Origin of the sequence: Halomonas sp. LC1 (assembly GCF_030247125.1) — a bacterium.
In the GTDB taxonomy this organism is placed as follows: Bacteria; Pseudomonadota; Gammaproteobacteria; order Pseudomonadales; family Halomonadaceae; genus Vreelandella.
Window position 1 is genome coordinate 115,343 of record NZ_JASSPG010000005.1, and the last position, 57,671, is coordinate 173,013.

Below are 57,671 nucleotides of genomic sequence, written 5' to 3' on the forward strand. Positions count from 1 at the left end.
AGGTCCTGCTGCTGGTCGTGCATCAGCGCCAGCAGAAACTGGCGCTCATCGTCGACTCACTGGTCGACGAGCGTGACATGGTGATCAAACCGCTGCCCGACCACCTGCGCTACCTGCCTTTGGTATCGGGCATGGTGTCCCAGGGGCGTAATGCGCTGGTCAGTCTACTGCACGTTCCGGCGCTGCTAGAGCGCGCCAAGCGCCACACGCCTGCCGTGACGCGTAGCGAAGCGCCGAACGATACCCCTCACCGCGTGCTGATCGTGGACGACTCTCTGAATACCCGAGAAATCGAGAAAGACGTGCTGGAAGCGTGGGGCTATCACGTCACCTTGGCGGAAAACGGCCGCGATGGGTTGAACAAAGCCCTGGCCGAGCCCTTCGACGCCGTGCTCACCGACGTCGAGATGCCCGTGATGGATGGCTTTGCGCTGACCGCCAGACTGCGCGAAAATGATCTTTATCGTCACAAGCCGATTATCATCATCACTTCCCGCGAAAAAGAGAGCGACCGTCAGCGGGGAATGGAAGTCGGCGCCGATGCCTACATCGTGAAAGGCAGCTTCGATCAAAACAACTTAGTGGAGACGCTCAAAGCCCTGCTGGGCTAAGTCTCCCGCCAAGAGGATTACCATGCGAATATTGGTCGTAGACGACGACCCCCTAGCGGGGGAGATGACCGGGGCACTGCTAGAGTTTCAGGGCCACGATGTCCTACTCGCCAACGACGCTATGGAGGCTACCAGCCAGTTGGATGCCCATGACGATATCGCGATGATCGTCAGCGATATGCACATGCCGCTGATCAACGGTATCGAGCTGTTACACATGCTGCGTGAGCAGGGGGTCATGCTGCCGTTCATCCTGCTCACGGGCGATACGCCAGATGAGTCGCTGCGCCAAACACCGGGTCTTAGCGCTTGCCTGCAGAAAGATGCAGCGCTGGACACTTCGCTCGAGCACGCTGTCGCCCACGCGCTGGGTGAGTAGCCATGCCGTTACCTACGCCATGCACCGCTCGCCCACCCGCACAGGTAGCCTGATGTCCCCCTCTGCTCCTTCGTTGCACGACAAACTCAATCAACTGCGCCAACGTTTCATCGACCAGTTACCCGCGCGCTTACAGCACACGGTCGACCAGTGGCAACAGAGCCAAGCGTCTTCCGAAGCGCACGCGCGCCTGGGGCCAGAACTGCATCGGTTTTTCCACAGCTTGAAGGGAACGGGACGTTCATTGGGCTTCGAGCGGATTGCGCTACTGGCCGACCAGGGCGAGACCGCCCTCCATGAGCAGCCTCCCGCAGGCGACGTGGTCGAACGCGTATTTGCCCAGCTCGCCGAAGAGCAGCAGCGGCTGCAGTCGCTGCCGGGGCAGCAGCGGGCGCTGGCGGCGATGAATAGCGTCGAGTTCTCGCCCAAGCCAGTACAAACCCGCAGCAAGCGCCAACGGCTGATCTACCTGTGCGACGACGAGCCGGATCAGGTGGGCCAACTGCTGCACCACCTGCGCTGCTTCGGCCACGAGGTGGTGCATTTCGAAGATACGGACGCCTTTTTTAATGCGGTGATCACCCGGCGTCCCGATGCCATCATCATGGACGTGCAGTTCCCCCAGGGGCATACCGCAGGCACCGAAACGCTCGCCAGTCTCAACAAGCTCACCGGCGAGCGCCTGCCCTCGATCGTGCTTTCTGCCCATGGCGATTTTCACTCTCGGCTGAGCGCCGTGCGGGCGGGCTGCAACGGCTACTTTACAAAGCCGGTGAAACCGCTGGATCTCATGCTGGCAGTGGATGAGCTGACCACTCCCATCGACGACGAGCCGCTGCGTATCTTGATCGTGGACGATGAGCCCGAGGTAGCGGCGTATCATGCCCTGTTGCTGGAACAGGCGGGCATGGCCGTGCAGCAGGTCAACCACCCCGCCGATGCGCTGAATGCCCTGGAGCGCTTTAGCCCCGACCTGCTGCTGGTGGATGTCTATATGCCCGTCTGTTCGGGCGAGGAGCTGGCGAACATCATTCGCCAACAGCCCGAGCACGTGGGTCTGCCGATCATCTATCTCTCGAGCGAAACCGACAGCCAGAAGCAGCTCTCTGCCATGACGGCGGGTGTCGAAGCGTTCATCACCAAACCCGTGGTGCCTGACGAGCTGGTCTCTGCCGTAAAGCTGCGCGCCGAGCGGCTGCGCCTGCTGCGCTCGCTGATGACCCGTGACAGCATGACCGGGCTGTATAACCACAGCACCACCACCGACCTCATCAGCAAAGCGCTGGCCCAGGCCCACCGGGACAACACCCAGCATGCCATGGCCATGATCGATATCGACCACTTCAAAGCAGTGAACGATACTCACGGCCACCTCGCTGGCGACCAGGTCATCATCACCCTGGCGAGACTGTTGAAAACCCGCCTACGCATGTCGGATATCATTGGCCGTTACGGCGGCGAAGAGTTCGTGGTGCTGCTCAAAGGGGTCAGCGACGCGCGCGCCAGCGAGCTGATCGATGCTCTGCGCCACGACTTCGCCCAGGTGGATTTTCATGCAGGCGGCGCGCGCTTTCGCTGCACGTTCAGCGCTGGCGTTAGCAGCTTCCCGACTCACCCCTCCACCGAGTCGCTGCGCTTAAGCGCCGACCAAGCGCTCTACCGCGCCAAGCACCAGGGGCGCAACCAGGTGATCACCAGTACGGAGCAGGACGATGACGGATTCCCGACAGCCTGATCCTGAGGCCGGCGACACGTTTGCCCAGGCGTTCAGCGAGCACAGCGACGATACGGCCATCGTCGACGTGGACGAACCCAGCCAGCAGGTGGTGCTGTTCCAGCTCTCCGGCCAGCCGTTTGCGCTGCCCGGCCATGCGGTGAGTGAAATTCTCAAAGGGGATACGCCGGTCTATTTCGTCCCTGGCCTACCGGACTCCACGGAGGGCGTGATTCACCTGCGAGGCCAGATCGAGTCGCTGATTACGCTACAGCCGCTGCTGGGGCTTCCCACGACCCCAGCCGACGGCATGCTGCTCATCGTGAAGGGCGCGGGCATCCGCAGCGCCGTGCGCATCGACCAGTTGGAGGATGTGTGCGAGCTGCCCGTGAGCGCCTTGAAGACACCTCCCGACACTCTGGCGAGCACGCTGCGCCCCTACGTGAGCGCGCTATGGCAGCCCAGCGATGGGCAGCCCGCCACGGCGTTACTGGACCCCGATGCGCTCTTCCAAGCGTATCAGCAAGGGCTTGGCTAACCGTGGGTAGCGTGACCTGCGTGTGCTTCGACGCCTGTGGCTACCGATGGGCGCTGGAAGCCCGCCATGTCAGACGTATCGACAGCACCCTCTCCTTAGCGCGCCATGCGGCGTTCGAGACGCTGCTATGCGACTCGCCCGGCCAGCCGACCCGCTGGCTTACGCTGGTGGATCGGCAGGGCCCCTGGCAGTTGGGTCTTCCAAGCGATAGCGTACTTTTGCCCTTGCCCAGTGCGGCCCTCCACCCATTGCCGCCTCTCTTGGCCGCACGTGTTCGGCATCCGGCACTGTGCGGCATCGCTGTCGTCGCGCAGTCGCTCACGCTCCTTCTGAACGGTGCGCAACTCAGGCTACCCACCACCTCAGGTTCAGTGGGCGAGCCATAGGCAACGCACCGGGCTGCCTTTTTCCAGCTGGCGATTGGGATCAATCACCGCCAGCGCATCGGCCGCAATGCAGGAAGAGAGCACCGCTGAGTTTTGATCATCAAAGGCATCGGCCTCGATGCCCTCGGGCGTAAAGCGCAGCGCTACCCGCATGTAGTGCTGGCGCGGTCCGGTCTCGGTGGCAAAGGTCGCGGTGGCCGTTAGGCACGGAAGCTCCGCCAGCGCAGGGCAGCCCAGTAGCGCCCCCATCAGCGGGCGTAGAAACAGCCACGCGCCCACGAAGCCTGACACCGGATTACCCGGTAGCCCCACAAACCGCGCTTGGCTGCCATCGTCGCGGGGCAAGCGGCCTAGCGCTAATGGCTTGCCAGGACGAATCGCCAGCTTCCACATATCAAGCTGGCCAAGCGACGCCAGCGCCGCTTTGACGTGGTCCTCCTCCCCGACGCTGACACCGCCAGTGCTCACCACCACATCGGCCTCGGCAGCGGCGTGGTTCAACAGCGCCACGGTCTGGGCGTAGTCATCGGGCACGCTCACCAACTGCACTACCTCGGCGCCGAACGTCTCCAGCAGCCGCTTGAGCATGGGCCGGTTGGAGTTGTACAGCTGGCCCGGTTGTAACGGCGTGCCGGGGTCGACGATCTCATCGCCGGTAGAGAGTAGCGCCACCCGGGGGCGACAGCGTACGTTGACCTCGGTGATGCCCTGCCCCGCTAAATGTCCCAGCGCGGCGGCCTCCAGGCGCTCGCCCGAGTTAAGTAGTAGATCGCCCTGGCGCACATCGCGGCCCTGCAAGCGAACGTTGTCTCCTTCCGGTACGTCCGCGGGAATGAGCGCCTCGCCGTTCTCTTCAGTCACCCGCTCCTGCATCACCACGCAGTCAGCACCAGGGGGGATCTGCCCGCCGGTAAAGATCCGCGCGCAGGTGCCCGCCGCCAATGGCCGTGCCGTACTGCCCGCGGCAATGCGCTGGCTCACCGGCAGCCGCTTACCCGCGTCTACCGCGCACAGCGCATAGCCATCCATCGCACTGTTATCGAACGGCGGCACGTCCAGCGTGGCCGTGACCGGTTCGGCCAGCACGCGGCCAGCGGCGTCGCTCAACGCGACCCGTTCGGCATCGAGCGGCGTCACGTCGGCCAGCAGCGCTTCCAGCGCCGCTTCAATCGGCTGCAGATCAGCCATGCTGCCCCCGCCCGGGAATCACCAGGTTGGCAAAGTTGCAGGGCTTATGGCGGCTATCGAGCTGTTCGGCCAGAATGCCATCCCAACCGGTACGGCACGCACCGGTAGAGCCTGGCAGGCAGAACACCACCGTGGCATTCGCGAAGCCGCCCAACGCGCGGCTCTGAATCGTGGAGCTACCGATCTCATCGCCGCTGAGCTGGCGAAAGCGCTCACCAAAGCCTTCGATACGCTTGTCCAGCAGCACGGCGACCGCTTCGGGGGTGGAGTCGCGCCCGGTAAACCCTGTGCCGCCCGTGGTCAGCACCACCTGCACGCTGGGGTCGGCAATCCACTGAGCGACCACCGCACGGATTTGGTACACGTCATCCGGTACGATGCGCTTATCCGCCAAACGGTGGCCCGCCTCGGTTAGCCGCTGCACCAGCGACTGGCCCGAGCGGTCGGTCTCTTCCGTGCGCGTATCGGAGACGGTCAGCACCGCAATGTTCAGCGCTTCCATAGCATCCATGGCGCTACTCCTTGTGATCGTTGGAGGAGGCGTTGGCCTTTTTCTTGGCTTGGCGCGCGTCGAGGGCGGCCAGCTGTTCCGGTGTCGCCTCGCCCTGGTGATGGGCTTTCCACTCGCTGTAGGGCATGCCGTAGACGTACTCGCGGGCGGCATCCAGATCGAGCGCGGTGCCGCGCTCATCGGCGGCGGTCACCAGCCACTTCGAGAGGCAGTTCCGACAGAAGTCCGCCAGAATCATCAGGTCGATGTTCTGCACGTCTTTATTGTCGTCCAGATGCTTGAGCAAGCGCCGAAAGGCAGCGGCTTCCAGCTCGGTACGAGTGGTGGCATCCAGTTCGTCAAATGTCGCCATGGTGATTCCTCTTTCCCAATTCGTTGAAGTGCAGCATAACAAAAGACACCGCCCGAAGGCGGTGTCGAAGGGCGTTCACGTTCACCTATCTCGATGGCGTGACTCAGCTTGGCTTGGCGGGCGAAGGGGTGCCGCTGTCGCCCGCTTTACGCGCCGCCAGCTCCTCTTCGCTGATGGTTTGATCCTTGACCTCTTCGTACCACAGATTGTGATGCTCTTTGGCCCAGGTTTCATCCACGTAGCCGGTGGTCATGCCTTCCAGCGCGCCTTCCGTGCCCAGCGTGCCGATGTAGATGTGACCCAGCGAAACGGCGGTCAGGCCGAGCGCGCCCACGGCGTGGATGATGTTGGCCCACTGCATGGTGTCGCGGCCCTGGTCGAAGTTGGGGAAGTCGAGCACGAAGCCACTCGCCACCACCAAAATGCCTACCGATGCCAGCAGCCAGTACCAGGCTTTTTCACCACCGTTGCAGAAGCCCGCATCGACGTGGCCTTTGCCGATCATACCGCCGCCTTTCTTGAACCATACCCAGTCGTGCTTTTTGGGAATGTTCTCTTTGATCAGGCTAATCAGCATGATGACCAGCAGCACGCCAAAAATCGGCCCCAAGTAGTTGTGTAACACCTTGGACGCCGCGACCATCCAGCCCCAGACGGCATCGCCGAACAGCGTACGGAACACGAACTTGCCCAGCAGCAGGTTCAGCCCGGTCAGCGCCAGCGTGATGAACAGCGTCGCCACGGTCCAGTGCAGCGCGCGCATTAGCAGCGACCAGCGCAAGAGCTTGCGGCCCGTGCGCGGCTCTTCCAGGTATTTACGGCCAACGATGAAGTAAAACAGCGCAATCATCGCGGCCATGCCGCCGATGGCGATCAAGCCAAACGGCGATACCCAGCGATTGCGCAGTATCCGCCAGGTTTCGCCGCTGGCGTTGATCAGGTTGTAGTTACTCTCGTGCCGGGAGTCACGGTAGTTCGGTCCCGTCTCGCCACTGCGTACTTGGCGCCACTGATCCGCCGTGATGCCGGGGGCGGCGGTGGTCATTTCGCGATCCGGGTCGGCTTGCGCCACGGCCATGTGGGTGACCCCCAAACTCGCAACCAACAGCACCAGCATTAGGCATAGACGCCAGCCACGCTGTAGCCAGCTAGCGGTGCCGCTAGGTGCCCGTGAGGGCACCTTTGTCATGGTCAACGTTGTCATGACACGCCTCCTTACCCTTTGCGGGCAGCATCATAGGCAAGGTTGTCAGTGCTAGCCTGAGGATTGTTTGACCACGCACCATCTTTATGGCCACGGTGTACCACGCGCTGGCGGAAGATATCGGCCACATCCTGCGCATCACCGGCCAGTAGCGCTTTGGTAGAGCACATTTCAGCACACAGCGGCAGTTTGCCTTCCGCGATGCGGTTGGAGCCGTACTTCTGGTACTCCTCTTCCTTGGTTTCGGCGGGGCCACCGGCACAGAAGGTGCACTTGTCCATCTTGCCGCGCTCGCCGAAGGCATCCTGTTGCGGGAACTGCGGCGCGCCGAAGGGGCAGGCGTACAGGCAGTAGCCACAACCGATACACAGGTCTTTATCGTGCAGCACGATGCCGTCGTCGGTTTTGTAGAAGCAGTCGGTGGGACACACCGCCATACACGGGGCGTCGTCACAGTGCATGCAGGCGACGGAAATGGACATTTCGTCCGCTTCGCCGTCGTTCAGGGTCACTACGCGGCGGCGCTGAATGCCCCACTCGACGTCGTTGGCGTTCTTACAAGCGGTGACGCAGCCGTTGCACTCGATGCAGCGCTCGGCGTCACACATAAATTTCATTTGAGCCATGGTGTTCTCCTCTTGCCGGTGCGGGCGTGGCCGCACCGGCATGCTGTCAGGTCAGGTCGTGTTAGCTGGCGCGTTCGATACGGCAGATGGTGCACTTGGTCTCTTGCATCAGTGTCACCGGGTCGTAGCCGTAGGTGGTGGCGGTGTTGGCCGCTTCACCAATCACGTAAGGAACGGTGCCTTCCGGGTAGCGGTCGTGCAGGCTTTCGCCCTGGAACACACCGCCGAAGTGGAACGGCATGAACGCCACTTTACGATCCACGCGGGGCGTGACCAGCGCTTTCACCTTGACCCGACCGCCTTCGGCGCCTTCGACCCATACTTGGTCGCCGTCGCGGATACCAATGTCGTTGGCATCGGCCGGGTTGATCTCGACGAACATCTCCTGCTGCAGCTCAGCCAGCCACGACATGGAGCGCGTCTCTTCACCGCCGCCTTCGTACTCGACCAAGCGACCCGAGGTCAGAATGATCGGGTAGTCCGCGCTGTTGTCACGGTCCTGGATGGTTTTGTACATCGTGGGAAGACGCATGATGGAGTCAAAGTCGTCCCACGTGGGGTAGCGCTCGACCAGATCACGACGGGTGGTGTAGAGCGGCTCACGGTGCTTCGGCACCGCATCCGGGAAGGTCCACACCACGGCGCGGGCTTTGGCGTTACCGTACGGCGCGCAGCCGTGCTCGATGGCCACGCGCTGGATACCGCCGGAGAAGTCGGTCTTCCAGTTCTGGCCTTCGGCCGCCGCTTTCTCTTCAGCGGTGAGATCGTCCCACCAGCCCAAGTCTTTGAGCAGCTGGTCGGTGAACTCGGGGTAACCGTCATCGATATCGCCACCCACAGGAGCGGAGCCTTCCGCCAGCAGGTTCACACCATCGCGCTCGATACCGAAGCGGGCGCGGAAGCCCATGCCGCCTTCCATGACCGGAATACTGGTGTCGTAAAGGTTGGGCGAGCCAGGGTGTTTGAACTCCGGCGTTCCCCAGCAGGGCCACGGCAGACCGTAGTAGTCGCCATCGGCGGGGCCGCCTTGGGCACGCAGGTTTTCGAAGCTGAAGGTGTGCCAGTTTTGTTGGTGCTCTTTCAGGCGCTCCGGGCTTTGACCGGTGTAGCCAACGGTCCACATACCGCTGTTGATTTCACGCAGTACGTCTTCGATCACCGGACGGTTGCCGTCCATTGCGAAGTTCTTCACGAACTCGTTGCCAAAGCCGAGCTTGTTGGCGAACAGGGTCATGATTTCGTGGTCGGGCTTCGATTCGAACAGCGGTTCGATGACCTGATCGCGCCACTGGATCGAGCGGTTGGTGGCGGTGACGCTACCCGAGGTCTCGAACTGCGTGGCAGCAGGCAGCAGGTACACGCCATCGGTGCGGTCGTGCATGACGGCGGCCACGGTGGGATACGGGTCGACGATGACCATCATCTCCAGCTTCTGCATCGCCTTTTGCATTTCGACGCCGCGGGTTTGCGAGTTGACCGCGTGGCCCCAGTAGAACATCGCTTTCAACGCGGTGCGCTGGGAGATGTTTTCGTCCTCTTCCAGCACGCCATCTACCCAACGGGAGACGGTAATACCGCTGGAGTACATGGGTTTGCCGTCAGCGTACTCGGTGTCGTCGAAGCGGCCTTTTAGCCACTCGTAATCCACGTCCCACACTTTGGCCCAGTGCTGCCAAGCGCCTTCTGCTAAGCCGTAGTAACCCGGGAGGGAGTCACAGCCTAGCCCCAAGTCGGTGGCACCCTGTACGTTGTCGTGGCCACGCAGAATGTTGGCACCGCCACCGGATTTACCGATGTTACCCAGCGCCAGTTCCAGAATGCAGTAGGCGCGGGTGTTGTTGTTACCGGTGGTGTGCTGGGTACCGCCCATACACCACACCACGCAGCCAGGACGGTTGTCGGCCAAGCGCTTGGCCACGTCGAACATCTCTGCTTCGGGCACGCCGGTAATGTCTTCGACGACGCTGGGCGGGAACTGGGCGACTTCGGCCCGCACGTCGTCCATGCCGTACACGCGCTGGTTGATGTACTCGCTATCTTCCCAGCCGTTTTCGAAGATGTGCCACAGCAAGCCCCAGATGTAGGCCACGTCAGAGCCAGGGCGAATGCGCACGTACTTGTTGGCTTTCGCCGCCGTACGCGTAAAGCGCGGGTCCGCGACGATGATGTCGCAGTTGTTGCGCTCTTTGGCGATCAAAATGTGCTGCATGGCCACCGGGTGCGCTTCACTGGGGTTGGAGCCAATGAAGAGCATCGATTTGCTGTTATGCATATCGTTGAGCGAGTTGGTCATCGCTCCGTAACCCCAGGTATTCGCAACGCCCGCCACGGTGGTGGAGTGGCAAATACGCGCCTGGTGATCGGTATTGTTGGTGCCCCACATGGAGGCGAGCTTGCGCATCAGGTACGCCTGCTCGTTGTTGAACTTCGCCGAGCCCAGCCAGTAAACGCTGTCGGGGCCGTGGGCGTCGCGCAGCTCGAGCAGCTTGTCGCCGATCTCGTTGACTGCATCGTCCCAGCTCATGCGCTGCCATTCACCCGCGACCAGTTTCATCGGGTATTTCAGGCGGCGAGTGGAGTGGCCGTGCTGACGAAGCGACGCGCCCTTGGCGCAGTGAGCACCACGGTTGATCGGGTGGTCGAAAGCGGGCTCTTGCTTGGTCCAGATACCCTCTTGCACCTCGGCATACACACCGCAGCCCACCGAGCAGTGGGAACAAATGGTGCGCTTGGTTTCCACCGGGGAGTCGAGCACCGGGGTTTTGTCGGCCGCTTCGGTGCGCTGCATCATCGGCGCGCTCATGAAGCCTGCCGCAGCCACACCACCGGTAGCCACGCCCGTGCGCTTCAAGAACTGACGGCGGGAAATACCCAACCCAGTGGTAGCGGGGGTGTTGGTTTTGCGAGTTAGACGCATGGCAAATCTCCTGGCAGTTCGCCGTCAGTCACGCAGCGACGCGTAATAAGCACGAATATGGTCGGTCTCGCGGTAGTTCACCGCCTGCTTGTCGCGCTCAACCGGGCTTTTATCATCCGCCTGTGCCAGCGTGACGTGGCCTACCGCAACGGCTGCGCCCGCAGCGGCGGTGCCTAAACCAACGGTTTTCATAAACCGGCGGCGCTCAGGGTTATGTGACTGGTGCATGGGGTTCTCCTCTTTCATGCCCTTTTTTATGCGTGGCCCGTAGGCCCTGTTGTTCGCTTACCGCTGCGCACGGTCACGTCACGGTGTGGCTTTGCGCGCTGCACCGGCGTCATAGGAAGCAGGCTCCACTATGCGCACCGGTTGATAGGCCGCTTGATCGCTCAAACGTGCCTGTTCGCTCTCCATGAAAGCGCTACCCAACTGCCCCAGCGCTGCATAGAAAGCGGTGTCTACCTTGGCAAGGTCCTCCCAACAGCGGCTGGCCCAAGGGGCAAGATGCCGTTGGAAAAAAGTAAACTGCTCGCCATTTTGTGCCGCGATGAGCATGGCCATCACTTCGCACATCGCCGCCAGGTGGTCTTCTGGATCCCGGGTATGCTCGCTACGCTCGAAACCCAATGCCCGGAGGTCTTGGCGCAGCGCGACCAGCGCGGCTTCCATCAATTCGCCATTGCGGTACCAGGAGGCGTAGGGCACCACGTCGCCCTGAATCACGCCCACGAGGTGGCGAAAATGCGCTCGCTTGAGACTATCGACACTGCTCTCGCCCGCGGCCAGCGACAGCGCCGCCCAGCACTCGGCAATCCGGCTGCCATCTTGCTCGCTGTCCAGGCTTGCCAACCACGTCAGCAGCTCGCTGTCCGGCGCTTGGCGCAGCAGACTGGCGAGCAGCTGGTAGATATCCATACGCAGCGCATCGGTTTCGCTCAATGTCGGCATTGCATCGCTCATCATTACACCTTTAGTTGCGCGTTAGGATCGCGAGCCATGGTTTTCCAGACGTCTTTTACCCGGCAGTCTTCACACATTTCCAAACGCGCCATGGCATCCCCGGCAAAGTAAGGGTGGTTGGCCAGCTTGGCTTTGATGGTAGCCACGGTGCTGGCCGTAGCGAACGGCTTGCCGCAGCCAATGCATTCGAACGCTGCCTCTTCATGGCAAATATGCCGCGTTTCACGGGCCGGTGCGGCGAGGAAGCCCGGGACCAGCGTGATGGCATCCTCGGGGCAGGCCTGTTCGCAAAGGCCGCACTGTACGCAATCGGCTTCCAGGAAACTTAACGCAGGCGCGTTACCACCCGATTTCAGCGCTGGCGTGGGGCAGTTGCTGACACAGGCGTGGCAGAGCGTACAGGCAGCGCTATCAACGTTGATGCCGCCGTACGCCGCGCCTGGTGGCATGGCGTGACGGTCACCGCTGGGCGCCCCCAGCTCGGCCAATCGCGCCAGTACCACGTTCAGGCGGGCGCGCTTGTTAGGCTCGTTGAAGCTCAACGGCGACTCGGTGAGCGGGGTGAGGCTTGGCAGCGCATCGCGCTCGCTCTCGGCCCCAACGGGCAGCAGCTTGATACGCGCCGTGTCGTGGCCCAGTGCGCTGAGTAGCGCATGCGCCTGGGCGATCTGCTGTTCTAAAAACGCGCTGAGCCGATTCGGCATGTCGTCGTGAAGCTGAATGCGCACTTCGGAGGCACCGCTGGCAAGCGCTGTTAGCCACTGATCGTGGCCCGCCGCACCCAGATCTTCCAGGGGCGCATCGATGATGTGGCCGGGCGTGGTAATGCCTGCAGTGCGCTCGGCGTCTAGGGAGTCATGGGTGATGAAGCGCAGCACCGGCACCTCGCCACCGGCGTCCCGGTAAGCGGCGAGCCAAGTGGCTAACGTATCCTGCTGACGGCGGGTTTCCGGTAGGCGAAACTCGATGGCACCGGTCGGGCAGGCGCTGGTACAGCTCCCCACGCCTTGGCACAGAAACGGGTCGATCTCGATGCGCGACTCGATGCGGCCTTGGATGCTAGAAATCGCATCCGCCGGGCAGACGTCGAGGCAGCGGGTGCAGCCGACGTTACCACTGGAAGAGTGGGCACAAAGATCGGTATTGACCTGGAAATAGCGGGGCTTGTCGAACTCGCCGATCAGCTCGGTCACGTTCTCCAGCACGTCGGCACGCTCGGCTTCCTGGCGCTCCCACGCGAGGCGCAGGTAGCCCGGCGGCGGCAGTTCCCAAGAAGCGACGTTAAGTGTTCCCTCCGAAAGGTCTAGCACGACGTCGAACACGTCGCGTTCGATCAATGCTTGCGCCAAATTGAGCGCATCGCCATCGTCTTGGGCCAGAGTGGCACGAAAACCGCCCAAATGCCCTGCAACACGGAGCTGTGCCTGCTGGCGCGTGCTCAGCACTTGTGTGGTGATCGGCTCGCTGGTGGCAGGAAGGTCAACGTCCACATCCGTCGTGAGCAGCGTAAGAGACGCTAAACCGCGCCCCTGCAGCGCACGCGCCGCCTGGCTGACGGACGACGCACGGCCGAACAGCAGCACGTGCCCGCGGCTGTGGTAGGTGACGTTGGCAGGCGTTAAATTCACCGGCCATGAGATACGCCGACGCACCGCTTCACGAGCGGCGGCGTTACGCTGGTCGTCGATCGACGCCAGTTGGATTCGTTGGTTCATGCATTCTCACGGTCAAGAGGTCGTTTTTGTTATTATGGGCGTTTAGATTTTGTCATCTGGCAGATGACTTTCGGCGTTATATCGACATAGCTTCTGGTATCAGCGTATGGCGCAAACAGCATTTATGCCACTTCCATTGGTCGTATCGCTGTCAACGCAAGCCCGCCAAGCTTACCATAACCTGCTGATTCAAAAGGCTAACCGTCTTTTTGACGCTCTCCCTGAGCGTGATCAGAATAATCAGACTGGTCGTCTAGTGAGGCACTTTGTACAAAACTGTCATCACTTGTGCAAGCGCTCCCCTGTCCAGCCCCCTTCTCATTCTCGTCATAGCCTGCGCGTTCTGCGTCGTTTTGCGCGGCCTCGTCCAGCTTATCGAGGGTCTCCTCTGCTTTATTGGCCCAGCGCCGCAGCTTGCCCGCCAGCTCGCTTGCCATGGGCTTCAATTGCTGTGTGTAGTCGGCGTCGTAATCATCCAGACCGTCGCGCACGTTGTAGTTACCGGTAGCCCAGAGCCTGCGCAGGGCGCGACGTCGAAGAGCGGCGCTCACTCCGGGCACCATAAAGGCGCTGAAATCACTGCCTGCAGGCAGGGTGTCCGGGTCGGGCAGCGTGTGGTCCAGGCTGCCGGGGGGCGGTGGCGCGTCGGCCGCTTGCTCCACCGCGGGCGTGGCGTCGTCTGCCTCTGCAGCGAGCGCCTGTGCTTCCAACGGCGGCGCGGCACCTTCCGTGGGTTCGGTGCTCGCCGGCTCGGGATCGTTCTGCTCGATGCCGCGCTTTTTACGCGACCAGCGCTCTAAACGGCTCACTGTGGCTGCTCCTTGGTCGGGGTCTCTTTGCCGCGCCCGGCCCCTTTGCGTTTTTTCTTGCGGGTTTCCACCGGCGCTTCGCCATGACGCGCGAGATAATGCTCTATCCACACTTGAATCGCCATCGGCATCGGTGCCTCCAGCACTTGCTGCTCGCCATCCAGCCAGCCCGCCGCCACATCCTGGCTGGCGGTGATGGCATCGGGCTTCGGGGGCTGCCCGGTAAACCCGGCGCGGACGAACAGGCGTGGCGTTGGCGAGGTGAGATTGAAACGGTAAGCCGCTCGCTCGGTCATGTAGAGCTGCAAGTGGAGTACGCACTCCCCTTGATCCCCGGGCACGAGCTCGGCAATGCGCCACTGGGTCAGCGTGAAACTTCGCACCTGCTTGGGCTCCGCCACTAAGGTAACGCTCAGCGCGCGCAGATTATCACTCATGGGTTTCACCACCTTAGACCTTGAACGGGTAGACAAGTAAGCCTTTTGAGCGCCATCATCGTCAACTCAGACTATTTTACTCAACTATTATGATCTTGTGCGCCGTGTGTGCGTCAGCCACGCCGCGTTTTGGTATCAGTGAGGATTGCGGATGCCCGCCCTTCAGTTAAGCCGAGCCCGCTTACCGGCCACGACCACCATTGATGTCATGGATGCATACGGCGACACCCGCCCTCAGGCCATTGCCGCCGAGCGTGCGCTTACGGTGTACCTCAATAAGCGCGAAATCGTCACTCTGATGACGCTGGGCGACGATCCCGAAGCGCTGGTAGTGGGGTACCTGCGCAATCAGGGGCTATTGAAGAGTGCCGAGGATTTGACCGCCGTCCAGGTGGATTGGGAAGTAGAAGCAGCGGTGATCGTCACTCGCCACCTGCCGGATGACTTGGAAACGCGCCTTAGCACTCGCACCGTCACGACGGGCTGCGGCCAAGGCACGGTGTTTGGTAAACTGTTGGAACAAACGTCCCTCACGGCGCTGCCTGAGACGCCGCTGACCCAATCGACGCTCTATCAACTGTTGACCAATTTGAACACCTACAACGAGACCTACCGCAGCGCGGGCGCGGTACACGGCTGCGCGCTGTGCCACCAAGCTCAGGTGCTGGATTTCGTCGAAGACGTGGGCCGCCACAACGCCGTGGACACACTGGCGGGTCGCCAGTGGCTTAACCAAGCCGATAGCCGTAGCGCCGATATTTTTTACACCACCGGCCGTTTAACGTCTGAAATGGTGCTGAAAGTCGCTCAAATGGGCATTAGCGTACTGGTATCGCGTTCAGGCGTGACACAAAAAGGCGTAGAGCTGGCCGAGCGTTTCGGCGTGATGCTGATCGCCCGTGCGAAGGGGAAAGGCTTCCAAGCCATTAACGCCGCTGGCCGCTTGACGCTGGACGCGATTCCCCCCAAGCCGCCGAGCGCGCGCTCGTCCAAGGAGGCAGGCGTATGATCGCCAAGCACGATCTGACTGGCATGATTCTCGCGGGCGGTGAAGGCCGCCGTATGGGCGGGCGAGATAAGGGCCTGGAGCCCTTTGCAGGCTTGCCGCTGGTAGCGCACACCGTTAAGCGCTTCGATGGCCACGTGCAGGAGTTGATGATTAACGCCAACCGTAATAGCGATGCGTATGCGCTGTTTGCCGACCGTGTGATTGAAGATGCCGAAGGTGGCTTCAAAGGCCCGCTGATGGGTATTTACAGCGGTCTGCGTGCGACTCAAACGCCGTGGCTGCTCGTCGCACCCTGCGACTCCCCTGCGCTGCCCCACGATTTGGTGGCGCGCATGGTCGCAGGTATTACTCACGAGGGTGTCGAGCACGATATCGCCGTGGCGTTTGATGGCGAGCGCCTGCACCCCGTCGTCGCGCTGCTGCGTACGTCGCTGGCCGACGATTTAGCGGCCACCCTGGCCGAAGGCGAGCGTAAAATCGATCGCTGGTACGCTCGCCACGCCTGGTGCCGGGTGAATATGTCGGACTGCCCTGAAGCGTTCGCCAACCTCAATACCGAAGAGGAGAAAGCCCGCTTGGAGCTGGCACTGACAACGCCTTCCCAGGAGACGCCATGAGCCTGTCGTGTTTTGAACTGGGCGAGCAAATGCTCAGCGTCGATGCCGCTCGCGAAGCGCTAATGACGCTGGTTGAGGAACCGGTAGCGGTAGAACAGGTGGCACTAGGCAGCGCCTACGGACGCAGGCTGGCGACTGATATCACTGCGCCTATTAACGTGCCACAGAATACCAATGCGGCGATGGATGGCGTTGCCTTGTCCTGGCCCAAAGAGCCACCCTACACCACACATATTCAGATCGTAGGTGATGCCTTCGCCGGGCAAGCGTTTGAGGGTGAGGTGCCCTCTGGCCAGTGCGTGCGTATCACCACCGGCGCGCCGCTACCCAGCGGCACCGATACGGTGATTATGCGTGAGCAGCTCATTGAGGGTGATGACAGCGTCACCATCGATGCGCCAGAGCGGGTCAGTGTTGGGCAGCACGTTCGCCAAGCCGGAGAAGATATTGCCCAAGGGGCCGTTGCATTGACGGCGGGCACACGCTTGGATGCTGCCAGCATGGGGCTGGTGGCCTCGTTAGGCTATGCCGAGGTCGACGTATACCAGCGCCCTAAGGTCGCGATTTTTTCTACCGGCAACGAAGTCACGCCACCGGGAGAGCCGCTCCCTAGCGCCGGGATCTACGACACCAACCGCTTCACCCTGATGGGCATGCTTAGCGAGCAAGGGGCCGAGGTGGTGGATCTAGGCATTCTGCCCGACGACCCGCGCGCTATTGAGCAAGCGCTTGCGGAAGCAGCGGCGCAGTGTGACTTAGTCATTACCAGCGGCGGCGTGTCCGTGGGCCACGCGGATTACACTCGCGACGCGCTGGAAGCTCTCGGGCGGCTGGCCTTTTGGCGGGTGGCGCTGCGCCCTGGCCGCCCGATGGCCTGCGGCCAGTTGGGCGAGTCGCGCACGCCGTTCGTGGGTCTGCCCGGCAACCCGGTGGCCGTCATGGTGACCTTTAGCCAGTTTGTGGTGCCACTGTTGCAACGGCTGCAAGGCCAGCTCCCGGCTGCGCCAACACGGCTGACAGCGATTGCCCAAACGCCGCTAAAAAGCCGCCTGAATCGCACTGATTTTCTGCGCGGCATTTACACATGCGATGACCAGGGAGTGCTGCATGTACGCAGCACCGGTGCCCAGGGCTCGGGTATTTTGACTTCCATGGTGATGGCCAACTGTTTGATCGAACTTGGCGATGACCAGGCAGACGCACAGCCAGGCGAGGCGGTCTGCATTCAACCGATAACGAGCTGGCAATGACCGAACAACTGATTGACGATTTTGGCCGCCGGGTGCGCTACGTGCGCATCTCCGTAACGGACCGCTGCGACTTCCGCTGCGTGTACTGCATGAGTGAGGAGATGACGTTTCTCCCCCGTGCGCAGGTACTCACGCTGGAAGAGCTCGCCATGGTGGCGCGCGCCTTCACCGAGCTTGGCGTCGAGAAGATCCGCCTGACCGGCGGTGAGCCGCTGGTGCGTAAAGGCATCGAGCAGCTCGTGGACGAGATCGGCGCACTGCCGGGGCTGGACGACTTCACCATGACCACCAACGGCGCCAGCCTGCGCAAGCACGCCAAGCGGCTGTACGAAGGCGGCCTACGTAGGCTCAACATTAGCCTGGACTCCCTCGACCCCGAGCGCTTTAAGCAGCTGACGCGCACCGGCGACTTAGCCAAAGTGATCGACGGTATCCACGCCGCCAAAGAGGCGGGCTTCAAGCGCATCAAGCTGAACGCGGTAATCTTGAAAGGGCGTAACGAAGACGAAGTGCTCGATTTGGTGACCTTTGCCCGCCAGGAGGGCCTCGATATCAGCTTTATCGAGGAGATGCCCCTGGGCGATGTGTCCGACCACTCCCGAGCAGAGACCTTCTACTCCAGCGACGACGTTCAGGCATTGATCGAAACACGCTACCCGCTGACGCCCACGACGGAGAGCACACCAGGGCCGTCGCGCTACTTCAAAATGGCCGACAGCGACAGTCGGGTGGGCTTTATCTCGCCCCACAGCCACAACTTCTGCGATAGCTGCAACCGCGTGCGGGTCACCGTGGAAGGTCGCCTGCTGCTCTGCCTAGGGAATGAGCACTCGGTGGACCTCCGCGCCGTATTGCGCCGCCATCCTGGCGATATGCAGGCGCTCAAAACCGCCATTATCAATGCGCTGCCGCTTAAGCCCGAACGCCACCACTTCACCACCGATGGCGACGTGCAGGTGGTGCGCTTTATGAACATGACCGGAGGTTAACCGTTGGCAGCCGCTTCGCGCGTTCCCGTTCACATCGTCACCGGCTTTTTAGGTAGCGGCAAAACCACGCTTATCCACAGCCTGATCGAGCAAAAGCCTGTGGATGAGAAATGGGCCATTCTGGTCAACGAATTTGGCCAGATCGGCATTGATCAGGCCATGTTCGATACCCGCGATGATGTGGTGGTGAAAGGCTTGCCCGGCGGCTGCCTATGCTGCCAGCTCGCGTTCGTGCTTCAGGCGGCGCTGGTTAATTTATTGGCGCGCAGTAAACCCGACCGGGTGATTATCGAGCCATCGGGCCTTGGCCATCCGGCGGGGTTATTAGATTTATTGCGCGGTGAGGCGTTTCAAGACGTGGTGGCGGTGCAGGATATCATCGCCACGCTCGACCCTCGCCGATTGGATGACGCCCGCGTGCGCGAGCACGACACGTTTCAGGACCAGCTCCACATGGCCGATGCCATCGCCATCACCATGGGCGACCAGGCAAGTACGGCGCAGCATCAACGAGCGCAGCAATTTGTCGGCGCGCTATGGCCAACCCCAAAGTGGGTGCATACGGTCGATCAGGGCGGGCTCCCCTTGGCACTGCTATTGGGCAGCGACCAAACGCGTCAACACGACCAACCCGAGATGCCCGCAGCGCACCGAGCCCTGGCCGCAGCGCCTAGTCTGGAAGGCGCTTTTTTTGATTTTCCGCCGCCCCCCGGCGAGCCGGAGCAACACACTGCCAGTGCCTTGGGTTACACCAGTACGGGCCTGCGTTGGCATCCTACCGAGCGATTCGACCTCGACCATCTCGCCCATTGTGTTGGCGAGCTACCCGCTACGGCGCGAGTGAAAGGGGTGTTCCACACCACCGACGGCTGGAAGCGGCTCAACCGCGCAGACGGCGCGCTCAGCGTGACGAGCAGCGCCTGGCGGCAGGACTCACGGCTCGAGATCATTACCCCCGACGCCATTGAGCATGAGCCACTCATCGCGTCACTGCACGCGCAGCTAGCCCCCTCAGGAGCGGGAGTGCGCTGACACCATCGCCTCGATCTCGCCGACCGAGGCCGGACGGCCAAACAGATATCCCTGAAAGGCGTGGCAGCCGTGGGCCATCAGCCACGCCTGCTGGGCCGGCGCTTCGACGCCTTCGGCAATGATATCCAGGTTCAAGCTCTTCGCGAGGGCAATGGTACTCTCTACGATAGCAGCGTTGGCCTTGCTCTCGAGCACCTGCTGCACGAAGGACTGGTCGATTTTCAGCTGATCCAGCGGCAGCTGCGCCAAGTACGCCAGCGACGAGTAGCCGGTGCCGAAGTCATCCAATGAGAAGCGCACGCCCAGCGCTTTCAAGCTGAGCATCTTATCCCGAGCATCGTCGCGGGCTTCCACGAACAGCGACTCGGTGACTTCGAGCTTGAGCTGGGCCAGCGGCGCTTGGGTGCGCTGAAACACCTGCTCGAGACGGGCCAGAAAGTCCGCTTCACGAAACTGCAGCGGGCTGATATTGACCGAGATCGTCAGCTGGCTGAGCAGCGGGGAAGGTGCCCAGCGGGCAAGCTGCTGGCAGGCCTCTTCCAATACCCATTCGCCCACGTCGTTGATGAGCCCGGTGCTCTCCAGGAGCGGAATAAACTCACCCGGAGAGACCATGCCGCGCTCGGGGTGCTGCCACCGCAGCAGCGCTTCCACACCCGTCAACGTGCCGTGACGATCTACCTGAGGCTGATAGTGGAGCCGCCACTGGTCGTTCTCCAGCGCCTGGCGCAGCTCCGCTTCCAGCTTCACTTTGGCCAGCAGCGATGCCTGCATGGAGGGATCGAAGAAGCGCAGCGCGTGACGACCGCTCATCTTGGCCTGAGAAAGTGCCATATCCACCTGCTGCAGGTAGTCATCGGCACTACGCTGGCTATCCGAGACAATGGTAATGCCCACACTGGCGGTCACCACGGCGCTCTCTTCGCCAATGGCCACGGGTTCATCCAGTGCTGCCAATAGCTTCCGGGCAATGTGTTCCGCCAGCGTTTGGGTCTGGCGGGGGCTGCCATCCACACCTTCGATCAACACGGCAAACTCGTCGCTGCCCAGCCGGGCCAGGGTATCGGTGTCGCGCAGCATCTGACCGAATCGGCGCGCCACACACTGCAGCAGCTGGTCGCCCGCATGGTGTCCCAGAGTATCGTTCACATGGTTGAAGTTATCGATATCGATCAGCAGGAGCGCGCCGCAGCGTTGGTGGCGATTCAGCTCTTTTAGCGCCGTGCCCACACGGTCCATGAACAGCCGCCGGTTGGCAAACCCGGTGAGCGGGTCGTAGAACGCGAGCTGGTGAATCTCCTGCTCGGCGGCCTTACGCTCGCTAATATCGCTCATGGTGGCCACATAGTGGGTCAGTTCGCCCGTCGCACCGTACACCGCGCTGATGGTCAGCCACTCGGGAAACAGCTCGCCGTTCTTGCGCTGATTCCAGATCTCCCCTTCCCAGTTCCCCGTGGCCAATACGCTACGCCATAACCGACGATAAAACGCGGCGTTGTGATGGCCCGAACTAAACATGCGCGGGTTTTTGCCCACCACTTCTTCATCGCTGTAACCGGTAATGCGCTTGAAGGTATCGTTCACTTTCAAAATATTACCCCGCGCGTCGGTCACCATAATGCCCAAGTGCGCCTGAAAGGCAGCGGCAGCAATTTGCAGCTCGACTTCGGCTTGCTTCGCCTCGGTAATATCGCGGGTCACGGATAGGACTCCTTCAACGTGATGAGTATTGCTAGCTAACGGGCTCACCGTCGCGTGAAAATAGCGCTGCTGCTGGCCGAGCATCAGCGGGTACTCGAACGTCGCCACTTGGCCCGAGCGCTGGACTTGATGAAACACGGTGTCGAACGTCGCGGCCAATGCGGCAGGCAGCACTTCTTGGTAGTGACGACCCAGCGCTTGCTGGCTTCCCAACAGCAGTTTGTCTTTCTCGATGGCATGGATAAAGCGAAACCGCCCCTTGCCATCAAAGACGAAAATCAAATCCTGCAGCGAGTTGATCAACGCGTCCAGACGCGCTTCTCGGGATTGCAGCCGATACGACAGCCCCAGCCGGTTCAAGTAGTGGCGCCCACCCCAAGCGCCCAGTAGCACCATGACGGCCATTACCACCGTCAGCACCAAGCCACGCTGACGCCATCCGGCCAGCTGGCGCTGCACATCGACCCCGACCACCACTAGCACGGGATAACGGCCCACCCGCTGCATATGGAACAGGCGCTCGCGCCCGTCCAGCGGCGAGCGGGCGGTAAAGGTTTGGGAGGCTTGCTGGGTGGTCAGCCACTGCTGAGTGGCCGGATCGTCGATCTGCGTTCCCACCACGGCGGGCTGCGCAGGCGCCGGATGACGGGCAATCAGTTTCAAGGTGCCATCTACCAAGCTCATGCTTTCGCCATCGTAAACGCGCATTTGCTGGAGGGCGTCCATAAGGGTTTGCGGTACCAAGCGCGCGACCACAATGCCTTCGAAGCGGTCGTTCTCACCGCTGATCCGGCGGGCGTGATAAAGATAAAACTGCGCGTCCTCCTCCGACCAGTAGAGCGGGGTCACGAGTTCGCGCTGCTCCCCCTGCTGAAACGAGCGAAAAAAGGCAGTATGGCTGATATCGATACCGGCATGGCGATTATCACTGCTGCTGATCCAAACACGCCCCTGAGCGTTGAGAATGCCCAGCTCGTTAATCAGCGGCATGTAGCGGGTCAAGGCTTCGACGGAGCGCTGGATATCGGCCATCCCTTCAGCACTCTCGAACCCTCGGGTCTCGACATGCTGAGCCAAGGTAAAGAGCGCTTGACCGCTCTGGCCAAAGATCCCTTTCGCCCATTCGGTCATCACATTGGAGCGAGCCGTTGCCCGCGCTTCTGCTGCACGGATCTCCTGCTGGTACTGGCCGGTCAGCAGCCAGCCGAACAGCGACACCATCACGCACAGCGCTACCAGGAAGAGGGCTATGGCGCGACGCTGCAAACGTCGATACCTGGGTAACACGGGCACATCGCGGGCCGTTGAGTCACTGCGAGAAGGAAACATTACACATAGACCTTATTCAGGCATCCCGCAGGCGCACCTGATACAGTGTAAAAAAGAACAGTGGAAGATACACCACCCCGACATCAAGATGGCATTACTCGATAGTGGCGCGTCGCTTTTTTGATGTATATCAATTTTTAGCAAATCCGTTACCGCAATAAACGCCCTTTTTATCAAGAAGAGGTAGTTATGGCAGCACTGGGCCAAATGAGCGACTACGACATACGCTTGGTACGTATTTTTAAGACGGTGGTGGAGTGTGGGGGGTTTACCGCAGCGGAGACCACGCTAGGCATTAGCCGTTCGGCCATCAGTCAGCACATGAGCGACCTGGAAAGCCGTTTGGGGTTTTCGCTTTGCCAACGGGGGCGCGGTGGCTTCAGCCTGACAGAAGAGGGCAAAGAGATTTACCAAGCCGGGCTGACGCTGCTCACGGCGCTGGAGACGTTCAAAAGCGATGTGAACGCGCTGCATCACACCATCAAAGGCGAGCTAAATATCGGCATTACCGATAACTTGGTCACGCTGCCCGCCATGAACGTGACCCATGCCCTGGCCGCATTGACGGCGCCGAACCACGAGGTCACGGTGCATATTCACATGGAGCCCTCCGACGCGGTGATTCGCGGCGTGATGGATGGCCACCTGCACGTGGGTGTGGTGCCTGCCGTGAACCTGCCCACCAGCCTAGCAACGCGTTTACTCTACGACGAGCCCTCATACTTGTACTGCTCCGCTGATCACCCGCTGTTCAGCCTGCCCGACGACGCATCGACCTCAGACCACCTTACCCGCTACCCCGCCATCCGACCGCGCTACCCGCTTCCCGATACCGCACGTCAGGCTCATGAAGCCCTCAACCTACAGGCCTCGGCATCCGATCGAGAAGGCGCGGCATTTCTCATCCTCACCGGGCGCTTCATCGGCTTCCTACCCGAGCATGTGGCCGCGCAGTGGGTAGCGGCAGGCAAAATGCGCGCCCTGCACCCGACCACCCAGCACTACCGTATTCCCTTTGTGTTAGTCACCCGCCACGACCGTCGACCGAATCGCGTGGTGGATGCATTTTTGGGGTTTATTAAACAGCGCGAGCCATAAAGCGTAACGCCCGGCGGAGCGCCGGGCGTTACGGTGTGGGTCAGCCGTTAATAGGATGACGGCCTACTTAACGATCTCACTTGCCGCCAGAGGCACAGGCCCTGCCTGGGGCGACGTCGCGAGCGCTTGGCTGGCGAGGTAATAGACGACTGCTCCCAACGCGGAGCCCGTAAACCAGCCGTAGTCATAAAACCAGTTCATGGTGCCGGTTAGCAGCGAAAGCAGCGTTAACGCAACCGGAACCCCAAAGGCGATAAAACCGGCCATATTGACGGCGGGATAAGCATGGTGGTCCATATACAGGCTCGGCACATCCAAACGCTGCTTTTTAATCAGGAAGTAATCCACCGCCATAATGCCAGCGATAGGACCCAACAGGCTGGAGTAGCCTAATAGCCAGTTGGAGTACATTTGTTCAAGGGAAACGCCGGGGGCGATGACGCCGGCTTTTTGCAACAAGTCATAACCCATCAGCAGCACACCGACCGCACCGGTCATGAGCACGCCACGCGTTTGGTTAATCAACTTCGGCGCAATATTTTGGAAGTCATTCGTTGGCGACACGATATTGGAAGCAGTGTTGGTGGAAATAGTCGCGATGATAATCAGCAGCATGGCCATGATGACCCAGAAGGGGCTATCGATGTAGCCAATCAAACGTACGGGGTCGGCAACCGTTTGCCCTACGAGATTTTCCGACGCAGCGGTAAGCACCACCCCCAACGCAGCAAAGAAAAACATCGTGAGCGGCAGGCCAATAATTTGCCCTACAATTTGATCTTTTTGGCTTTTGGCAAAGCGGCTAAAATCGGGAATGTTCAGAGATAGCGTGGCCCAAAATCCCACCATGGCCGTTAAACCTGCAAAAAAATAGCCGTACACCGAGGCCCCTTCAGGGCGCGACGGCGGCTGTGCCAATAGCTCGGTCATCGACATATTCGGCCATGCCCACATCATAAGCCCAATACCCACGGCTAAGAGCAAAGGAGCCGCCAGCGTCTCCAGCCACTTAATCGACTCCGCGCCCCGGATCACTACATAGAGGTTCATAGCGCCGAAAACAAAAAAGCCAATCACTTCCCCCACGCCCCCTAGGGCTGCCCAGGCGGGAATCAGCTCCGACAACAGCAGGTGAATGGCCAAGCCGCCAAACATGGTTTGAATACCGAACCAGCCGCAGCCCACCAGCGCACGTACTAGGCACGGCACATTCGAGCCCAAAATACCGAAGGATGAGCGCAATACCACCGGAAAAGGAATACCGAACTTAGTACCGGGAAAAGCATTCAGCGTCAGTGGAATCAGTACGATCACGTTGGCTAGCAAGATGGCAAAGAGCGCCTCCCCCACGCTTAAGCCAAAATAAGCGGTTAACACCCCGCCCAGCGTATAGGTGGGTACACAAATCGACATTCCTACCCACAGCGCTGCAATGTTCCACTTGCTCCACGTGCGCTCACTTGCCTGAGTAGGCGCAATATCTTCATTGAAACGAGGACTCGAACGAACATCGTCCTCAACGTGGAGTTCAATCAGCCCCTCTCTGTCTACCATCTGGGTTCTTGAGCCTGTCATTTTATTCTCCTCAGCAGCGACATTGCCGACCGCATTCACGGCTTCAGCTTTTGTTGCAGCAATAAACATGCCTAAACACACCGCATGACAGTTAACTTATTGAGCAAAAAGCTGACTTAATCGACAGATAGGCAGTCACCGCACTCTCACTTGTTGTTGTGTTTTTTTGAATGCGACGTAAGACCACTAAAAACCTTAGTTGGTTAAAAAAATAACGCACCAAAAAGATACAAAAAAATCGTTTAAAACCCTATAAAAAAATATCAAACCATTGATTTTTAAAAGTATAAAAAAATCACCAAACATGTGCATGCATTCACCAAATCAGGAAAAACAGCCTTAACAAAAAACAAAAACATATAAAATCAATAACTTGAAAGCACACTCATCATTAGATAAAAAAATCTTGAAAAGTGACCACACAAAGGTCTATGTTCAAAAAGCTGTCAAATATGACAACTTTTAAAAAAACAATAAACACTCGGCTTTATGCCGGTGTCACCACACGCCAAGTGACCGTCATCACACTCATAAATATTAGCGATTAGTGTTTTTAACTTGCCGTGATGCGCTAGCCAATGCGGTGAGCGCGTATGACACGAGAGGGCTTTGTATGCAAAAGATGAAAATCGGCCTGATTCAAATGGGCCTAAAAACCAGTACCGACCTGGAACCCGCCGCTATTCGAGACGCGATGAACGAAGCGCATCTGCCGCTGATAAAACAAGCCGCTGAACAAGGCGTGCAGGTGCTGTGCTTCCAGGAAGTGTTTAATCAACCCTACTTTTGCCCCAGCCAGGACAGCAAATGGTACGCCGCTGCCGAGCGGGTGCCGGAAGGCCCCACCTGCCAGATGATGCAGAAGCTCGCCGCCGAACACCGCATGGTGATCATCGTCCCTATCTATGAAGAAACCGAGACCGGCGTTTACTACAACACGGCAGCGGTATTCGACGCTGACGGTAGCTATCTGGGCAAATACCACAAAACACACATTCCCCAAGTGGCTGGCTTTTGGGAAAAATTCTTCTTTAAGCCGGGCCAATCCAACTGGCCGGTGTTCGATACCGCCTACGGCAAGATCGGCGTGTACATCTGCTACGACCGCCACTTCCCTGAAGGCTGGCGAGCACTGGCCCTTAACGGTGCCGAAGTCATCTTTAACCCCTCCGCGACTGTGGCCGGGCTATCTCAATATTTATGGGAGCTTGAACAACCCGCCTCGGCTGCCGCTAACGGCTGCTTCATCGCTGCCATCAACCGCGTAGGCAGCGAAGCGCCTTGGAATATCGGCGACTTTTACGGCTCCAGCTACATCGTCAACCCACGCGGCAAGATCGAAGCCCAGGCCAGCGAAACCGAAGACGAGCTGCTGGTACACGAGATCGACTTAGACATGGTGCGCGAGGTGCGCAACAACTGGCAGTTCTTCCGTGACCGCCGCCCGGAAACCTACACCCGCTTAACCGACGGCGAATAAGCCCCTCAGTCAATTATCCCAGGAGTGAACCATGAGTTTATTGATCAAGGGCGGCACCGTCGTCACCCACGCCGACACCTACCACGCTGACGTGCTCTGCGTCGATGGAAAAATCCACGCCATTGGCACCGATTTAGACGTGCCGGAAGGCTGCGAGATTGTCGATGCCAGCCACCAATTGGTGATGCCCGGCGGTATCGACCCCCACACCCATATGCAGATGCCGTTTATGGGCGCGGTGGCCAGCGAAGATTTCTACACCGGCACCGCCGCGGCCATGGCAGGGGGTACCACGACCATTATCGACTTTGTGATACCGAGCCCCGGCCAGTCGTTGCTGGAAGCGTTTAACACCTGGCAAGGCTGGGCAGAAAAAGCCGCCACCGATTTCGCCTTCCACGTGGCGATTACTTGGTGGGACGAGAGCGTCAAAGAAGAGATGGGGACGCTGGTGCGGGAGCACGGCGTTAACAGCTTCAAGCACTTTATGGCCTACAAGGGCGCGATCATGGCCACCGACGATATCCTGGTGGAGAGTTTCTCGCGGTGTTTAGAGCTTGGGGCGATCCCCACGGTACACGCGGAAAACGGCGAGCTGGTCTACCACATGCAGCAAAAGCTGCTCGCCCAGGGGATGACCGGGCCAGAAGCGCATCCGCTTTCCCGACCGCCTCAGGTGGAAGGCGAAGCCGCCAGCCGGGCGATTCGTATTGCCAGCACCCTCGGTGCACCGGTTTATTTGGTGCACGTTTCCACCAAGGACGCGGTGGACGAAATCGCCTACGCCCGCCAGCAGGGCCACCCGGTATTTGGCGAGTGCTTAGCGGGCCATCTGGTAATCGACGACAGCGTTTATCAAAACCCGGACTGGGCAACTGCCGCCGCCCACGTCATGAGCCCGCCCTTCCGCCCTAAAGGCCATCAGGAAGCGCTGTGGCACGGCCTTCAATCCGGCAACCTGCAAACCACCGCCACCGACCACTGCTGCTTCTGCGAAGAGCAAAAGGCTGCTGGTAAAGATGACTTCACCAAGATCCCCAACGGCACCGCAGGCGTGGAAGACCGCTTGGCCGTGCTGTGGGACGAAGGCGTGAATACCGGCAAGCTATCGCCCCAAGAGTTTGTCGCGGTCACCTCCACCAACACCGCCAAAATCTTCAACCTCTATCCGCGCAAGGGGGCGATCCAAGTGGGCTCCGATGCTGACATCGTGGTGTGGGACCCGAACGGTACGCGCACGATCTCCGCGAAAACTCACCATCAGAACGTCGACTTCAACATCTTCGAGGGCAAAACGGTGCTCGGCATTGCTCGTCACACCATTAGCCAGGGCAAGTGGACATGGCGTGATGGCGAGCTACATGCCGAACGCGGCGCAGGGCGCTACTTAGAACGCCCCGCCTACCCCGGCGTGTTCGAGCTGCTCGCAAAACGCGCCGAGCTGAATGCACCCGTGGCGGTAACTCGCTAATCCCGGCCCCTACGAAGAACAGAGCAATGGAGAAACGACCGTGACCCATTCACTTGATCATCTGCCCAGCGCAAAAGAGGTCGACACCTATGACCCAGCGACGTTGGCGCATAATTTCAGCGACCTTCACCCGCCGCTGACGCCACGCCAAGCCATCATTGAAAGCCAGCGCTGCCTCTACTGCTTCGACGCGCCCTGCGTCGAGGCTTGCCCGTCGGATATTGATATACCGAGCTTCATCCGCCAAATCAGTGAAAACAACATTAATGGCGCAGCGGAAACCATTCTGGAAGCCAATATCCTTGGCGGCAGCTGTGCCCGCGTATGCCCCACCGAAATTCTCTGCGAGCGTAGCTGCGTGCGTAACCACGACGCGGAATGCCAGCCGGTGCTGATTGGCCTGCTCCAGCGCCACGCCACCGATCATATGCAGTTTGAGAGCCACCCCTTTAAGCGCGCCGCCAGCACTGGCCGACACATCGCCGTGGTGGGTGCCGGGCCTGCGGGACTCTCCTGCGCGCATCGCTTGGCAATGCTGGGCCATCAGGTGACGATTTTTGAGGCCGAACAAAAGCCCGGCGGGCTTAACGAGTACGGTATCGCCCGCTACAAAATGACCGATGACTTTGCCCGTAAAGAAGTCGAGTTCTTACTGGAAGTCGGCGGCATCGACCTTCAGTACGGCCAGCGCCTGGGCGACAACCTTACTCTCGACATCCTGCGCCAGCAGTACGACAGCGTATTCCTGGGTTTGGGGCTGGGGGCCAGCCGTACGCTGGGGCTAACCGGCGAGGATGCACCGGGCCTGATGCCTGCGGTGGACTACATCAAAACCCTGCGCCAGACCGATGATCTGGGCAGCCTGGCCCTGGCCAAGCGCTGCATCGTGATTGGCGCAGGCAATACCGCGATCGATATGGCCACGCAAATGGCGCGACTGGGCGCTGCCGAGGTCACGCTGGTGTATCGCCGTGGCGTTGAGGCGATGTCCGCCACCGACCACGAACAGGAGATCGCCAAGGCCAACGGCGTGCGCATGATCACCTGGGCGCAGCCGGACGAGATTCTGCTGAATGAGCAAGGGCAGGTGGCAGGCATGCGCTTTGCTAACACCCGCGATCAAGAGGGGCGATTAACACCCACCGGCGAATCCTTTGAGATTCCGGCGGATGCCGTTTTCACCGCCATCGGCCAAGGCTTCGCTGGCGAAAGCCTACACGACGCCACTGCCGCGGAGCTTGCCCGCGACGGCGAGCGCATTCACGTCAATGAGATGCTCCAAACCTCTCTGCCCAACGTTTACGCCGGGGGCGACTGTTTGAAATCCGGCCAGGATCTCACCGTACAAGCCGTGCAGCACGGCAAACTGGCGGCCCACGCCATTCATCAAGCGCTCGCCGCCCAGCAGGAGGCCGCATGAACACGACGCCTTTCAACACGCTCTCTTTTCCAGGCAAAAAAAACAGTGGCGACAGCGTCGTCAATGGCGTTGATCTGTCGGTGAATTTTGCCGGTATCAAAGCTCCGAACCCGTTCTGGCTGGCCTCTGCCCCGCCCACCGACAAAGCCTACAACGTCGTGCGCGCCTATGAAGCGGGCTGGGGCGGCGTAGTGTGGAAAACCCTCGGCGAAGAGCCTGCGGCGGTCAACGTCTCCTCCCGCTACTCCGCCCACTACGGCAAGAACCGCGAAGTCATCGGCTTTAACAATATCGAGCTGATTACCGACCGCTCGCTGGAGATCAACCTTAAAGAGATCACCCAGGTGAAGAAGGATTGGCCCGACCGTGCACTAATCGTCTCCATCATGGTGCCTTGCAACGAGGAAGCCTGGGCATATATTTTGCCACTGGTAGAAGCCACCGGTGCAGATGGCATTGAGCTCAACCTGGGCTGCCCTCACGGCATGCCGGAACGCGGCATGGGCGCGGCGGTGGGCCAAAACCCCGACCTGATCGAGAAAGTCACCTACTGGTGTAAGAAGCACTACTCCAAGCCGGTGATCGTCAAACTCACCCCCAACATTACCGATATTCGCGTGGGTGCCCAGGCGGCGCTACGTGGCGGCGCGGATGCGGTCTCGCTAATCAACACCATCAACTCAATCACCAGTATCGACCTGGACAACATGGTCGCCAAACCCACCGTAGGCCATCAGAGCACCCACGGCGGCTACTGCGGCAGCGCCGTCAAACCCATCGCCCTGAACATGGTGGCAGAAATTGCCCGTGACCCAGCCACACCTACGCTACCTATTTCAGGCATCGGCGGGATTTCCACCTGGCGGGATGCGGCGGAATTTATCGCCCTGGGCGCAGGCAGCGTGCAGGTGTGCACCGCTGCCATGCTCAACGGTTTTAGGATTGTAGAGGAGATGAAAGACGGCCTCTCCCGCTGGATGGCGGAAAAAGGCTACGACTCCATCGAGGCGTTTTCCCGCAAGGCGGTGCCACACACCACCGACTGGAAGCATCTGGACATCAACTTCAAGACCATCGCCCACATCGATCAGGATTTGTGTATTGAGTGTGGCCGCTGCTATATCGCCTGCGAAGATACCTCCCACCAGTCGATTGCCAAGCTTACCGAGCAGGACGGCGCCCGCCGCTATGAGGTCATTGAAGAGGAGTGCGTTGGCTGTAACCTCTGCCAGATCACCTGCCCGGTAGAGAACTGCATCACCATGGTGCCGCAAGAGACCGGCAAACCGTTCCTCGCTTGGGACAACGACCCACGCAATCCCTTCCGCGTTGCCTCGTAAACCGTTCTCCCCCATCCAATGCTCGATATGGCACCGCCCTCTTTAGTGAGGGCGGCTGTCATTATGCCTTCAAATAGTGTCACTCATGATCGGCAAAGACTGCCTTAATCCTCATGAATCTTGATCTGATAAAGCACGCAGTAAATCACCGGCAGCACGATAAGGGTGAGCAGTGTGGCCACCCCAAGCCCACCTATCAGCGCGACCGCCATGCTGGCAAAGAAGGCATCACTGATCAGTGGAATCAGCCCTAGCATGGTCGTCAGGGCGGCCATGGATACGGGCCGAACACGGCTAATGGCGGCGCGCACCACGGCGTGATAACGATCTTTGTGCAACGGCAGCTGCACATTGATCTCTTCTACCAAAACAATAGCATTTTTAATCACCATCCCGATCAAACTCAGCGTGCCCAGCAGCGCCATAAACGAGAAAGGCAGCCCGGTTAGCAGTAACGCGGCCACTACGCCGACAATGGTCAACGGCACCAAAAACCAGATCGCCAGCGGCTGTCGGAAGTTATTAAACAGCACAACTGTGATAATAAACATTATCACTAAGCCAAGCGGTAGCGACAGAAACAAAGCACTCCGAGCTTCGCCAGCAGCCTCGAGCTCGCCCCCCCACTCAAGCCTGTAACCGGGTGGCAATTCAAGCGCTTCAACTTGAGGCCGAACCTGAGCCAGCACACTCGCAGCTGTAACCCCACTAAGCGGGTCGGGTTCGCCATATACCGCCAGCATGCGTTCACGGTCACGACGCATAATCAGTGGATCCGCTACTTGGGTTGTCACATCGCGCATCACTTGATCTGCCGTGATGTAACGCCCCTGTTCGGCGCTCCATACGTTTAGCGACCCCAAGTTGTCGATATCATTACGCTGCTCCGGTATCGCTCTGGCAACAATCGGAATTAGGTCGCTGCCGTCACGATAGATCCCCACTTGGCTTCCACTGGTGCTCAGCGCCAGTGTTGCTGCCAAATTCTCACGCGTGACCCCCAACCGTCGCGCGGTGTCTTCGGCGAAAATAGGCACTACGGCCTGAACACGGTTACGCCAGTTGGTGCGCACGCTGACCATATTGGACGTATCGCTAAACAGGGCTTCGACTTGCTCACCGAGCTGGCGTAATACGGCGGGGTCGCTGCCGTAAACCCTGGCTTCAATCTTGGCTTTCGGGGCAGGCCCCACTTCCAGCGGGGCAATTTTATAGTCGATATCGCTGTGATCGCGCTCAAGTACCGCTTCGATATCCGCCATGCGCGCTTGCTGCGTCGCTTTGCCATCGGTCTCGACAATGAGCTGTGAATAGCTAGCATGAAAGTCTTCTGGCGCATAGGTCAAGGTAAAGCGCTGGGCACCACCGCCGACCACCGTGGTGAGATGGCGAACCCCCTCCATGTCCATGACCACCTCTTCCAACTCTGCCACCCGTCGCTGGGTTTCCAGAATATCGGTGCCTTCCGGCGTGCGGTAATCAACAAAGAAAATGGGCGTATTCGAGGGTGGAAAAAAGGCGTCCTTAACGAATCCAAAGCCAAATATAGCGCCTGCCAGTATGGCCATCACCAAGCCAAGCGTTAGCCAACGCAGCCGGATACACGCCACAATCACGCGGCTAAACAAACGGTATACCGCCCCTTGGTAAGGGTCTTCGTCTGAGCTGCTAGGCGCCACATTGCGAAATAGCAGTTTGAAATAGAAAGGCGTGAGCGTCAGCGCCGTCAGCCAGCTCAGCAGCAGTGAATAGAGCAACACATAGAACAGCGAGCCGATAAATTCACCTGTATCATCTGGAGACAACCCAATCGGCGCAAAAGCGGCTACCGCAATCAACGTTGCTGCCAGCAGAGGCCATGCGTTTTGTCGAACCACCTGATGCGCCGACTCACGAATACTTTGGCCACGTTTTAAACCCACCAGCATGCCTTCAGTGACCACAATGGCGTTATCGACCAGCATGCCCAGGGCGATAATCAGCGCCCCTAGTGAGATCGTTTCAAGCTGCAAACCGTGGATGCGCATCAGCATAAAAGTGCCAATGATTGTTATCAGTAGCATGAAGCCCATCAACAGGCCGCTACGCCAGCCCATAAACAGCATGAGCACCACAATGACAATCGCAACCGCCTGAATCAGGCTGACAAGAAAACCGGATACCGCCTCATCCACCACGCTCGGCTGGTCATAGACTACGTTAAGCTCCATACCTAAGGGTGTGCGCGCGTCTAGTTCCTCTAGCCGTTGATCAAGGCGGGCACCTACTTCGACCACGTTAACGCCGCTTTCAAACGAGATGCCCAGGGAAATAGCCGGCCGCCCCATATCGCGGTAAAGCTGCTGCGGTTGCTCGGTCAAGCCGCGAGAAACCTCCGCAATATCGCTCAACCTCACCAGCTCGCCATTACCTTCACTGACAATGAGCGCACGTAAATCATCAATATTGGCAGAACTACCCGAAGGCGTTACCCGGAAGCGCTGGCCTCGCTGCTCCAAGTGTCCCGAGTCCACGACAGCATTTTGCGTATCAAGCAGCTGTTGAAGTGAACTTAACGGAATGTTCAGCGCACGCAGCCGCTCACGGTCGACTTCAATGAAAATGCGCTCCTCTCTTACCCCCGCCAATGACACCTTTTCAACGCCGTCAACCAAAGCAAGTTCACGCTTCAGAAACTCAGCATGGCTTTTTAAATCCGGCATGGCGTAGCCGTCACCGGTCAGGTTAATCATCAGACCGAAGACATCGCCAAAATCGTCGTTAACCCGTGACTGGCTTGCCCCTGGCGGCAGGGCCGCCTGAGCATCGCCTACTTTGCGGCGTAATGAATCCCACAGCTGTTGTAGCTCTTCGTTTTGCACCGTGCTTTGCAGCTCGACGGTGATCTGCGAAAAACCATCAGAACTTACCGAGCTGATGCGCTTAATCGCGGGCATTTCTTGAATAGCTTCTTCCAGTGTCGAGGTGACCTCCTGCTCCACCTCTTCTGGCGTAGCACCGGGGTACTGGGTGGTGACCAGCGCATTGCGGATGGTAAATTCAGGGAACTCAAGCTGCCCCATGCCGGTGAAAGCGAGCGCCCCGCCGAGGAGCAGCACCACGGTCATTAAATAACTAGCGGCCCGGTGGCGTAAGAAGTAATCAACCATCTTATAGCCCCTGTTCCTTTTTCCATGGTGTTACACGCATATCAGCGCTGACACGATGGGCCCCCGCTGCCACCACGCGATCATTCGCGGCCAGCTCACCGCTCACTTCTAACCCCTTAGAGGTTAAACGTCCCACCTCGACCGGCACTGCCTCTAAACGGTCCGGCGCCTTAAAACGCCACACCACCGCCTGCTCTGAGTTCTCCCCCTGATAGCTAATGGCGTCAGGCGGCAGATGCCAAGCAAGACGTTCAGACGCAGGTAACAGTTGGCCTAAATCAAGCCGCACCGTGGCGCTCATGCCATCCAGTAGCGTGATATCGTCGGGCTGCGGTAGCCGAAGCGTTACCTCATAAGCCAAGCTCTGGGCGCTAGCTTGGGTGGTATAAGACGCCAACTGGGCAAGGTAAGGTTTTTCACTATTGCCAAACCGCACTTCAAAGGCCATCGCCGTTTCAAACGGTGTTACCTCATCACTGTGGGGTATTTGCTGAACGATTTGCTGCGGTAAGTGAAAGATCACGTCAAGCTGCCCCGGCTGCTGAATCACCGCCACGGTTTCCTGTACCTGGACAATCTGTCGGTTATCCACCGGCACCTGGGCAATCACGCCATCGTAAGGGGCACGTAGCTGGGTACTTTCTAGCTGCTCTTCGGCCTGCTCGAACGTCGCCCGAGCGGCGCGCAGCTCTGCCTCTGACTCATCAAACCGCGCCTGACTAATCGCTCCGCGCTCTAGGGTATAGCGCATGCGTTCGTGGGTTGCCCGCGCCAGCTCCAGGCGTGAGCTGGCGCTATCTAGCTCGCTACGCACATTACGATCGTCAATACGCGCTATCAAGGTGCCTTCTGTCACCCGCTGGCCCGGGCTAACATTTAGCTCTAAAAGTTCACCCGCCATGCGAAACGAGAGATTGCTGCGCGTGGTGGCCTCGACACGCGCAGGAAACTGGCGCTGTAGTGAAGTACTCGATGCTTCCAGTGTAATCAGCTTCACCGGCCGAGGAGGAGGTTCATTCTGGCTTTCAGCATAAGCATCACCGGCTGTCAGCAGCAAGGCCAGCACTGCTGGAAGCAATCGAATCACAGGGTTACGCACAGCGGACTCCTCGGCGGTGTTATTAATACGCAGTCATGAGAATTTAACTGACATTCATGAATGTCAGTTAATGTGTATACTAATCTCCTACTGGCGACTTTGCCATCCAGTAATGCCAATATATGGTTATTTTTCTTAGGAGCTGCTATGTCACGCCGCAATGCTGAGGCTGAACGCACCCGCGAGGCAATTCTAGATGCCGCAGAAACCCAGTTTCTCGCTCAAGGCGTGTCGCGCACCACATTAGCCCATATTGCGTCAGCCGCAGGAGTAACCCGCGGTGCCATTTACTGGCATTTTGAAGATAAAGCGGCTGTTTTTAATGCACTGTTAGAGCGTGTTCGCGTGCCACTCGATGAAATTGTCGATGATGCCATGTTCCGCTTAAGCCATGACCCGATACACTGTTTGCATGCCATTGCCCACAACGCGCTCAGCGCTATCTGCTACGATATACCTCTACAGCGTGCCGCCACCATCGTGCTACACCGCTGCGAAAAACTAGAAGATGATCACCCACGCATTAGTATGATTACTAAGCTTTCAGAATATTCGAAGGCTCGAATAGAACTATTATTCGGACAAATACAGCAAGATGGCCAATTACGCCGAGGGCTTAGCCCTACCAGTGCTCGGATACAGTTTGATAGCTTTTTAATAGGCATTTGTTTTGAATGGCTACAAGACCCGCAACAATTTTCATTGGCGAACGAGTACGAAAGCGTAGTCGAGACGCTGATGCGAGGGATGTTAGTAGAGAACAGGCTATAAATGCGCTGAGCTCCGACTAGAAGTATTTGCGCTACCAGAGAGCATCCGCTAAGTGACGATGAAGCGCGTTTAGGTCACATCGAGCACATAGCCATAAAACGCCGTATTGCGCTGCCAGCCCAGCGACTCGTATAGCCGCTGGGCGCGCTCATTGTCGACCTGCGTCATCAATATCAAACGCGCAACACCATGTTCACGAGCCAATCGAGTGGCCGCTTCCATCAGCGCTCGCCCCGTGCCGTTCTCTCGGCACGCTGGTCGTACGAAAAGATCGTTCAGCGTCCAGCGCGCATTTAGCCCCACGGTGGAGACGCCAGGGTAGAGCTGAACGAACCCGGTGAGCGTGCCATCCTCACCTTCGCTCACCAAGATGCGCGAATCTGCTTGCCCAAACCGTTGGCGCAAAAAGTCACGCGCGGCTTGCCTATCACTTGGCTGCTGATAAAACTGCCGATAGCCGTCTAGTAACTCGGTCAAGGCGTCGAGATCATGAATCGTGGCAGAGCGAACGTGGGACATGCGCTATAACTCCTATATGGGTGAGCCACCGAGTGTCTGGCACACCGCCAAACGCTGAGACCAGACGATTTGCCGCGGATTTTCTGACGACGTTCTGATTGTAGTGTATCGTCTTTTCACCGTTTATCGATTCATCTAACAGCAAGGGGACCACGTGTTCCCACTGGGGTTACCGTGGTCCAAACACTCTTTACTCAAACCGAATCCCGAGCACCGATTTACAAAGCTTGGAGCGTGCATGTTTTTACCGCCAGCGGCGTACTGCTAGGCACGATGGCGCTGCTAGCGCTAATCGACAATAACCCGGTGGCCTGCCTGCTCTGGCTGGGGGCGGCGATGATGATCGATGGGGTGGATGGCACGCTGGCACGCAAATATGAAGTAAAATCCGTGCTGCCGCATTTCGATGGATCAACGCTGGATATGGTGATCGATTACCTCACCTGGGCCTTCATTCCCGCGCTCTTCATTTATTACTTCATCGAACTACCGCCCTATTTAGGGCTGACCTCCGTCTTCATCATACTGCTGTCGTCGATGTTCTGTTTTTGTAACGTCGATATGAAAAGCCAGGATAACTACTTCGTTGGCTTCCCCGCCGCTTGGAACATTGCCGCGGCCTATTTTTACATTCTCGATTTACCGCCGTTCATCACGTTTACCGCCATACTGGTCTTAGCGATGCTGACGGTGACCAAAATGAAGTTTCTGCACCCCTTTCGTGTGCGTTTGTTCATGCCGTTCAATATCGCCGTCACGCTGCTGTGGTGCGTGTGTGCCACCTCGTTAATTCTTTCACACCCTGATTACACCGCCTGGGCACGGTGGGGCTTAGGTTTGACTTCTCTGTACTTCGCGGGCATGTGCTTTTGGCGCACGGCTCAAGAGTGGTTCGGCGGTCAGGTACCGCGCTAATGGCTCATGACTTCATCGCCCCCGACGGTCGCCCCCGCTGCCAGTGGTGTGGCGGAGCGGCGGAGTTCCAGCCCTACCACGATCAGGAGTGGGGCTTTCCCGTGAGTGATGACCAGCGGCTATTTGAAAAGCTCTGCCTGGAGAGCTTTCAATCAGGCTTGAGCTGGCGCACGATTTTGAATAAACGTGAGAACTTCCGCGCCGCCTTTCACCACTTCGACTTTCACCACGTCGCCCGCTTTACTGCAGATGACGTGGAGCGCTTACTGCAGGATGCAGGCATCATTCGTCATCGCGGAAAGATCGAAGCCACCCTCAATAACGCACGTCGGGCCCAGGAGATGGTGGTTCAGGAAGGCTCGCTAGCGGCGTTTTTCTGGCGCTATGAACCGGACAGCGCATCCCGCCCAGACCCACAAACGCAAACCACATCGCCAGAATCGATTGCGCTAGCAAAAGAGCTTAAAAAGCGCGGCTGGACATTTTTCGGCCCCACCACCGCGTTTGCATTCATGCAGGCCATGGGACTGATCAATGATCACTCGTTGAACTGCGTCACTCGGGAATGGGTTGAGCAGGCGCGTGCATTGTTTCAGCGCCCTTCGTAAGCCAGCGCAAAACTCATTTCTTACTTCAGGGCTAGTGAAGGCTCACCTACCTCGCGAAGCATCTCAATCGCTAACTCACCTACTTGGCGCACCGCTTTTTCCATCGCAGGCGTTAGGGTAAACGCGTAGTTCAATCGCAAGCACTGGCGAAACTTCCCAGAGGCCGAGAACAGCGACCCCGGCGCCACATGGATGGCGTGTTGCGCTAAGCGCTCGTTAAGGCGCACGCAGTCGACATCCGCCGGTAGCTCTACCCAGAGTAAAAAGCCCCCTTGCGGGTAGCTAATGCCTGACCCTTTCGGAAAGTAGCGCTGCACCCAGCTAATCATGATATCCCGCTGGCGTTGATACTGGCGGGAAACAGCGCGTAGATGACGCTCAAAATGGCCCTTGGCGACAAACTCCGCCACGGCCAATTGCGGCAACGTGGCAGACGCGCCGGTGGAGACGTACTTCATATGCAGCGCCTTTTCCCGGTAGCAGCCAGGGGCCAGCCAGCCCACGCGCAGGCCCGGCCCTAAGGTTTTCGAGAAACCGCTGCACAGCAGCACGCGCCCGTCGGTATCAAAGGATTTTATCGTGAGCGGCCTGGGTTGGGTGTAGGCCAAATCCCCATAAATATCATCTTCAATAATGGCCACATCAAAACGTTGGGCAAGCTGATAGAGCGCCCGCTTGCGCGCTTCTGGCATGGTATAGCCTAACGGGTTGTTATAGGTGGGCGTTACCTGAATGGCGCGAATAGGCCACTGCTCCAGCGCCAGCTCTAACGCTTCCAGGCTGATACCGGTTTGCGGGTCGGTGGGAATCTCCAGCGCCTTTAAACCGTTGGCTTTCAGAATCTGCATGGTGCCGTAGAAGCTGGGCGAATCTACCGCCACCACATCGCCGGGCTGGGTGAGCGTGCGAAGCGCAATGGAGAGCGCTTCCTGGCAGCCGGTGGTAATCAGCACATCATCCGGATGCAGCAGGCAGCCAGATGCCACCGCCAAGCGCGCCACCTGTTGGCGCAGTTCAGAGCTACCGTTGAGTTTGTCGTAATTAAAGCCGTGCAGATCGTTACTACGATGCAGCCCGGCGAGGATTTTCGACAGCGGCTTTAACGACGCCACCTCAAGATTGGGCACACCGCGCCCAAGCAGCAGCCGTTTGTCGTCTCGCTGGGTAGCTACCAGCTCTAGCACTTGGTCCCACTGGGAGACATCCAGCGGGCACTGGGCTGGTCGCGAAACAGAGGGCAAAACGGAGGGAATACGACACGGCAGCACGAAGTAGCCCGACTTTGGCCGCGACTCAATCAGTGCGGCGTCCATGAGTTGGCGGTACGCTTCTTGCGCCGTTGAGATACTCACATTCAGCTCTTGGCAGACCGCGCGAATAGAGGGTAACCGGTCGCCCACGCGATAAATCCCGTGCTCAATCCGCTCCCGCAACGTTGCCGCCACCTCTTCATAACGCGTCATCACGCCCACCCCCGCTCGGTTCATCTGCCATACAGAAGGCATCTCGTTTCGCCATACAGAGGTATAACACGCCCCATCTGTATCGTAAAAATAAAAAAACCTATATCTGTATTGCCACCAGCAGGCTGCGTAACCTAAACAGGCACCCCACCGCTCGGAGAGCCGCCATGCCACGCTTCAGCCTCACTCAGCTTCGTTACCAGTTAAGCCGCTACCAGCAGCGTCGCCGCAGCCGTCGGCAACTACTCACGCTAGATGACCACTTGCTGAAAGATATTGGCCTCACCCGTGAACAGGCCTGCCAGGAGGGAAAACAAACGTTTTGGAAACCAAAGCACCAAGATAAGAGAGCATTAACAACGCAGCGCCGCGATTAAATGCTTAGGACACTAGCGCCCACTAAGCCGTCAGCCCAATCCCTCTTAAAATCACCGAGGTCACCGACTGCACGGCTTTTTCAAACTGTAAGTCGTCCAGCGGTTTGTCGTCGTTGAGCAGGTAGATTTGGTAGTCGAAGTCGGCGTAGTGCTGGGTGGAGGCCCAGATCATATAGAGCAGGTAGGAAGGTTCGACGGGGTTGATTTGGCCGGAATCGACCCATTCGCGGATTTTCGACTCTTTCAGTTTGGCCCATTCATAGAGGTTATCGCGCAGGCGCTCTTTGAGCATCGGGGCGCCCTGCATCACTTCGGCGGCCCACACTTTGGAGCCGTGGGCGCGGTTGCGGGAGTGGTTCATCTTGGCGCGTATGTAGGTGGAGAGCACCACTCGGGGGTCTTCATACAGCTCAAAGCAGAGCGCGTCCTGCTTCCATAACTCTAACAGCGCCAGTAATACCTCTTGATAGAGTACTTTCTTAGTCGCGAAGTAATAGTGCACATTGGACTTTGGCAGGTCGGCTAACTGGGCAATGTCGCCCATGGAGGCCCCGGCGTAGCCTTTCTCGGCAAACAGCTGCTCCGCCGCCTGAAGGATCTTTTTGACGTTCGTTTGCCGAATTTCGTCCTGTGTTCTCGCCACGCTGGTATCCCTTTGCAACCCTGACCGCTAACAATACGCACCAAAAAATACACCACCGCCCAACAATGATGCAGGCGGTGGTGCAGTGAAGATGGCGCAGTTAGCGCATCGCGTCAACGCTGGTTAGTAGGAAACGAGAACTCCGCCCGTGTGGCTTCGCTAACGGAAGGCCAGCGCTGGGAAACCGCCTTGCGGCGCGTGTAGAAGCGCACCGAGTCTGGGCCGTAGGCGTGAAGGTCGCCAAACAGCGAGCGCTTCCAGCCGCCAAAGCTGTGATACGCCACCGGTACGGGCAGCGGTACGTTCACCCCCACCATGCCGACTTCGATACCGTCGGTGAAGCGCCGGGCGGCTTCGCCATCGCGGGTAAACAGGCAGGTGCCGTTGCCGTATTCGTGGTCGTTGATCAGCTGCATGGCATCGTCCAGGCTGCCGACCCGTACCACGCAGAGTACCGGCCCAAAAATCTCTTCCTGGTAAATGCGCATCTCAGCGGTGACGTTATCGAACAGGCAGCCACCCACAAAATAGCCCTCCTCATGGCCAGCCACGGTCAGGCCACGGCCATCCGCTACCAGCGAAGCGCCAGCGTTCACGCCATCTTCAATAAACCCAAGCACTTTATCGCGATGCTCTGCAGTGACCAGCGGGCCCATATCCAGGCCTTTATCGGTACCCGGGCCTACCTTCAGCTTAGCGATTTTGGGCAGAATGGTTTCCACTAACCGGTCGGCGGTTTCATCACCTACGCACACCGCTACCGAGATCGCCATACAGCGCTCGCCGCAGCTGCCGTAGGCGGCGCCCATCAGGGTATTGGCGGCGTTTTCTAGGTCGGCATCCGGCAGAATCACCGCGTGGTTCTTAGCCCCGCCCAGGGCCTGAACGCGCTTGCCCGCCGCCGAGCCACGGGCATAAATCGCTTCCGCCACGGGTGTGGAACCCACAAACGAAATGGCTTTCACGGCTTTGGCATCTAAGAGTGTTTCCACCGCTTCGCGACCACCGTGAATGACGTTCATCACGCCTTTGGGCAGCCCCGCTTCTTGCAGCAGTTCGGCCACGGCCATGGCGGCCGATGGGTCTTTCTCGGAAGGCTTAAGAATAAAGGTGTTACCGCAGGCAATCGCCATCGGGTACATCCACAGCGGCACCATGGCGGGGAAGTTAAACGGGGTAATGCCCGCGACCACGCCCAGCGGCTGGAAGTTAGACCACGCATCAATGCCCGGCCCCACGTTGTGGGAGTACTCGCCTTTTAACAGTTCCGGCACGCCGCAGGCGTACTCGACGTTCTCGATGCCGCGCTTCAGCTCGCCCATGGCGTCTTCGACCGTTTTGCCATGCTCTTCGCTGACCAGTTGCACGAGACGTTCCGCGTGCTCTTCCAGCAGCTGTTTAAAGCGGTACATCACCTGGGCGCGCTTCGCGGGCGGCGTATCGCGCCAGGCAGGAAAAGCGGCTTGAGCTGCAGCAATGGCACGCTCCACATCCGCCGCGCTGGCATCCGCCACGTGGCGAATCACTTTCCCTGTAGAAGGATTGGTGACATCCAGCGTGCGCTGGCTTTCCACTAGCTCACCGTTAATCAGGTGGGAAACAACACTCATCATGAAACTCCAAAACAGGGTTAGCCAGGGTTACGCCAGTGAATCCAGGGTGGTTGCCACGGCATCGAACAAACGCTCAAGCTCGGCTTCCGTGGTGCCAAACGGAGGGCCGAACTGCAGGGTGTCGCCGCCGTAGCGCACGTAGAAGCCAGCTTCCCACAGCGCCATATGCGCATCGCGGGGGCGAATGGTGGGGTCGCCGCTGCGCGGCGCTAGCTGAAGGGCGCCGGCCAAGCCGTAGTTGCGAATATCGACAATGTGGTTGTGGCCTTTTAAGGCGTGCAGCTTCTGCTCGAATACCGGAGCGATAGCATTCACCTGAGCGGGGAAGTTTTCACGCTCCATCATCTCCAGCGCCGCCAGCCCCGCCGCGCAAGCCACGGGGTGGGCGCTGTAGGTGTAGCCGTGGGGGAATTCAATGGCGTGCTGGGCACCGCCTGCGTGCATAAAGGTGTCGAAAATCTCGCCAGTGGCAATCACCGCCCCCATGGGGATCGCGCCATTGGTGATCTGCTTGGCCACGTTCATGATATCCGGCGTGACGCCAAACGCTTCGGCCCCGGTGGTGGCCCCACTGCGGCCAAAGGCGGTAATCACCTCATCAAAAATCAGCAGAATATCGTGGGCGGTGCAGATCTCCCGCAGCCGATCCAAATAGCCTTTTGGCGGCACAATCACACCCGCCGAGCCCGACATCGGCTCCACAATGACCGCCGCAATGGTAGAGGCATCGTGCAGGGCGATTTGATCCAGCAGCGCATCGGCAAGCTCAGCGCCGGTTTCCGCTTGGCCACGGGTGTACGCATGGCCCGCCTGCAGGGTGTGGGGCAGGTGCGTTACGTCCATCAACTGGCCGTAGTGTTTACGGTTGCCGCCAATGCCGCCCAGGCTGGTGCCGCCAATATTTACCCCGTGGTAGCCCTTGGCGCGGCCGATCATGCGGGTTTTTTCCGGCTTACCTTTTAAACGCCAATACGCCTTGGCCATCTTGACCGAGGTATCGGCAGCTTCAGAACCGGAGTTGGTGAAAAACACGTGATCCAGCCCGGCTGGCGTTAAGCTGGCGATTTTCTCCGCCAGCTTGAACGCCAACGGGTGGGCAATCTGAAAACCGGGGGCAAAATCCAGCGTACCTAGCTGCGCCGCCACGGCTTTTTGGATCTCTTCACGGTTATGGCCCGCCCCGCAGGTCCATAGGCCAGAGAGCGAATCAAACAGCTTGCGCCCCTGGTCATCGATGTAATAACGCCCTTCCGCCCCCGCAATCATGCGCGGGTTGTCGCGGAAATCGCGGTTCGCGCTGAACGGCATCCAGAAATGCTGATTGAGGGCGGTGCCTGATGCAGGCTGCTCAGCCTTTTTTTCCGCTGGCTGTGCGGTCGTTTTACTTTTTAAACCAAACATAGTGTCCAGCTCCGTCGCTATGAGACATGCCCTCAGCATGCGCCACCCACTACGTTTATAAAATTATGCTTTTCTTGAGTTCACGTTAGAGAATCCATACGCAACACAGCGTAAAACGTTGCCTGCTCACCTTGACGTAGCGATTCAAAGCGCCTAATTCTTATATTTATACGAATAAATACAACAAATCAGTGGAACACGCCTAAGTAGCACTCGCACAGACAATGCGCCAAACAGCGCTGTTGTTGCCTGCGTGCACTATGAACACTGCTCACAATTTCAATATAAACAAAGGGCTAACTTGCTATGAAATACTTAACACCCTTAAAGCTATCTATTTATGGCGGCATGCTCTTCAGCTTTTTTATGCTGGAAAGCCCCCTCATTATGCTGGCTAACCGCATAGAACCCATGGTGATGGGGCTCCCTTTTCTGCTGGTGTGGAACTTGTTCTGGTGGTTTGCATTAACGGCGCTGTTTTTGGTGGCTTATTTCACCAATTGGGGCAGCCCCGAACCATCCGCTGTCCAAGCAACTAAACAGCTGTAAAAAAAGGGGTTCACCATGACCGGTAGCTTATTAATTATTGCAGCTTTTATGATAATACCCTTGATGGTGGGGGTTTTATCCGCTCGTCAATCGCAAGAAACCAGCGAGGACTTTTTTGTTCAAGGCCGTGCCATGGGGAGTATCGCGGTCTTCTTCACCGTCGCGGCCACTTGGTGGAGTGCGTTTGCGTTCCTCGGCTCTAATGCCACGTTTTATACCAACGGGCCGGTATTTCTGACGGCGTTAGCCTGGAACCTCCTGTTTGGCTTTATGTATTACTGGATAGGCAAACGGGTTTGGTTTTTAGGTAAACGATTCAATTATTTAACACCTTCAGATTTAATTGGTGATTTTTATAATAGTGAGGCACTGCGCATTACCGTTGCCGCTATTACGCTGATTTTTACCGTACCTTATCTGCAGATCCAGCTCACTGGCGGCGCTTATTTAATCGAGGTCGCATCGGGCGGATTAATTCCTTTCTGGCTCGCCGCCCTGCTGTTTTACTTCATTATTATCATCTACGTATGGATTGGCGGTATCCGCGCTATCGCCTGGACCGACGTTATTTACGGCGCGCTGCTATTCTTCGGCATGCTGTATGCCGGTTACTACATTTCCACCCAAGTAGGTGGCCCCACAGCGCTATTTAGTCAGCTTCAGCAAACCTCTCCTGACCATCTCACCATGCCTGGGCCTAACGGCACGATGGGCTACCCCATGTGGTTCTCGCTGTTTGCTATTACCGCCATTGGTGCCTTTATGGGCCCGCAAATCTGGCTGCGTATGTACTCGGTGAAACACGGCAAGCTGTTTAACTTGATGCCGTTCTTGCTGGGGTTGGCGGCCTTTGCCTATGTAGGCTCGGTGCTGTCTGGCTATTCAGGCGTGCTGCTTGAGCCTAACGTAGCAAATCCTGACCAGATCCTGCCCATTATGCTGATGGAGTATGCGCCTTACCTACTCGCATCACTGATCATGGCAGCCGGTGCTTCAGCCGCTATGTCTACCGCTAACTCGCAGATCCACGCGGTGTCTACCGTGGTGACGATGGATATCTACAAACGCTATGTAAATCGTGACGCAAACCAAGCGCGCATTGTGTATATCGGTCGTTTATCGCTGGTGGGCTTCTCATTGGCCGCTTATATCATGGCGCTTACCGTACCTGGCGTACTGGTCACGATTGGTATTGCAGCACTGGCGGGCACCGCGCAGTTGATCATTCCCACCATAGGGGCTATCACCTGGAAAAAAGCGCACCCCACCGCTGCACTGGCGGGTTTGTGGGCGGGCGTTGCCTGCGTGCTCCTCATGACCTTTGGCCCGCTCAGCGCACCGTTTGGCTACCATGCGGGTATCTGGGGTTTATTGCTGAATGCTGCGCTGTTTGTTGGGCTCAGCCACGCGCTGCATCGACGCGACACAGCGGTCGTGGAACGCTTTACCCAAGCACGCTATGACTATGATGCCGAGTACCACCCAGAGCGCTTACCCGCCTATACGCAAGAAATCACCAATAGCGCTAACCACCAATAAGGAGTGGGTTGATGACTCAAGCCCCTGTTTCAACCTCGCCGCGCCGACCCAAGCTTGCCGAGCTGATTAGCGACGACATTAAGCGCTGGATCGCCGCAGAGTCACTGGGGGAAGGTGACCGGCTGCCCAATGAAAAAGCGCTGATGGAGCTTTACGGTAGCGCTAAGGGCACCGTGCGCGAAGCGCTCAAGATCTTAGAGGTTGAGGGGCTCATCACGTTAAAAACCGGGCCTAAAGGAGGCGCGGTCATTAATCAGCCCAGCATGGAGCCCGCCAGCCGCATGCTGCGTAACTTTCTGCACTTCCAGCAACTGGATGGCAAGCAGGTGTACCAGTTACGCAAACTGCTGGAAGTAGAACTGGCGGCTTCCGTGGTGGGTAAGCTCACCGAGCAGGACTTCCAACATTTGGAAGCCAATATGTCGGCCTGCGCCTGCTGTGCGAGTCATGAAGAGGATCACCGGCACCAACGTTTTCTAGAGCTGGAGTTTCACCAGCTGCTGGCCCGCGCCTGCCCGAATCCATTGCTCGCGTTTATGTGTCAGTTCTTAAACGACATGCTGCGCGATTTGGTGGTGATCAAAAAAGCGTACGTCCCGGAGCGAAAGCAATTCGACCACGCCAATCAGGATTACCACCGCCAGCTAGTGGATGCCTACCGCGCTGAAGATGCCCCGCGTGTGCGACAGATCATGGCCGAGCACATGGCCGATGCTGAACATCACATGAGTGCACTGGAAGCAGAAATGGCGGTACAGATGCTGGTCAGCAACGACTCACCCAATCATCAGAATCACCGTTCCAAGCTGCACGACTTACTAACGGAAAACACATCCGTTTAACTTTGCGAGGAGAGTGAGATGAATACCTACGTTACCCCCATCAAAGAGTCCAACCTACTCACTGACAGCGACCGCCTTTGGGCGTCGCTCATGGAGATGGCCAAGCTAGGGGCCACGCCGAAGGGCGGCGTGAATCGCCAGGCGCTGACCGACTTAGAGCGCCAAGGCCGCGACCTGTTTATTCAGTGGTGTCGTGCTGAAGGTTGTACGATTCGTATTGATAATATTGGCAATATTTTTGCCCGCCGGGAAGGCAGCGACCCCAGCGCCAAAACAGTCATGGCGGGCAGTCACTTAGATACCCAACCCACCGGCGGTAAATACGACGGCTGCTTCGGTGTCATGTCTGGCCTTGAAGTGATTCGCACCCTAAACCAGCACAACATCACCACGCAATCGCCGATTGAAGTGGTCGCGTGGACCAACGAAGAAGGCTGCCGATTTCCCCCTTGTATGATGGGCTCCGGGGTATTCGCCGGTGAGCTGGCGTTTGACGCCATGATGGCGCGCACCGACGCCGATGGTGTCACGGTCAGCGATGCCTTAGATGCTATTCACTATCGCGGCAGTGATGAGGTCTCGCCCAGCGAGATCAAAGCCTATTTTGAGCCACACATTGAGCAAGGCCCCATTCTCGAAGATACCGACACCACCATTGGCGTTGTCATCGGTGGGCTTGGGCAGAAGTGGTTCGACTTAACCCTCATAGGGCTTGAAGCCCATGCAGGCCCCACCCCAATGAATCTTCGTCGGGATGCCATGATGGGGGCCGCAGAAGTTACTCAAGCGCTCAACCGAATTGCCCATGAGCACCAACCCCACGGGCGCGGCACGGTAGGCTGTATGACGCTACACCCAGGTTCGCGCAATGTCATTCCCGGCCAAGTCAAAATGACCCTGGATATGCGCCACTGGGAACCCGACGCCCTGATCGCCATGGGCCAAGCGGTGACGACCGCCGTCGAAGACATTTGCCAACGTCACGGGCTGGAATACGAGCTCACCCCCACCGCAGATTTTGCGCCTGAGCATTTCAATAAAGCATGTGTGGATAGCGTGCGACAAGCCGCTGAAAAGCTGCAGCTGTCACACATGGATATCATCAGCGGAGCCGGGCACGATGCGATGTTTGTTGGCCGTGTCGCCCCCGCTGCCATGATCTTTATTCCCTGCAAAGATGGCATTAGCCATAACGAGATTGAAAGGGCCACCCCCGAGCACGTCCACGCAGGCTGTAACGTTTTACTGCACGCCATGCTCAATGCGGCCGGTGTGAAAAGCGGGGAGTAATCATGGCAGATACCTTTGAAACCCTGACGGCAACTGATGCATTGGCACGTTTCAGCGAGGGCTCGCTTTCGCCGGAAACGCTGGTGGAGGACTGCTTAACGCGTATTGAGCGAGATAACCCTAAGGTGAATGCCTTCACCTGTATTAACGGGGAAGAGGCACGCCGTTTAGCGGCAGAATCCGCTCGACGCTGGCAAGTAGGCTCCCCCTGCGGTCCGCTAGACGGCATTCCAGTGACGATCAAAGATTTAACCCTAACCAAAGGCCTACCTACACGGCTGGGTTCCACCACCACGACTCCGGATGGCCCCTGGGAGGTAGATGCGCCCATTAGCCGTCACCTACGCAATGCCGGGGCCATTGTGGTCGGTAAAACCACCTCGCCTGAATTTGGTTGGAAAGGCGTCACCGATAACCCGCTGCACGGCATCACCCGCAACCCTTGGAACACTGAGCTAACGACAGGAGGGTCATCCGGCGGCGCGGGGGCAGCCGCGGCGCTTAACTTGGGCCTACTTCATCAAGGCAGCGACGCGGGCGGCTCCATTCGTATTCCATGCAGCTTTACCGGCACGTTTGGTATTAAACCCACTTTCGGCTGGGTGCCTCAGTGGCCTGCCAGCACCATGAGTACGCTGTCTCATTTAGGGCCTATGACGCGCACTGCACGTGATAGCGCCCTCATGCTCAGCGTCATGGCCCAGCCCGATGCTCGGGATGGTTACGTTGGGAACCCCACCGGGCCAGACTGGCTCACGCCGCCCCCAGCGAGCCTCAGTGGCTGGCGCATCGCTTTTAGCGCCAATCTTGGCTATGTAGAGGTAGCGCCAGATATTGCCCAGCGAGTTGAGGAAGCCATCGCTTATTTAGAAGCATTGGGGGCCACCGTAAAACGCATTGACCCAGGCTTTAGCGATCCGCTTAAAACGTTTAATACGCTCTGGTTTGCGGGGGCCACGCAGGCACTCGAAAAACTCAACGAACAGCAGCAGGCAGCGCTTGATCCTGGCTTTCTGGAGATTGCACGACGCGGGCAAGACGTATCGCTTTCCGCCTACCTCGCCGCTCGGCGTGAGCGCAGCGAATTGACCGCTCACATGGCCGCCTTTCACGAACGCTATGATTTGCTAGTAACGCCTACGATGCCCATTGCGCCCTTTGCAGCGGGCCACAACGTACCACCGGGCAAACACTATCGAGATTGGATGGATTGGACGCCGTTCAGCTATCCCTTCAACCTGACCCAACAGCCCGCGGCCTCCCTTCCCTGCGGGTTAGACAACCAGGGGCTGCCGGTAGGTTTGCACTTAGTGGCGGGTAAATATCAAGACCTCAAGGTACTGCATGCGGCCCAGTTACTTGAACGCTATTTGCCGCCGCTGACGCCGCCTACAACACCACCTCAAACCCTTCAAACTTAGGCGGGCCAAGGTAGATGCCTTCTGGCGCTTTGGCGTTGGCGTGCGCTTTGCGGAAGGCGTCTGACTTCGTCCAGGCGCGGAAGGCCTCTTCGGATTCCCATACGCTGTGGGAGATAAACACGGTGTGGTCTTCCTGGCTTTCGCCCTGCAGCATTTGAAACTGCTTGAAGCCCGGCACTTCGTCCAGGTGGGAATCGCGGTTGCGCCATACCTCTAGAAAATCCTCTTCGCGGCCCGGGGCAATCCGAAAACGGTTCATGGCGATATACATAGTGGTTCTCCTGTGGGGCGGGTGTGACTCAGTTGGTTACGCAAACAATCGCTTGATGGTAACGTCATCACTGCATCACGAATAGATAAGTGACGAACAGGCGTTACGGCTAATGGCTCAGGCACCCCTTCAGGTCGTTTGGTTCAAACGCGATTTGCGCATTCACGATCACGCACCGCTGGCCAACGCCGCAGCGGCGGGCCCTGTGCTGCCGCTATTCGCCATCGAGCCTGAGCAGTGGCAAGCGCCCGACAGCGCCCTGCGCCACTGGCAGTTTGCCGCCGATTCACTGGTTGATCTTGCCCAAGCGCTCAACACGCTGGGCCTGCCACTATGCCTGTGGCAGGGCGATATAGTGGAGTGCCTGGTCGCGCTCAAAGCCCACTACGGCGAACTGGTGCTGCACTCCCACCAAGAGACTGGCAACGCCTGGAGTTTTGAGCGCGACCAACGCGTTCAAGCGTGGTGCCACGCCCACCAGGTGCCCTGGCAGGAAGCCCGCCAGCAGGGCGTGATTCGCGGGCTGAGTAGCCGCACAGGGCATCAATCCCGTTGGGAAAGCCACTGGGAAACGCTGATGGCCGCCCCCACCTATCCCGCCCCGCCAACAGCGATGGCAGCACCCGGTTGGCAAGCATTTCATCACGTAGACATAGCGCAACTGCCCTCACTCACCTTGGGGTTCGATACCACGCCCTGCCCCCAACGCCAGCGCGGCGGGCGCAGTGAAGGCCGCGCGCTGTGGCTGAGCTTTATTACCCAGCGCGGGCGGCGCTATCGCGGCTCGCTCTCTAAACCGTTACTGGCCTGGGAGTTTGGATCGCGGCTCTCCCCGCACTTGGCCTGGGGCACGCTCTCCATGCGGGAAGTAGTGCAATCCCTGCGCCGCCAGCGGCAAAAGCACGCCGACGACATCGCCTGGGCTCGCTCGCTGCGCGCCTTTACCTCCCGGCTCTACTGGCACTGCCACTTTATTCAGAAGCTGGAGAGCGAACCCAGCATCGAGCATCAAACGCTGCACCCGGCGCTGCGCGGCCTGCGGGAGCGCGACCCGGAACACCCGCATCTGATCGCCTGGAAGCGCGGCCAAACCGGCGTGCCGTTGGTGGATGCCTGCATGCGCAGCCTGACTGCCACCGGCTGGATCAACTTTCGCATGCGCGCCATGCTGCTTTCCCACGCCACCTTTGGCCTGGGGCTGCACTGGTATGAACCAGCATTGCACCTAGCACGGCTGTTTACCGACTTCGAGCCGGGCATTCACTACCCCCAGGTGCAGATGCAGGCAGGCGCTACCGGCACCAACGCCATGCGGGTCTACAACCCGATCAAGCAAGCAGAAGATAACGACCCCACCGGCGAGTTCATCGCCCGCTGGGTGCCGGAACTAGCGCCACTGCCGTTAGAGTGGCGCGCCAAACCCTGGGCGTTGCCGGAAAGCCTGCAAAAACGTTTCGGCTTTCAACCGGGCATCGACTATCCCATCCCAAACGATTTCGAGGCCGAAGCGCGCTACTGGAAGAAGCTGCTCTATGAACTGCGCCGCACGCCGGAGGCTAGAGATGCCAGCCAAGCGATTGTGGAGAAGCTGGCGAGCCAACGTCGACCGCCCGCTCAGCGCGCTAGAAAAGCAAAACCCGACAATCGTCAGCAACTTTCGCTGTTTGACGAGGGCGGGTTGGAGAGCACCTAGCAGTTCTGCTTAATTATGCCTTATTAACTTCTTCGCTAGAAAATGTTGCTTTCTTGAGAAAATAAGGCACATCACCTGAAATATGAAAAGGGCTTTATTTTCTGCCACACTGTTAAGATTTATAGCGCATTACATCAATAATATTATTAGCCCTTACCAACATTACACATCGTTTGAGGAGCAAGCAACGTTTATCTATTCAATTCATAGGGAAGAGCTTTACACTTTTAGCAAGTGCGCCTTTGCAATTACAGTGTAGAAAAAAATTAAACGGGCATTTTGTTTCTACAACTTTTAGTATCCAGTATACATCTTCTCAAATGATGGGCCACCGGAGTCATCTATGCGTGACCGACGAACACAGCCTACCCCAGTGCCGTTTGTCATACCAAAACCTTTCTTCCTCCACTGCAATAGCATTGGCCATGCCTTTGGGTTTGGAAACAAGGTTTGCGAATGCACCAGCGCTTCCTGGTGGCTTTCATATTCAGGCTTACTGACAACTCGATATCGTTTGTACTCTCCCACTTCTCGATCTAGAACTGCGTAATGAAGAACATGCCTTTCGTTAAGACGATTATCTTTACATGCAACATAATCTTCCCTTAACTCTTGACTACTAAATTTTTGGCCGGGAAAAATATTCGCTCTGCCATTCAAAAACTGTAGTTTATTAAGAGCATGTATATCGCTTTCTCGCTTTGTTTTAACAAACCCACAACTCTTAGAAATGGAATAAACATCTGAATCGTAGGCTATAAAAGCAATATTTTCACATAAGGGCAAAATCGCTAATGCTCCAGATGATCCTAACCCAAAGGTTGAACCACGATGCCGAGCATCAGATTTAAACCACCTATTATTAAAAATAGCAGGGTCATCTGATGTAATGAATGGGAATTCGGTTGCATTCTTAATTAAACAAGCTTTTAAATCGTCAATCACTTCCATATTTTCAGCAAAGACACGCATTGCTATTTGCACTGCATCGCGTATTTCTAAATTGAAGGAAGTATCTGCTCCAGCCAGCCCTACAAAATCATTACTCATCTCAACCGCCCGCTTAGAGGCAGCTTCAGTTCGAAGGTACTGCAACAACCAGAAACGCTTGAGAATTAACTCATCTTCTGCTAAAAAATTATTATAGCTTGAGGATCTAATCCTCTTCAAAACGCCAGCATATTTTTGCTCAACAATCTGAATGGCAGCTTCCAACCTCTCATTCTTACCATAGAAATATGAGCTTGAGCACTGATGCTTTACTGCAGCATTCTCGATCATCTCTTCACGATCGATATTAAAAACTCGTATCGCTTTACCTGTTCCATCATGTGTAAATGGTTTCAAGTAGCATCGCGGGACAAAGTGCTGATTCTTATTGGTCGCCAATTAACCACTCCTACCCCAATCAAGAGAGTAACGTCAAAGATATTAGACAGCACGCTCTAACTTTCAAAAAAACCAAATAAGTTTAATCGAAAAACCTGGAATTTAAAATCACCGAAAACTTTCGCTTCTTTTATCTATCAACTTCCAGCCAAATAGATTTCTAAAGCTTTATCTTGTAATACAATTTACCTAGAAAATGCAAATTATTAAACCCAGCTTAGCACACGGCACCGAGAGCAACCGACAATCTCGTCCTTAGACTTTCAACGCCCATAAAAAAACCCACCCACCGCCAACAGCTTACGCTACCTGACGATGGGCGGGCTAAGTACTACCTAAACGCTACTAGCTAAGCGCCTCCAACGACTCCTCAATAATACTCAACCCTTCCTCCAACACCGCAGACGACACCGTCAGCGGCACCAGAATGCGGATGCTGTTGCCGTAGAAGCCGCAGGAAAGAAGGATCAGGCCTTTCTCGCGGGCTTTGGCGCAGAGTGCGCCGGTCATCTGCGGGTCGGGCTTGCCGTCGCTGTTGAGCAGTTCGAACGCGGCCATAGCGCCAAGCTGGCGGCCGTGGGCGACGGCGGGGAAGCGCTCTTCCCATACCGCGAAGCGTTCGGCCAGCATTTTGCCCATCTGCTCGCTGCGGGCCAGGATGTTCTCTTCTTCGATGGCTTCGATCACCGCCAGGGCCGCCGCGCAGGAGAGCGGGTTGCCGCTGTAGGTGCCGCCTAGGGAGTTGGGGCCGGAGGCGTCCATTACCTTGGCGGTGCCGACCACGGCAGAGAGCGGCATGCCATTGGCGAGGCTCTTGGCGGTGGTGAGAATGTCCGCTTCGATGCCGCTATGCTCCAGTGCAAACAGCTTGCCGGTACGGGCAAAGCCGGACTGCACTTCGTCGGCAATTAGCAGAATGCCGTGTTCGTCACACAGGGCGCGCAGGGCTTTCAGGTAGTCCGGGGAGGCGATGTAGAAGCCGCCCTCGCCCTGTACCGGTTCAATCACGATGGCCGCTGTGCGGTGCGGGGCGATATCGGTTTTGAACAGCGTGCGAATGGTGTTCAGCGAGGCTTCTTCACTAATGCCGTGCAGCGGGTTGGGGAACGGTGCACGGAACACGTCGCCCGGCATGGGGCCGAAGTCGTTCTTGTAGGGCAGCACCTTGCCGGTCATCGCCAGGGTCATCATGGTGCGGCCGTGGAAGGCACCGTCGAACGTGATGATGCCGGTGCGGCCAGTGGCGGCGCGGGCGATCTTCACGGCGTTTTCTAGAGCTTCGGCACCGGTGTTCACCAGCATCGCTTTGCGCTCGGGGCCACGCACCGGGGTGAGTTCGCAGAGCTTTTGGCACAGCTGCACGTAGGGCGCGTAGGAAATGACCGCGGCGCTGGTGTGCATGACTTTCTTGAGCTGCGCTTCGACCGCCGCGACGATTTTCGGGTGGCGGTGGCCCAGGTTGAGCACGCCAATGCCGCCCGCGAAGTCGATCCAGCGTTTGCCGTCGGCGTCCCACAGTTCGGCGTTTTCGGCGCGCTCGGCAAACTGGGTGGTCGGCGTGGCGGCACCGTTGGCCACGAAGCGGTTTTTCAGGTCGTTCAATTCTTGGTTAGTCATCATCGTTCTCTTTACAGGCCGCCTACGCAGACGTACTTCAGTTCGGTAAATTCATCGAGGCCATGGTGGGAACCTTCGCGGCCCAACCCGGACTCTTTCACGCCGCCAAACGGCGCAAGCTCGGTAGAGATCAAGCCTTCGTTGACGCCCACCATACCGTACTCCAACTGCTCCATGGTGCGCCAGATGCGGCGGTAATCCGTGGCATAGAAGTAGGCGGCTAGGCCAAATGGGGTGTCGTTGGCCATGGCGATGGCTTCTTCATCGCGCTGGAAGCGGAACACCGGCGCGACCGGGCCGAAAGTCTCTTCATCGGCGACGGCCATCTGTGTGGTCACATCCGCCAGCACCGTAGGGGTAAAGAAGCGTTCGCCCGCCGCGTGGGGCTGGCCGCCGCACAGCAGGCGCGCGCCTTTATTCACTGCGTCATCGACGTGGCGCTGCACTTTATCCACGGCGGCTTGGTTGATCAGCGGGCCGATGATGCTGCCGTCGGCTAGGCCGTCGCCTACCTTCAGCGCGTTCACGCGCTCGGTGAGCTTGGCGACGAACGCATCGTAAATGCCGTCCTGCACCAGGAAGCGGTTGGTGCATACACAGGTTTGCCCGGCGTTGCGGAACTTGGAGGCGATGGCACCGTTCACGGCGGCGTCCACATCAGCGTCGTCAAACACGATGAACGGCGCGTTGCCGCCCAGTTCCATGGCGGTTTTCTTCACCGTGCTGGCGCACTGGGCCAGCAGGTGTTTGCCCACCGGGGTAGAACCGGTAAACGACACCTTGCGCACCCGAGGGTCGGTGGTAAGCACCTCGCCCACAGCGGCGGGTTTGGAAGCAGTAACCACATTGATAGTGCCTGCGGGCAGGCCCGCTTCCAGCGCTAAATAAGCGGCGGCCAGGGCGGTCAGCGGCGTGGCTTCGGCGGGTTTGATGACCACGGTGCAGCCAGCGGCCAGGGCCGGGGCGCACTTGCGGGTAATCATCGCCAGCGGGAAGTTCCACGGGGTAATCGCCGCGACCACGCCCACCGGCTCGCGCAGTACCAGCAGGCGCTTGTCCGCGCCGTGGCTGGGCAGGGTTTCCCCGGCCATGCGCTTGGCTTCTTCGGCGAAGAATTCGATGAACGAAGCGCCGTAGGTCACTTCGCCTTTGGCTTCCGCCAGCGGCTTGCCCTGCTCTAGGGTCATCAGGCGGGCTAGGTCGTCGGCGTGCTCATTGATCAGCTCAAACCAGCGGCGCAGCAGCGCGGAGCGCTGTTTCACCGGGGTGGCGCGCCACGCGGCTCCGGCTTCGTACGCGGCGGCCACGGCGTCGCGGGTGTCGTCGGCGCTTAAATCCGCTACATGGGCGATGGTTTCGCCGGTGGCGGGGTTATCGACGGCAAAGGTCTGCTGGCCTTTGCGCCACTGCCCGCCCACCAGGGCCGGTACGGCATCGTGCAACCACTGTTCTATAAAGCTCATAGCGTGCTCCTTTAAAGTGTTGGAACGGCTTACAGGTCAGCCATCATGTGTTGGTCGCTGTAGGCGCGGCCGTAGGTGCGCAGGGCGTGGATGTACAGCCCCACCCCCAGCAGCGACCAGCCCGCGAAGATCGACCACTCAGCGCCGCTCAGGGCCGCCGGGCTACCGGGCAGGTAGAGGCACGCCATGCCGAAGGAGAGCACGACCGCCAGGGTGCCGCACAGCTTGCCGTGACGAATGCGGAACGGGCGCGGCATATCCGGCTCGCGAACCCGCAGCACCACGAAGGAGATGGCCACGAACAGGTAGGCAATCACGATGCCCAGGCCACCGGCGTTGACGATCCACACCAGCGCGGGGCGGCCGAAGAACGGAGCGATACAGGAGAGAAAGCCCATCAGGAAGATAGCGTTAGTGGGCGTTTTATAGCGCGGGTGCAGCTTGGCAAACGGCGCAGGCAGCATGCCCGCACGGGCTAGGGCGTAGATCGCCCGGGAACCGCCGATGTAGAAGGCGTTCCAGCTGGTGATGATGCCCGCAATACCGGCCAGTATCATTAAGTTGCTGGCCCATGGGGCGTTGAACAGGCTGCCCATGGCATCCGGCACGCTCAGGGAACTTGCCGCCAGCTCGGTGCTGTTCAGGGCAAGGCTGGTGGCCAGAATGATCAGCGCGTACCACACCACTGCCAGAATGACCGACATCATCAGCACTTTGCCTATGGCTTTGTAAGGCAGGTTAATCTCTTCAGCGGCTTGGGGAATGACGTCAAAGCCCACGAACAGGAACGGCACCATGACCAGCACCGCGACAATGCCCGCCACCACGCCGGTATCGGCCTGGGTGAACAGCGGCATCATGTTGATGGTTTCGCCTTCAAACAGCGCGCCCGTGACAAACAACACACCAACCAGCAAAATCATGCCGGTCACGACTTTCTGGATCAGCGCTGCGGTGGTCACACCGAAGTAGTTGATAATCATCATGGCGAGCGAGCCGCCAACACCGACAGCCACCCACGTCGCTTTGACTTCCCAGCCCGCGATGGTCCATAAGTGGCCAACCGCATAGTTTGGCGCTAGGTGCTCAATGACGGTGGGCAGCGCCACGGCTTCAAAGGCCACCACGCTTAAATAGCCTAAAATAATCGCCCAGGTGCATAAGAAAGAGGGTAAGTGACCCAGGGCGCGGTAGCTGTAGACATGCTCACCGCCTACTTTGGGCATGGCGGAGGCCAGCTCGGCGTAGGTCAGGCCCACCATGATGATCGCTAAACCACCGACGATAAACGCTAAGATAGCGCCTACGCTGCCAGCGGATTGAATCGCAGTGCCGGTTAATACAATCCAGCCCCAGCCAATCATCGCGCCGAAGGCGAGGGCTAATACGTCGCCGCGGGCCAGTACCCGGACGAGCTTATCCTGTTCAGAAGAGGGAGTGGTCATCGCACAGTATCCTGCAGGTTATTGGATGTTGTCGTTGGCGCTCTGTGGCGCAGTATCCTGATTCCAGTGACGGAATAGTTACACGCTAGCAGGCGGCGGTCAGAACGCGAATGCACCACTTTGGCGTTCGACTAGACCACTTTTTCAACGCACCAAATAAGTGCATAGCTGACATAATGCTTTCGTCTAAACGCCTGACAGCAGCGGGCTTCACGCGGGAAAGGGGGCGTTGATATGGATCGCCAGCAAGTCTTGCACCAATTTATGCAACTTTATGCACTCCAACCGGAGCGGCTGAGTAAGCAGGTGCGCATTGAGCAGGCGCTGCGCCAAGCCATTACGCAGCAGTGGCCCAGCGGGCTGCGTTTGCCTTCTCATCGGGTGTTGGCCGATGCCATTCAGGTGGCGCGCCAAACCCTGGCCCTGGCGATTGGCACGCTGTTGGAAGAACAGTTGCTGACCACCGCCCACGGCCAAGGCACCTGGACCTGCAAGCCGGTAACGCCCCCACCCGATGCACCCACCAATGTGCAGCTATCACAGCGCGCCCAGCGGGTGCTGCAAGGCCCTGGGGCTAGCATGATTCAAAGCGGGGCCTTCGTGCCCGGCATTCCCGATATCGCTCAGTTCCCCATGCGCAAATGGCGGCAGCTCTACGCCAGCGTGACGGTGCCGCAAAATGCGCTGCTGCTCTCCTACTCCACCGGCGGCTACGGCCCGCTGAAACGGGCGATTCGTGATTTCCTGGCCCGCTGGCGGGATATCCATTGCGATACCGAGCAGATCATCATTACCGATGGCACCCACAACGGCATCGAGCTGTGCGCCGTTGCCCTGGCGGATGTGGGCGATACGGTGGCCATGGAGTCGCCCTGTTATTGGGGTGCGCGCAACGTGTTTACCGCCGCCGGGCTTAACATCGAAATGCTGCCGTGG

The 57,671-nt window shown here is 58.5% G+C and carries 51 protein-coding genes (2 of these 51 running past the window's edge); 26 read left to right on the plus strand and 25 right to left on the minus strand.

What is annotated here, in order from left to right; genetic code table 11:
• The 5 genes in view from QIT27_RS09540 to QIT27_RS09560 are tightly spaced (at most 52 nt apart) and all read left to right on the plus strand, a layout consistent with a single transcriptional unit that may run on beyond the window.
• Positions 1-611, plus strand: partial view of a hybrid sensor histidine kinase/response regulator gene (locus tag QIT27_RS09540; RefSeq protein WP_285263635.1) — the end only. 1,519 nt of this gene lie to the left of the window's left edge; 611 of the gene's 2,130 nt are visible here — the last part of the coding sequence; the start codon falls outside the window, past its left edge; the stop codon is at positions 609-611.
• A 22-nt stretch (positions 612-633) separates the two neighbouring features.
• On the plus strand, positions 634-990 hold the full coding sequence (locus QIT27_RS09545) for a response regulator (protein ID WP_159343322.1): 357 nt from the start codon (positions 634-636) through the stop codon (positions 988-990).
• A 52-nt stretch (positions 991-1,042) separates the two neighbouring features.
• Positions 1,043-2,725, plus strand: coding sequence for a diguanylate cyclase (locus tag QIT27_RS09550; protein ID WP_285263767.1), 1,683 nt, complete (start codon positions 1,043-1,045; stop codon positions 2,723-2,725).
• The gene (locus QIT27_RS09555) at positions 2,703-3,242 is read left to right on the plus strand and encodes a chemotaxis protein CheW (RefSeq protein WP_159343323.1); all 540 of its coding nucleotides are present in this window, start codon (positions 2,703-2,705) and stop codon (positions 3,240-3,242) included. The genes QIT27_RS09550 and QIT27_RS09555 overlap by 23 nt, the downstream gene beginning before the upstream one ends.
• Before the next feature lie 2 nt (positions 3,243-3,244).
• Entirely contained in the window at positions 3,245-3,628 is a 384-nt protein-coding gene (locus tag QIT27_RS09560) for a hypothetical protein (RefSeq protein WP_159343324.1), read from the plus strand.
• Here the strand turns inward: QIT27_RS09560 and QIT27_RS09565 are convergent.
• The 11 genes from QIT27_RS09565 to QIT27_RS09615 form a co-directional block, all read right to left on the minus strand.
• Positions 3,611-4,816, minus strand: a complete 1,206-nt coding sequence (locus QIT27_RS09565) for a molybdopterin molybdotransferase MoeA (protein ID WP_285263636.1) — start codon at positions 4,814-4,816, stop codon at positions 3,611-3,613. The two genes, QIT27_RS09560 and QIT27_RS09565, sit on opposite strands and share 18 nt — an antisense overlap.
• Positions 4,809-5,327, minus strand: coding sequence for a molybdenum cofactor biosynthesis protein B (gene moaB, locus QIT27_RS09570; RefSeq protein ID WP_159343326.1), 519 nt, complete (start codon positions 5,325-5,327; stop codon positions 4,809-4,811). The genes QIT27_RS09565 and moaB overlap by 8 nt, the downstream gene beginning before the upstream one ends.
• Positions 5,328-5,331: 4 nt before the next feature.
• Positions 5,332-5,679, minus strand: a complete 348-nt coding sequence (locus QIT27_RS09575) for a DUF1244 domain-containing protein (RefSeq protein WP_159343327.1) — start codon at positions 5,677-5,679, stop codon at positions 5,332-5,334.
• A gap of 103 nt (positions 5,680-5,782) precedes the next feature.
• Positions 5,783-6,883, minus strand: a complete 1,101-nt coding sequence (locus tag QIT27_RS09580; RefSeq protein ID WP_174788533.1) for a formate dehydrogenase subunit gamma — start codon at positions 6,881-6,883, stop codon at positions 5,783-5,785.
• An 11-nt stretch (positions 6,884-6,894) separates the two neighbouring features.
• The gene (fdh3B, locus tag QIT27_RS09585; RefSeq protein WP_139525806.1) at positions 6,895-7,509 is read right to left on the minus strand and encodes a formate dehydrogenase FDH3 subunit beta; all 615 of its coding nucleotides are present in this window, start codon (positions 7,507-7,509) and stop codon (positions 6,895-6,897) included.
• A gap of 61 nt (positions 7,510-7,570) precedes the next feature.
• The gene (locus tag QIT27_RS09590) at positions 7,571-10,426 is read right to left on the minus strand and encodes a molybdopterin-dependent oxidoreductase (RefSeq protein ID WP_285263637.1); all 2,856 of its coding nucleotides are present in this window, start codon (positions 10,424-10,426) and stop codon (positions 7,571-7,573) included.
• 24 nt (positions 10,427-10,450) lie between these two features.
• Positions 10,451-10,654, minus strand: coding sequence for a twin-arginine translocation signal domain-containing protein (locus tag QIT27_RS09595; protein WP_052509959.1), 204 nt, complete (start codon positions 10,652-10,654; stop codon positions 10,451-10,453).
• A gap of 78 nt (positions 10,655-10,732) precedes the next feature.
• Positions 10,733-11,386 (minus strand): TorD/DmsD family molecular chaperone, encoded by a 654-nt coding sequence (locus tag QIT27_RS09600; protein WP_159343330.1) that lies wholly within the window; start codon positions 11,384-11,386, stop codon positions 10,733-10,735.
• A gap of 2 nt (positions 11,387-11,388) precedes the next feature.
• A complete protein-coding gene (locus tag QIT27_RS09605; protein WP_285263638.1) occupies positions 11,389-13,101 on the minus strand; it encodes a 4Fe-4S binding protein in 1,713 nt (570 codons plus the stop codon).
• A gap of 197 nt (positions 13,102-13,298) precedes the next feature.
• Entirely contained in the window at positions 13,299-13,910 is a 612-nt protein-coding gene (locus QIT27_RS09610; RefSeq protein WP_285263639.1) for a DUF3306 domain-containing protein, read from the minus strand.
• On the minus strand, positions 13,907-14,347 hold the full coding sequence (locus tag QIT27_RS09615; RefSeq protein ID WP_253018350.1) for a DUF3305 domain-containing protein: 441 nt from the start codon (positions 14,345-14,347) through the stop codon (positions 13,907-13,909). The genes QIT27_RS09610 and QIT27_RS09615 overlap by 4 nt, the downstream gene beginning before the upstream one ends.
• 151 nt (positions 14,348-14,498) lie before the next feature.
• On the opposite strand from QIT27_RS09615, the gene QIT27_RS09620 reads away from it, so the two are divergent.
• From QIT27_RS09620 to QIT27_RS09640, 5 genes are read left to right on the plus strand one after another with little or no spacing between them, the layout of a single operon-like run.
• Positions 14,499-15,356, plus strand: a complete 858-nt coding sequence (locus tag QIT27_RS09620; RefSeq protein WP_285263640.1) for a formate dehydrogenase accessory sulfurtransferase FdhD — start codon at positions 14,499-14,501, stop codon at positions 15,354-15,356.
• Positions 15,353-15,973 carry a molybdenum cofactor guanylyltransferase MobA gene (gene mobA / locus QIT27_RS09625; protein WP_285263641.1) on the plus strand — a complete coding sequence of 207 codons (621 nt, stop codon included), beginning with the start codon at positions 15,353-15,355 and terminating at the stop codon, positions 15,971-15,973. The genes QIT27_RS09620 and mobA overlap by 4 nt, the downstream gene beginning before the upstream one ends.
• Positions 15,970-17,223: a molybdopterin molybdotransferase MoeA gene (gene moeA / locus QIT27_RS09630; RefSeq protein ID WP_285263642.1), complete on the plus strand. Its 1,254-nt coding sequence runs from the start codon at positions 15,970-15,972 to the stop codon at positions 17,221-17,223. The genes mobA and moeA overlap by 4 nt, the downstream gene beginning before the upstream one ends.
• On the plus strand, positions 17,220-18,212 hold the full coding sequence (gene moaA / locus QIT27_RS09635) for a GTP 3',8-cyclase MoaA (protein ID WP_159343337.1): 993 nt from the start codon (positions 17,220-17,222) through the stop codon (positions 18,210-18,212). Before moeA ends, moaA begins: the two co-directional genes overlap by 4 nt.
• A 3-nt stretch (positions 18,213-18,215) precedes the next feature.
• Positions 18,216-19,244, plus strand: coding sequence for a CobW family GTP-binding protein (locus QIT27_RS09640; RefSeq protein ID WP_285263643.1), 1,029 nt, complete (start codon positions 18,216-18,218; stop codon positions 19,242-19,244).
• Here the strand turns inward: QIT27_RS09640 and QIT27_RS09645 are convergent.
• A complete protein-coding gene (locus QIT27_RS09645; protein WP_285263644.1) occupies positions 19,224-22,274 on the minus strand; it encodes a bifunctional diguanylate cyclase/phosphodiesterase in 3,051 nt (1,016 codons plus the stop codon). The genes QIT27_RS09640 and QIT27_RS09645 overlap by 21 nt on opposite strands.
• Positions 22,275-22,463: 189 nt before the next feature.
• Here QIT27_RS09645 and QIT27_RS09650 point away from each other — a divergent pair, with 189 nt between their 5' ends.
• Positions 22,464-23,372 (plus strand): LysR family transcriptional regulator, encoded by a 909-nt coding sequence (locus tag QIT27_RS09650; RefSeq protein WP_285263645.1) that lies wholly within the window; start codon positions 22,464-22,466, stop codon positions 23,370-23,372.
• A 63-nt stretch (positions 23,373-23,435) separates the two neighbouring features.
• On the opposite strand, the gene QIT27_RS09655 is transcribed toward QIT27_RS09650, so the two are convergent.
• Positions 23,436-24,947 (minus strand): NCS1 family nucleobase:cation symporter-1, encoded by a 1,512-nt coding sequence (locus QIT27_RS09655; RefSeq protein WP_285263646.1) that lies wholly within the window; start codon positions 24,945-24,947, stop codon positions 23,436-23,438.
• 613 nt (positions 24,948-25,560) lie between these two features.
• Here QIT27_RS09655 and QIT27_RS09660 point away from each other — a divergent pair.
• From QIT27_RS09660 to preA, 4 genes are read left to right on the plus strand one after another with little or no spacing between them, the layout of a single operon-like run.
• Positions 25,561-26,427, plus strand: a complete 867-nt coding sequence (locus QIT27_RS09660) for a nitrilase-related carbon-nitrogen hydrolase (protein WP_285263647.1) — start codon at positions 25,561-25,563, stop codon at positions 26,425-26,427.
• Between the two features lie 31 nt (positions 26,428-26,458).
• Positions 26,459-27,898: a dihydropyrimidinase gene (gene hydA, locus QIT27_RS09665; protein WP_285263648.1), complete on the plus strand. Its 1,440-nt coding sequence runs from the start codon at positions 26,459-26,461 to the stop codon at positions 27,896-27,898.
• Positions 27,899-27,938: 40 nt separating this feature from the next.
• Complete coding sequence (locus QIT27_RS09670) at positions 27,939-29,318, plus strand: NAD(P)-dependent oxidoreductase (RefSeq protein ID WP_285263649.1); 1,380 nt, start codon at positions 27,939-27,941, stop codon at positions 29,316-29,318.
• On the plus strand, positions 29,315-30,658 hold the full coding sequence (gene preA / locus QIT27_RS09675) for an NAD-dependent dihydropyrimidine dehydrogenase subunit PreA (protein WP_285263650.1): 1,344 nt from the start codon (positions 29,315-29,317) through the stop codon (positions 30,656-30,658). The genes QIT27_RS09670 and preA overlap by 4 nt, the downstream gene beginning before the upstream one ends.
• Before the next feature lie 104 nt (positions 30,659-30,762).
• On the opposite strand, the gene QIT27_RS09680 is transcribed toward preA, so the two are convergent.
• The gene (locus tag QIT27_RS09680) at positions 30,763-33,807 is read right to left on the minus strand and encodes an efflux RND transporter permease subunit (RefSeq protein WP_285263651.1); all 3,045 of its coding nucleotides are present in this window, start codon (positions 33,805-33,807) and stop codon (positions 30,763-30,765) included.
• 1 nt (position 33,808) lies between these two features.
• Positions 33,809-34,906 (minus strand): efflux RND transporter periplasmic adaptor subunit, encoded by a 1,098-nt coding sequence (locus QIT27_RS09685; RefSeq protein WP_285263652.1) that lies wholly within the window; start codon positions 34,904-34,906, stop codon positions 33,809-33,811.
• Positions 34,907-35,053: 147 nt separating this feature from the next.
• Here QIT27_RS09685 and QIT27_RS09690 point away from each other — a divergent pair, with 147 nt between their 5' ends.
• Positions 35,054-35,677, plus strand: a complete 624-nt coding sequence (locus QIT27_RS09690) for a TetR family transcriptional regulator (protein ID WP_285263653.1) — start codon at positions 35,054-35,056, stop codon at positions 35,675-35,677.
• A gap of 69 nt (positions 35,678-35,746) precedes the next feature.
• Here the strand turns inward: QIT27_RS09690 and QIT27_RS09695 are convergent, their stop codons facing one another.
• A complete protein-coding gene (locus QIT27_RS09695) occupies positions 35,747-36,196 on the minus strand; it encodes a GNAT family N-acetyltransferase (RefSeq protein ID WP_285263654.1) in 450 nt (149 codons plus the stop codon).
• Between the two features lie 216 nt (positions 36,197-36,412).
• Here QIT27_RS09695 and pcsA point away from each other — a divergent pair, with 216 nt between their 5' ends.
• A complete protein-coding gene (pcsA, locus tag QIT27_RS09700) occupies positions 36,413-37,111 on the plus strand; it encodes a phosphatidylcholine synthase (protein ID WP_350338770.1) in 699 nt (232 codons plus the stop codon).
• Positions 37,111-37,719: a DNA-3-methyladenine glycosylase I gene (locus QIT27_RS09705; RefSeq protein ID WP_285263656.1), complete on the plus strand. Its 609-nt coding sequence runs from the start codon at positions 37,111-37,113 to the stop codon at positions 37,717-37,719. The genes pcsA and QIT27_RS09705 overlap by 1 nt, the downstream gene beginning before the upstream one ends.
• Positions 37,720-37,739: 20 nt before the next feature.
• Here the strand turns inward: QIT27_RS09705 and QIT27_RS09710 are convergent, their stop codons facing one another.
• Complete coding sequence (locus QIT27_RS09710) at positions 37,740-39,182, minus strand: aminotransferase-like domain-containing protein (RefSeq protein ID WP_285263768.1); 1,443 nt, start codon at positions 39,180-39,182, stop codon at positions 37,740-37,742.
• A gap of 167 nt (positions 39,183-39,349) precedes the next feature.
• Here QIT27_RS09710 and QIT27_RS09715 point away from each other — a divergent pair, with 167 nt between their 5' ends.
• Entirely contained in the window at positions 39,350-39,559 is a 210-nt protein-coding gene (locus QIT27_RS09715; protein ID WP_285263657.1) for a DUF1127 domain-containing protein, read from the plus strand.
• 22 nt (positions 39,560-39,581) lie between these two features.
• Here QIT27_RS09715 and QIT27_RS09720 read toward each other — a convergent pair whose 3' ends face one another.
• The 3 genes from QIT27_RS09720 to aptA all read right to left on the minus strand — a co-directional run bounded on the left by QIT27_RS09720 (position 39,582) and on the right by aptA (position 43,216).
• Positions 39,582-40,202 (minus strand): TetR/AcrR family transcriptional regulator, encoded by a 621-nt coding sequence (locus QIT27_RS09720; protein WP_058578125.1) that lies wholly within the window; start codon positions 40,200-40,202, stop codon positions 39,582-39,584.
• 113 nt (positions 40,203-40,315) lie between these two features.
• Complete coding sequence (locus QIT27_RS09725) at positions 40,316-41,812, minus strand: CoA-acylating methylmalonate-semialdehyde dehydrogenase (RefSeq protein WP_285263769.1); 1,497 nt, start codon at positions 41,810-41,812, stop codon at positions 40,316-40,318.
• A gap of 30 nt (positions 41,813-41,842) precedes the next feature.
• Positions 41,843-43,216 carry an omega-aminotransferase AptA gene (gene aptA / locus QIT27_RS09730; RefSeq protein WP_285263658.1) on the minus strand — a complete coding sequence of 458 codons (1,374 nt, stop codon included), beginning with the start codon at positions 43,214-43,216 and terminating at the stop codon, positions 41,843-41,845.
• Between the two features lie 306 nt (positions 43,217-43,522).
• Here aptA and QIT27_RS09735 point away from each other — a divergent pair, with 306 nt between their 5' ends.
• The 5 genes from QIT27_RS09735 (at position 43,523) to QIT27_RS09755 (ending at position 48,857) form a co-directional block, all read left to right on the plus strand.
• Positions 43,523-43,765 (plus strand): hypothetical protein, encoded by a 243-nt coding sequence (locus tag QIT27_RS09735; protein ID WP_285263659.1) that lies wholly within the window; start codon positions 43,523-43,525, stop codon positions 43,763-43,765.
• Between the two features lie 63 nt (positions 43,766-43,828).
• Positions 43,829-45,304 carry a sodium:solute symporter family protein gene (locus tag QIT27_RS09740; protein ID WP_285263770.1) on the plus strand — a complete coding sequence of 492 codons (1,476 nt, stop codon included), beginning with the start codon at positions 43,829-43,831 and terminating at the stop codon, positions 45,302-45,304.
• Positions 45,305-45,315: 11 nt separating this feature from the next.
• Positions 45,316-46,146, plus strand: a complete 831-nt coding sequence (locus tag QIT27_RS09745; protein WP_285263660.1) for a FadR/GntR family transcriptional regulator — start codon at positions 45,316-45,318, stop codon at positions 46,144-46,146.
• A gap of 18 nt (positions 46,147-46,164) precedes the next feature.
• On the plus strand, positions 46,165-47,436 hold the full coding sequence (locus tag QIT27_RS09750; RefSeq protein ID WP_285263661.1) for a Zn-dependent hydrolase: 1,272 nt from the start codon (positions 46,165-46,167) through the stop codon (positions 47,434-47,436).
• Positions 47,437-47,438: 2 nt separating this feature from the next.
• Positions 47,439-48,857 carry an amidase gene (locus QIT27_RS09755; protein ID WP_285263662.1) on the plus strand — a complete coding sequence of 473 codons (1,419 nt, stop codon included), beginning with the start codon at positions 47,439-47,441 and terminating at the stop codon, positions 48,855-48,857.
• On the opposite strand, the gene hmuQ is transcribed toward QIT27_RS09755, so the two are convergent.
• On the minus strand, positions 48,826-49,128 hold the full coding sequence (gene hmuQ, locus QIT27_RS09760; protein ID WP_062363117.1) for a heme-degrading protein HmuQ: 303 nt from the start codon (positions 49,126-49,128) through the stop codon (positions 48,826-48,828). The genes QIT27_RS09755 and hmuQ overlap by 32 nt on opposite strands.
• 112 nt (positions 49,129-49,240) lie before the next feature.
• Here hmuQ and QIT27_RS09765 point away from each other — a divergent pair, with 112 nt between their 5' ends.
• A complete protein-coding gene (locus QIT27_RS09765; RefSeq protein ID WP_285263663.1) occupies positions 49,241-50,821 on the plus strand; it encodes a cryptochrome/deoxyribodipyrimidine photo-lyase family protein in 1,581 nt (526 codons plus the stop codon).
• A 294-nt stretch (positions 50,822-51,115) separates the two neighbouring features.
• On the opposite strand, the gene QIT27_RS09770 is transcribed toward QIT27_RS09765, so the two are convergent.
• The 4 genes from QIT27_RS09770 to QIT27_RS09785 form a co-directional block, all read right to left on the minus strand.
• Positions 51,116-52,210 carry a DUF4238 domain-containing protein gene (locus QIT27_RS09770; RefSeq protein WP_285263664.1) on the minus strand — a complete coding sequence of 365 codons (1,095 nt, stop codon included), beginning with the start codon at positions 52,208-52,210 and terminating at the stop codon, positions 51,116-51,118.
• A gap of 345 nt (positions 52,211-52,555) precedes the next feature.
• A complete protein-coding gene (gene gabT / locus QIT27_RS09775; protein ID WP_285263665.1) occupies positions 52,556-53,827 on the minus strand; it encodes a 4-aminobutyrate--2-oxoglutarate transaminase in 1,272 nt (423 codons plus the stop codon).
• Positions 53,828-53,838: 11 nt separating this feature from the next.
• Positions 53,839-55,290, minus strand: coding sequence for an NAD-dependent succinate-semialdehyde dehydrogenase (locus QIT27_RS09780; protein WP_285263666.1), 1,452 nt, complete (start codon positions 55,288-55,290; stop codon positions 53,839-53,841).
• Between the two features lie 29 nt (positions 55,291-55,319).
• Complete coding sequence (locus QIT27_RS09785) at positions 55,320-56,735, minus strand: APC family permease (RefSeq protein ID WP_159343352.1); 1,416 nt, start codon at positions 56,733-56,735, stop codon at positions 55,320-55,322.
• Between the two features lie 234 nt (positions 56,736-56,969).
• On the opposite strand from QIT27_RS09785, the gene QIT27_RS09790 reads away from it, so the two are divergent.
• On the plus strand, positions 56,970-57,671 hold the beginning of the coding sequence (locus QIT27_RS09790) for an aminotransferase-like domain-containing protein (RefSeq protein WP_285263667.1). 717 nt of this gene lie beyond the right edge of the window; only the first 702 of its 1,419 coding nucleotides appear in the window; it begins with the start codon at positions 56,970-56,972; its stop codon lies off the right edge, out of view.

Bases quoted from the DNA above. Each gene is read 5' to 3' on its own strand.
- QIT27_RS09545 (WP_159343322.1), top strand. From the start codon at position 634: ATGCGAATATTGGTCGTAGACGACGACCCCCTAGCGGGGGAGATGACC.
- QIT27_RS09550 (WP_285263767.1), top strand. From the start codon at position 1,043: ATGTCCCCCTCTGCTCCTTCGTTGCACGACAAACTCAATCAACTGCGC.
- QIT27_RS09555 (WP_159343323.1), top strand. From the start codon at position 2,703: ATGACGGATTCCCGACAGCCTGATCCTGAGGCCGGCGACACGTTTGCC.
- QIT27_RS09565 (WP_285263636.1), bottom strand. From the start codon at position 4,816: ATGGCTGATCTGCAGCCGATTGAAGCGGCGCTGGAAGCGCTGCTGGCC.
- moaB (WP_159343326.1), bottom strand. From the start codon at position 5,327: ATGGATGCTATGGAAGCGCTGAACATTGCGGTGCTGACCGTCTCCGAT.
- QIT27_RS09575 (WP_159343327.1), bottom strand. From the start codon at position 5,679: ATGGCGACATTTGACGAACTGGATGCCACCACTCGTACCGAGCTGGAA.
- QIT27_RS09580 (WP_174788533.1), bottom strand. From the start codon at position 6,883: ATGACAACGTTGACCATGACAAAGGTGCCCTCACGGGCACCTAGCGGC.
- fdh3B (WP_139525806.1), bottom strand. From the start codon at position 7,509: ATGGCTCAAATGAAATTTATGTGTGACGCCGAGCGCTGCATCGAGTGC.
- QIT27_RS09590 (WP_285263637.1), bottom strand. From the start codon at position 10,426: ATGCGTCTAACTCGCAAAACCAACACCCCCGCTACCACTGGGTTGGGT.
- QIT27_RS09595 (WP_052509959.1), bottom strand. From the start codon at position 10,654: ATGCACCAGTCACATAACCCTGAGCGCCGCCGGTTTATGAAAACCGTT.
- QIT27_RS09600 (WP_159343330.1), bottom strand. From the start codon at position 11,386: ATGAGCGATGCAATGCCGACATTGAGCGAAACCGATGCGCTGCGTATG.
- QIT27_RS09605 (WP_285263638.1), bottom strand. From the start codon at position 13,101: ATGAACCAACGAATCCAACTGGCGTCGATCGACGACCAGCGTAACGCC.
- QIT27_RS09615 (WP_253018350.1), bottom strand. From the start codon at position 14,347: ATGAGTGATAATCTGCGCGCGCTGAGCGTTACCTTAGTGGCGGAGCCC.
- QIT27_RS09620 (WP_285263640.1), top strand. From the start codon at position 14,499: ATGCCCGCCCTTCAGTTAAGCCGAGCCCGCTTACCGGCCACGACCACC.
- mobA (WP_285263641.1), top strand. From the start codon at position 15,353: ATGATCGCCAAGCACGATCTGACTGGCATGATTCTCGCGGGCGGTGAA.
- moeA (WP_285263642.1), top strand. From the start codon at position 15,970: ATGAGCCTGTCGTGTTTTGAACTGGGCGAGCAAATGCTCAGCGTCGAT.
- moaA (WP_159343337.1), top strand. From the start codon at position 17,220: ATGACCGAACAACTGATTGACGATTTTGGCCGCCGGGTGCGCTACGTG.
- QIT27_RS09645 (WP_285263644.1), bottom strand. From the start codon at position 22,274: ATGTTTCCTTCTCGCAGTGACTCAACGGCCCGCGATGTGCCCGTGTTA.
- QIT27_RS09650 (WP_285263645.1), top strand. From the start codon at position 22,464: ATGGCAGCACTGGGCCAAATGAGCGACTACGACATACGCTTGGTACGT.
- QIT27_RS09655 (WP_285263646.1), bottom strand. From the start codon at position 24,947: ATGACAGGCTCAAGAACCCAGATGGTAGACAGAGAGGGGCTGATTGAA.
- QIT27_RS09660 (WP_285263647.1), top strand. From the start codon at position 25,561: ATGCAAAAGATGAAAATCGGCCTGATTCAAATGGGCCTAAAAACCAGT.
- hydA (WP_285263648.1), top strand. From the start codon at position 26,459: ATGAGTTTATTGATCAAGGGCGGCACCGTCGTCACCCACGCCGACACC.
- preA (WP_285263650.1), top strand. From the start codon at position 29,315: ATGAACACGACGCCTTTCAACACGCTCTCTTTTCCAGGCAAAAAAAAC.
- QIT27_RS09680 (WP_285263651.1), bottom strand. From the start codon at position 33,807: ATGGTTGATTACTTCTTACGCCACCGGGCCGCTAGTTATTTAATGACC.
- QIT27_RS09690 (WP_285263653.1), top strand. From the start codon at position 35,054: ATGTCACGCCGCAATGCTGAGGCTGAACGCACCCGCGAGGCAATTCTA.
- QIT27_RS09695 (WP_285263654.1), bottom strand. From the start codon at position 36,196: ATGTCCCACGTTCGCTCTGCCACGATTCATGATCTCGACGCCTTGACC.
- QIT27_RS09705 (WP_285263656.1), top strand. From the start codon at position 37,111: ATGGCTCATGACTTCATCGCCCCCGACGGTCGCCCCCGCTGCCAGTGG.
- QIT27_RS09710 (WP_285263768.1), bottom strand. From the start codon at position 39,182: ATGACGCGTTATGAAGAGGTGGCGGCAACGTTGCGGGAGCGGATTGAG.
- QIT27_RS09715 (WP_285263657.1), top strand. From the start codon at position 39,350: ATGCCACGCTTCAGCCTCACTCAGCTTCGTTACCAGTTAAGCCGCTAC.
- QIT27_RS09725 (WP_285263769.1), bottom strand. From the start codon at position 41,812: ATGAGTGTTGTTTCCCACCTGATTAACGGTGAGCTAGTGGAAAGCCAG.
- aptA (WP_285263658.1), bottom strand. From the start codon at position 43,216: ATGTTTGGTTTAAAAAGTAAAACGACCGCACAGCCAGCGGAAAAAAAG.
- QIT27_RS09735 (WP_285263659.1), top strand. From the start codon at position 43,523: ATGAAATACTTAACACCCTTAAAGCTATCTATTTATGGCGGCATGCTC.
- QIT27_RS09740 (WP_285263770.1), top strand. From the start codon at position 43,829: ATGGTGGGGGTTTTATCCGCTCGTCAATCGCAAGAAACCAGCGAGGAC.
- QIT27_RS09745 (WP_285263660.1), top strand. From the start codon at position 45,316: ATGACTCAAGCCCCTGTTTCAACCTCGCCGCGCCGACCCAAGCTTGCC.
- QIT27_RS09750 (WP_285263661.1), top strand. From the start codon at position 46,165: ATGAATACCTACGTTACCCCCATCAAAGAGTCCAACCTACTCACTGAC.
- QIT27_RS09755 (WP_285263662.1), top strand. From the start codon at position 47,439: ATGGCAGATACCTTTGAAACCCTGACGGCAACTGATGCATTGGCACGT.
- hmuQ (WP_062363117.1), bottom strand. From the start codon at position 49,128: ATGTATATCGCCATGAACCGTTTTCGGATTGCCCCGGGCCGCGAAGAG.
- QIT27_RS09765 (WP_285263663.1), top strand. From the start codon at position 49,241: ATGGCTCAGGCACCCCTTCAGGTCGTTTGGTTCAAACGCGATTTGCGC.
- gabT (WP_285263665.1), bottom strand. From the start codon at position 53,827: ATGACTAACCAAGAATTGAACGACCTGAAAAACCGCTTCGTGGCCAAC.
- QIT27_RS09780 (WP_285263666.1), bottom strand. From the start codon at position 55,290: ATGAGCTTTATAGAACAGTGGTTGCACGATGCCGTACCGGCCCTGGTG.
- QIT27_RS09785 (WP_159343352.1), bottom strand. From the start codon at position 56,735: ATGACCACTCCCTCTTCTGAACAGGATAAGCTCGTCCGGGTACTGGCC.